Annotated in this window: 54 protein-coding genes and 1 tRNA gene (2 of these 55 running past the window's edge); 34 read left to right on the forward strand and 21 right to left on the reverse strand. The window is 65.8% G+C overall.

The genetic code is table 11. The annotated features are described in order from the left end of the window. Positions 1 to 692: the 3' portion of a GNAT family N-acetyltransferase gene (locus ACGRVM_RS13020; RefSeq protein ID WP_377172312.1), read on the forward strand. It extends 499 nt beyond the left edge of the window; only the last 692 of its 1,191 coding nucleotides appear in the window; its start codon lies off the left edge, out of view; it ends in the stop codon at positions 690 to 692. Further along, positions 689 to 985 carry a 4a-hydroxytetrahydrobiopterin dehydratase gene (locus ACGRVM_RS13025; protein ID WP_377172313.1) on the forward strand — a complete coding sequence of 99 codons (297 nt, stop codon included), beginning with the start codon at positions 689 to 691 and terminating at the stop codon, positions 983 to 985. The genes ACGRVM_RS13020 and ACGRVM_RS13025 overlap by 4 nt, the downstream gene beginning before the upstream one ends. 110 nt (positions 986 to 1,095) lie before the next feature. Here the strand turns inward: ACGRVM_RS13025 and ACGRVM_RS13030 are convergent, their stop codons facing one another. Beyond that, a complete protein-coding gene (locus ACGRVM_RS13030) occupies positions 1,096 to 1,584 on the reverse strand; it encodes a peroxiredoxin (protein WP_377172314.1) in 489 nt (162 codons plus the stop codon). A 104-nt stretch (positions 1,585 to 1,688) separates the two neighbouring features. Here ACGRVM_RS13030 and ACGRVM_RS13035 point away from each other — a divergent pair, with 104 nt between their 5' ends. Both ACGRVM_RS13035 and rsmD read left to right on the forward strand, forming a co-directional pair. Next, positions 1,689 to 2,897 carry an NAD(P)/FAD-dependent oxidoreductase gene (locus ACGRVM_RS13035; RefSeq protein ID WP_377172315.1) on the forward strand — a complete coding sequence of 403 codons (1,209 nt, stop codon included), beginning with the start codon at positions 1,689 to 1,691 and terminating at the stop codon, positions 2,895 to 2,897. Then, on the forward strand, positions 2,894 to 3,448 hold the full coding sequence (rsmD, locus tag ACGRVM_RS13040; RefSeq protein ID WP_377172316.1) for a 16S rRNA (guanine(966)-N(2))-methyltransferase RsmD: 555 nt from the start codon (positions 2,894 to 2,896) through the stop codon (positions 3,446 to 3,448). The genes ACGRVM_RS13035 and rsmD overlap by 4 nt, the downstream gene beginning before the upstream one ends. A gap of 3 nt (positions 3,449 to 3,451) precedes the next feature. Here the strand turns inward: rsmD and ACGRVM_RS13045 are convergent, their stop codons facing one another. After that, positions 3,452 to 3,847 carry a hypothetical protein gene (locus ACGRVM_RS13045; protein ID WP_377172317.1) on the reverse strand — a complete coding sequence of 132 codons (396 nt, stop codon included), beginning with the start codon at positions 3,845 to 3,847 and terminating at the stop codon, positions 3,452 to 3,454. A gap of 166 nt (positions 3,848 to 4,013) precedes the next feature. On the opposite strand from ACGRVM_RS13045, the gene ACGRVM_RS13050 reads away from it, so the two are divergent. The 8 genes from ACGRVM_RS13050 to ACGRVM_RS13085 all read left to right on the forward strand — a co-directional run bounded on the left by ACGRVM_RS13050 (position 4,014) and on the right by ACGRVM_RS13085 (position 11,460). Continuing rightward, positions 4,014 to 4,391, forward strand: coding sequence for a fluoride efflux transporter FluC (locus ACGRVM_RS13050; RefSeq protein ID WP_377172318.1), 378 nt, complete (start codon positions 4,014 to 4,016; stop codon positions 4,389 to 4,391). Continuing rightward, complete coding sequence (locus tag ACGRVM_RS13055; protein ID WP_377172319.1) at positions 4,388 to 5,431, forward strand: RluA family pseudouridine synthase; 1,044 nt, start codon at positions 4,388 to 4,390, stop codon at positions 5,429 to 5,431. Before ACGRVM_RS13050 ends, ACGRVM_RS13055 begins: the two co-directional genes overlap by 4 nt. Next, the gene (locus ACGRVM_RS13060) at positions 5,428 to 6,102 is read left to right on the forward strand and encodes an HAD-IA family hydrolase (protein WP_377172320.1); all 675 of its coding nucleotides are present in this window, start codon (positions 5,428 to 5,430) and stop codon (positions 6,100 to 6,102) included. Before ACGRVM_RS13055 ends, ACGRVM_RS13060 begins: the two co-directional genes overlap by 4 nt. Continuing rightward, entirely contained in the window at positions 6,099 to 6,812 is a 714-nt protein-coding gene (locus ACGRVM_RS13065) for an ATP12 family chaperone protein (RefSeq protein WP_377172321.1), read from the forward strand. Before ACGRVM_RS13060 ends, ACGRVM_RS13065 begins: the two co-directional genes overlap by 4 nt. Positions 6,813 to 7,014: 202 nt before the next feature. Next, positions 7,015 to 8,034, forward strand: coding sequence for an amino acid ABC transporter substrate-binding protein (locus tag ACGRVM_RS13070; RefSeq protein WP_377172322.1), 1,020 nt, complete (start codon positions 7,015 to 7,017; stop codon positions 8,032 to 8,034). 134 nt (positions 8,035 to 8,168) lie between these two features. Beyond that, the gene (locus ACGRVM_RS13075; protein WP_377172323.1) at positions 8,169 to 9,383 is read left to right on the forward strand and encodes an amino acid ABC transporter permease; all 1,215 of its coding nucleotides are present in this window, start codon (positions 8,169 to 8,171) and stop codon (positions 9,381 to 9,383) included. Between the two features lies 1 nt (position 9,384). Continuing rightward, on the forward strand, positions 9,385 to 10,683 hold the full coding sequence (locus ACGRVM_RS13080; RefSeq protein ID WP_377172324.1) for an amino acid ABC transporter permease: 1,299 nt from the start codon (positions 9,385 to 9,387) through the stop codon (positions 10,681 to 10,683). A 12-nt stretch (positions 10,684 to 10,695) separates the two neighbouring features. Then, positions 10,696 to 11,460 carry an amino acid ABC transporter ATP-binding protein gene (locus ACGRVM_RS13085; protein WP_377172325.1) on the forward strand — a complete coding sequence of 255 codons (765 nt, stop codon included), beginning with the start codon at positions 10,696 to 10,698 and terminating at the stop codon, positions 11,458 to 11,460. Positions 11,461 to 11,519: 59 nt separating this feature from the next. On the opposite strand, the gene ACGRVM_RS13090 is transcribed toward ACGRVM_RS13085, so the two are convergent. The 7 genes from ACGRVM_RS13090 to ttcA all read right to left on the reverse strand — a co-directional run bounded on the left by ACGRVM_RS13090 (position 11,520) and on the right by ttcA (position 19,013). Beyond that, positions 11,520 to 12,149 carry a ferredoxin gene (locus ACGRVM_RS13090; protein WP_377172326.1) on the reverse strand — a complete coding sequence of 210 codons (630 nt, stop codon included), beginning with the start codon at positions 12,147 to 12,149 and terminating at the stop codon, positions 11,520 to 11,522. Next, positions 12,146 to 13,006, reverse strand: a complete 861-nt coding sequence (gene argB, locus ACGRVM_RS13095; protein ID WP_377172327.1) for an acetylglutamate kinase — start codon at positions 13,004 to 13,006, stop codon at positions 12,146 to 12,148. The genes ACGRVM_RS13090 and argB overlap by 4 nt, the downstream gene beginning before the upstream one ends. A gap of 63 nt (positions 13,007 to 13,069) precedes the next feature. Further along, positions 13,070 to 13,723, reverse strand: a complete 654-nt coding sequence (gene yihA / locus ACGRVM_RS13100; protein ID WP_377172328.1) for a ribosome biogenesis GTP-binding protein YihA/YsxC — start codon at positions 13,721 to 13,723, stop codon at positions 13,070 to 13,072. Then, positions 13,723 to 14,469, reverse strand: coding sequence for an MOSC domain-containing protein (locus tag ACGRVM_RS13105; RefSeq protein WP_377172329.1), 747 nt, complete (start codon positions 14,467 to 14,469; stop codon positions 13,723 to 13,725). The genes yihA and ACGRVM_RS13105 overlap by 1 nt, the downstream gene beginning before the upstream one ends. Further along, positions 14,466 to 16,289, reverse strand: coding sequence for a membrane protein insertase YidC (gene yidC / locus ACGRVM_RS13110; protein WP_377172330.1), 1,824 nt, complete (start codon positions 16,287 to 16,289; stop codon positions 14,466 to 14,468). The genes ACGRVM_RS13105 and yidC overlap by 4 nt, the downstream gene beginning before the upstream one ends. Before the next feature lie 241 nt (positions 16,290 to 16,530). Continuing rightward, the gene (locus ACGRVM_RS13115) at positions 16,531 to 18,060 is read right to left on the reverse strand and encodes a putative bifunctional diguanylate cyclase/phosphodiesterase (RefSeq protein WP_377172331.1); all 1,530 of its coding nucleotides are present in this window, start codon (positions 18,058 to 18,060) and stop codon (positions 16,531 to 16,533) included. 59 nt (positions 18,061 to 18,119) lie between these two features. Beyond that, complete coding sequence (gene ttcA, locus ACGRVM_RS13120) at positions 18,120 to 19,013, reverse strand: tRNA 2-thiocytidine(32) synthetase TtcA (RefSeq protein WP_377172332.1); 894 nt, start codon at positions 19,011 to 19,013, stop codon at positions 18,120 to 18,122. A gap of 102 nt (positions 19,014 to 19,115) precedes the next feature. Between ttcA and ACGRVM_RS13125 the strand changes: the two genes are divergently transcribed. Beyond that, a complete protein-coding gene (locus tag ACGRVM_RS13125) occupies positions 19,116 to 19,628 on the forward strand; it encodes a superoxide dismutase family protein (RefSeq protein WP_377172333.1) in 513 nt (170 codons plus the stop codon). 15 nt (positions 19,629 to 19,643) lie between these two features. Here ACGRVM_RS13125 and yidD read toward each other — a convergent pair whose 3' ends face one another. The 3 genes from yidD to rpmH are packed head-to-tail and all read right to left on the reverse strand — an operon-like array spanning position 19,644 to position 20,462. Continuing rightward, a complete protein-coding gene (yidD, locus tag ACGRVM_RS13130) occupies positions 19,644 to 19,865 on the reverse strand; it encodes a membrane protein insertion efficiency factor YidD (RefSeq protein ID WP_377172334.1) in 222 nt (73 codons plus the stop codon). Continuing rightward, entirely contained in the window at positions 19,862 to 20,296 is a 435-nt protein-coding gene (rnpA, locus tag ACGRVM_RS13135) for a ribonuclease P protein component (RefSeq protein ID WP_377172335.1), read from the reverse strand. Before rnpA ends, yidD begins: the two co-directional genes overlap by 4 nt. A 31-nt stretch (positions 20,297 to 20,327) precedes the next feature. After that, positions 20,328 to 20,462, reverse strand: coding sequence for a 50S ribosomal protein L34 (gene rpmH, locus ACGRVM_RS13140; RefSeq protein ID WP_012177012.1), 135 nt, complete (start codon positions 20,460 to 20,462; stop codon positions 20,328 to 20,330). Between the two features lie 300 nt (positions 20,463 to 20,762). Between rpmH and ACGRVM_RS13145 the strand changes: the two genes are divergently transcribed. The 6 genes from ACGRVM_RS13145 (at position 20,763) to ACGRVM_RS13170 (ending at position 28,462) form a co-directional block, all read left to right on the forward strand. After that, a complete protein-coding gene (locus tag ACGRVM_RS13145) occupies positions 20,763 to 21,527 on the forward strand; it encodes a TVP38/TMEM64 family protein (RefSeq protein ID WP_377172336.1) in 765 nt (254 codons plus the stop codon). Positions 21,528 to 21,531: 4 nt separating this feature from the next. Further along, positions 21,532 to 22,950, forward strand: coding sequence for a dihydrolipoyl dehydrogenase family protein (locus ACGRVM_RS13150; protein WP_377172337.1), 1,419 nt, complete (start codon positions 21,532 to 21,534; stop codon positions 22,948 to 22,950). Positions 22,951 to 22,975: 25 nt separating this feature from the next. After that, a complete protein-coding gene (locus ACGRVM_RS13155) occupies positions 22,976 to 24,358 on the forward strand; it encodes a sensor histidine kinase (protein WP_377172338.1) in 1,383 nt (460 codons plus the stop codon). A 60-nt stretch (positions 24,359 to 24,418) separates the two neighbouring features. Continuing rightward, a tRNA-Arg gene (locus tag ACGRVM_RS13160) sits at positions 24,419 to 24,495 on the forward strand. Between the two features lie 703 nt (positions 24,496 to 25,198). Further along, entirely contained in the window at positions 25,199 to 27,802 is a 2,604-nt protein-coding gene (locus tag ACGRVM_RS13165; RefSeq protein ID WP_377172339.1) for a calcium-binding protein, read from the forward strand. Between the two features lie 228 nt (positions 27,803 to 28,030). Further along, positions 28,031 to 28,462: a hypothetical protein gene (locus ACGRVM_RS13170; protein WP_377172340.1), complete on the forward strand. Its 432-nt coding sequence runs from the start codon at positions 28,031 to 28,033 to the stop codon at positions 28,460 to 28,462. 91 nt (positions 28,463 to 28,553) lie between these two features. On the opposite strand, the gene ACGRVM_RS13175 is transcribed toward ACGRVM_RS13170, so the two are convergent. Then, positions 28,554 to 29,564: a cytochrome d ubiquinol oxidase subunit II gene (locus tag ACGRVM_RS13175; RefSeq protein WP_377172463.1), complete on the reverse strand. Its 1,011-nt coding sequence runs from the start codon at positions 29,562 to 29,564 to the stop codon at positions 28,554 to 28,556. Positions 29,565 to 29,566: 2 nt separating this feature from the next. Then, positions 29,567 to 30,955 (reverse strand): cytochrome ubiquinol oxidase subunit I, encoded by a 1,389-nt coding sequence (locus tag ACGRVM_RS13180; RefSeq protein ID WP_377172341.1) that lies wholly within the window; start codon positions 30,953 to 30,955, stop codon positions 29,567 to 29,569. 176 nt (positions 30,956 to 31,131) lie between these two features. On the opposite strand from ACGRVM_RS13180, the gene ACGRVM_RS13185 reads away from it, so the two are divergent. Both ACGRVM_RS13185 and ACGRVM_RS13190 read left to right on the forward strand, forming a co-directional pair. Continuing rightward, complete coding sequence (locus tag ACGRVM_RS13185; protein ID WP_377172342.1) at positions 31,132 to 31,542, forward strand: sugar 3,4-ketoisomerase; 411 nt, start codon at positions 31,132 to 31,134, stop codon at positions 31,540 to 31,542. Beyond that, complete coding sequence (locus tag ACGRVM_RS13190) at positions 31,539 to 32,633, forward strand: DegT/DnrJ/EryC1/StrS family aminotransferase (RefSeq protein ID WP_377172343.1); 1,095 nt, start codon at positions 31,539 to 31,541, stop codon at positions 32,631 to 32,633. Before ACGRVM_RS13185 ends, ACGRVM_RS13190 begins: the two co-directional genes overlap by 4 nt. Positions 32,634 to 32,637: 4 nt before the next feature. On the opposite strand, the gene ACGRVM_RS13195 is transcribed toward ACGRVM_RS13190, so the two are convergent. The 3 genes from ACGRVM_RS13195 to ACGRVM_RS13205 are packed head-to-tail and all read right to left on the reverse strand — an operon-like array spanning position 32,638 to position 35,234. Next, complete coding sequence (locus ACGRVM_RS13195; protein WP_377172344.1) at positions 32,638 to 32,754, reverse strand: DUF2474 family protein; 117 nt, start codon at positions 32,752 to 32,754, stop codon at positions 32,638 to 32,640. Then, positions 32,754 to 33,785, reverse strand: a complete 1,032-nt coding sequence (gene cydB / locus ACGRVM_RS13200) for a cytochrome d ubiquinol oxidase subunit II (protein WP_377172345.1) — start codon at positions 33,783 to 33,785, stop codon at positions 32,754 to 32,756. Before cydB ends, ACGRVM_RS13195 begins: the two co-directional genes overlap by 1 nt. 3 nt (positions 33,786 to 33,788) lie before the next feature. Then, the gene (locus ACGRVM_RS13205) at positions 33,789 to 35,234 is read right to left on the reverse strand and encodes a cytochrome ubiquinol oxidase subunit I (protein ID WP_377172346.1); all 1,446 of its coding nucleotides are present in this window, start codon (positions 35,232 to 35,234) and stop codon (positions 33,789 to 33,791) included. Between the two features lie 332 nt (positions 35,235 to 35,566). Here ACGRVM_RS13205 and ACGRVM_RS13210 point away from each other — a divergent pair, with 332 nt between their 5' ends. Both ACGRVM_RS13210 and ACGRVM_RS13215 read left to right on the forward strand, forming a co-directional pair. Further along, positions 35,567 to 37,402 carry an autotransporter assembly complex protein TamA gene (locus tag ACGRVM_RS13210; protein WP_377172347.1) on the forward strand — a complete coding sequence of 612 codons (1,836 nt, stop codon included), beginning with the start codon at positions 35,567 to 35,569 and terminating at the stop codon, positions 37,400 to 37,402. Next, positions 37,399 to 41,616, forward strand: coding sequence for a translocation/assembly module TamB domain-containing protein (locus tag ACGRVM_RS13215; protein WP_377172348.1), 4,218 nt, complete (start codon positions 37,399 to 37,401; stop codon positions 41,614 to 41,616). Before ACGRVM_RS13210 ends, ACGRVM_RS13215 begins: the two co-directional genes overlap by 4 nt. 59 nt (positions 41,617 to 41,675) lie before the next feature. On the opposite strand, the gene ACGRVM_RS13220 is transcribed toward ACGRVM_RS13215, so the two are convergent. Further along, positions 41,676 to 42,440: an FkbM family methyltransferase gene (locus ACGRVM_RS13220; RefSeq protein ID WP_377172349.1), complete on the reverse strand. Its 765-nt coding sequence runs from the start codon at positions 42,438 to 42,440 to the stop codon at positions 41,676 to 41,678. Continuing rightward, positions 42,437 to 43,615, reverse strand: a complete 1,179-nt coding sequence (locus ACGRVM_RS13225; protein ID WP_377172350.1) for a rhamnan synthesis F family protein — start codon at positions 43,613 to 43,615, stop codon at positions 42,437 to 42,439. Before ACGRVM_RS13225 ends, ACGRVM_RS13220 begins: the two co-directional genes overlap by 4 nt. Before the next feature lie 308 nt (positions 43,616 to 43,923). Between ACGRVM_RS13225 and ACGRVM_RS13230 the strand changes: the two genes are divergently transcribed. Continuing rightward, positions 43,924 to 44,427, forward strand: a complete 504-nt coding sequence (locus ACGRVM_RS13230) for a CoxG family protein (protein ID WP_377172351.1) — start codon at positions 43,924 to 43,926, stop codon at positions 44,425 to 44,427. On the opposite strand, the gene ACGRVM_RS13235 is transcribed toward ACGRVM_RS13230, so the two are convergent. Then, entirely contained in the window at positions 44,420 to 45,685 is a 1,266-nt protein-coding gene (locus ACGRVM_RS13235; protein WP_394624059.1) for a flavin monoamine oxidase family protein, read from the reverse strand. The two genes, ACGRVM_RS13230 and ACGRVM_RS13235, sit on opposite strands and share 8 nt — an antisense overlap. Positions 45,686 to 45,805: 120 nt before the next feature. Here ACGRVM_RS13235 and ACGRVM_RS13240 point away from each other — a divergent pair, with 120 nt between their 5' ends. The 9 genes from ACGRVM_RS13240 to ACGRVM_RS13280 all read left to right on the forward strand — a co-directional run bounded on the left by ACGRVM_RS13240 (position 45,806) and on the right by ACGRVM_RS13280 (position 54,127). Next, entirely contained in the window at positions 45,806 to 46,735 is a 930-nt protein-coding gene (locus ACGRVM_RS13240; protein WP_377172353.1) for an ABC transporter ATP-binding protein, read from the forward strand. Beyond that, complete coding sequence (locus tag ACGRVM_RS13245) at positions 46,732 to 47,493, forward strand: ABC transporter permease (protein ID WP_377172354.1); 762 nt, start codon at positions 46,732 to 46,734, stop codon at positions 47,491 to 47,493. Before ACGRVM_RS13240 ends, ACGRVM_RS13245 begins: the two co-directional genes overlap by 4 nt. 108 nt (positions 47,494 to 47,601) lie before the next feature. Beyond that, positions 47,602 to 48,414: a S49 family peptidase gene (locus ACGRVM_RS13250; protein WP_377172355.1), complete on the forward strand. Its 813-nt coding sequence runs from the start codon at positions 47,602 to 47,604 to the stop codon at positions 48,412 to 48,414. A gap of 172 nt (positions 48,415 to 48,586) precedes the next feature. Continuing rightward, positions 48,587 to 49,540, forward strand: coding sequence for a calcium/sodium antiporter (locus tag ACGRVM_RS13255; RefSeq protein WP_377172357.1), 954 nt, complete (start codon positions 48,587 to 48,589; stop codon positions 49,538 to 49,540). A gap of 13 nt (positions 49,541 to 49,553) precedes the next feature. Then, entirely contained in the window at positions 49,554 to 50,333 is a 780-nt protein-coding gene (locus tag ACGRVM_RS13260; RefSeq protein ID WP_377172358.1) for an SDR family oxidoreductase, read from the forward strand. A 312-nt stretch (positions 50,334 to 50,645) separates the two neighbouring features. Further along, positions 50,646 to 52,550 (forward strand): excinuclease ABC subunit UvrC, encoded by a 1,905-nt coding sequence (gene uvrC / locus ACGRVM_RS13265; RefSeq protein WP_377172359.1) that lies wholly within the window; start codon positions 50,646 to 50,648, stop codon positions 52,548 to 52,550. Between the two features lie 217 nt (positions 52,551 to 52,767). Then, positions 52,768 to 53,433: a CDP-diacylglycerol--glycerol-3-phosphate 3-phosphatidyltransferase gene (gene pgsA, locus ACGRVM_RS13270; protein ID WP_377172360.1), complete on the forward strand. Its 666-nt coding sequence runs from the start codon at positions 52,768 to 52,770 to the stop codon at positions 53,431 to 53,433. Further along, positions 53,430 to 53,678: a molybdopterin converting factor subunit 1 gene (moaD, locus tag ACGRVM_RS13275; RefSeq protein WP_377172464.1), complete on the forward strand. Its 249-nt coding sequence runs from the start codon at positions 53,430 to 53,432 to the stop codon at positions 53,676 to 53,678. Before pgsA ends, moaD begins: the two co-directional genes overlap by 4 nt. Continuing rightward, entirely contained in the window at positions 53,675 to 54,127 is a 453-nt protein-coding gene (locus ACGRVM_RS13280) for a molybdenum cofactor biosynthesis protein MoaE (RefSeq protein WP_377172361.1), read from the forward strand. The genes moaD and ACGRVM_RS13280 overlap by 4 nt, the downstream gene beginning before the upstream one ends. Before the next feature lie 3 nt (positions 54,128 to 54,130). Here the strand turns inward: ACGRVM_RS13280 and ACGRVM_RS13285 are convergent, their stop codons facing one another. Beyond that, positions 54,131 to 55,348: a UbiH/UbiF/VisC/COQ6 family ubiquinone biosynthesis hydroxylase gene (locus tag ACGRVM_RS13285; RefSeq protein WP_377172362.1), complete on the reverse strand. Its 1,218-nt coding sequence runs from the start codon at positions 55,346 to 55,348 to the stop codon at positions 54,131 to 54,133. Between the two features lie 93 nt (positions 55,349 to 55,441). Here ACGRVM_RS13285 and ACGRVM_RS13290 point away from each other — a divergent pair, with 93 nt between their 5' ends. After that, positions 55,442 to 55,863: the 5' end (the start) of an amidase gene (locus ACGRVM_RS13290; RefSeq protein WP_377172363.1), read on the forward strand. The gene runs 907 nt beyond the window's last position; the window shows 422 of its 1,329 coding nt (coding positions 1–422); the start codon lies at positions 55,442 to 55,444; the stop codon falls past the right edge of the window.

Here is a 55,863-nt window from a genome sequence, read left to right on the forward strand (position 1 = left end):
AGGCCGGCGCCGAGATGGGCCTGATGCGGCGCACCGGCCAGCAGTTTCACTGGGTCGACGAGGGCTATGGCGATTTCGACGGATTCCTCGCGGCGCTGAGTGCGCGCAAGCGCAAGAACATCCGCAAGGAGCGGCGCACCGCGCAGGGCTTTGGCGGGCGCATCGTGCAGCTGACCGGCGACGACATCCGCGCCGAGCATTGGGACGCCGTCTGGCAGTTCTACCAAGACACCGGCGCGCGCAAATGGGGCACGCCCTATCTCACGCGGCAGTTCTTCGAGATCGCGCATGACACGCTCCGGGACGATATCCTGCTGATCCTCGCGATGGACGGGGACACGCCCGTCGCGGGCGCGGTGAACCTTATCGGCGCGTCGGCGTTATATGGCCGCTACTGGGGATGCACCCGCGATCACCCGTGCCTTCATTTCGAGCTGTGCTACTACCAGGCCATCGATTTCGCGCTCGCCCACGGCCTTGGCCGTGTGGAGGCGGGCGCGCAGGGAGAGCACAAGCTCGCGCGTGGCTATCTGCCGGTGGCGACCCATTCGCTGCACTGGGTGCGCGATCCGGGTTTCGCCGAGGCCGTGGCGCATTATCTGCGCGCCGAGGGCGCGGCGGTCGAGCAGGATATAGAGGTTCTGACGTCCTACGGGCCGTTCAGGAAGACAGCGAAGGAGGATCAGGAATGACCGAGAAACTCAGCGACACCGCCCGCACGACGATGATCGAGCCGCTCTTGAAGGAGGGCTGGAGCATGGTCGAGGGGCGCGACGCCATCACCAAGGAGTTCAAGTTCGCCGATTTTCCCGACGCGCTGGCCTGGATGGTGCGCGCGGGCGTCTGGGCCGAGAAATGGAACCACCACCCCGAATGGAGCAACGTCTACAACACGGTTCAGGTGACGCTCACCACGCATGACGTGGACGGGCTCAGCACGCTCGACGCCAAGCTGGCGCGCAAGATGGACACGCTCGCGCATTGAGCCGGTGGCTTTGAAAGACGAAAGGCGGCCCGATGCACCATCGGGCCGCCTTTTTTCATGCCGGACATCTCGGGTGGGTTTCTCAAGAGAAGGCCCGATGCCCGCGCGGATCACATCGCGCTCAGAAGCCCTTCGCCCGCCGACACATCGCACAGCCCGGGGTTTTCCTCTTCGTTCAGCACGGTGACGGTGCGGTCCTCGACCACCATCGCGAAGCGCTTGGAGCGCGCGATGAGGCCTGCATCCTCATTGGTGAAATCCATGCCGAGCGCCTTGATGAATTTCGACATCGGATCGGCCAGCATCGTGATGCCCGCGGCGCTCGCGCCGGTGACTTCGCCCCAGGCGCCCATGACGAAGGGATCGTTCACCGACACGCAGATGATCTCGTCCACGCCCTTGGCATCGAACTGATCCTTGGTGCGGATGAAGCTGGGCACATGCGCGTTGTGGCACACGCCGGTGAAGGCGCCGGGGACCGCGAAGACGACGATCTTGCGGCCCGCCGCGAGATCGGAAAGCGCGACCGCCTCGGGGCCGTTCTCGCCCATGCGTGTCAGGGTAGCCTGCGGGATCTTGTCGCCGGTGGAAATGCTCATGCTGAGGTCCTTATCTGTGGGTCGGCCGTGTGTTTGCGCCGGGATACGAAACCGATATAGGCTGCGCGCCGGTGAAGCCATGTAAAAAGATCGGAAGAGCGCGCATGTCGAATATCGTCGTGATCGGGGCAGGGCAGGCGGGGGCGTCGCTCGTTGCGCGCCTACGCAAGAACGGCCATGAGGGCCGCATCACCCTCATCGGCGCGGAGCCCTCGCCGCCTTACCAGCGCCCGCCGCTGTCCAAGGCCTATCTCCTGGGCGAGATGGATCTCGAGCGGCTCTACCTGCGCCCCGCGCATTACTACGAGGAGGCCGGGATCGAGCTGCGCCTCGGCGCGCATGTGAGCGGGATCGACCGCGCCGCGCGCGAGGTGCATCTGAATGGCGAGACGCTGGCCTATGACACGCTGGTCCTGACCACGGGATCGTCCCCGCGCCGCCTGCCCGCCGCGATCGGCGGCGATCTCGAGGGCGTGCATGTGGTGCGCGATCTGGCCGATGCCGATGCGATGGGCCCGCGCTTCGGGCCGGGCGCGCGGGTGCTGATCGTGGGCGGCGGATATATCGGGCTCGAGGCGGCGGCGGTGGCGGCCAAGAAGGGGCTGAAGGTGACGCTGGTCGAGATGTCGGAGCGCATCCTGCAACGCGTCGCCGCGCCCGAGACCTCCGATTTCTTCCGCGCGCTTCATGCCGGCCACGGCGTCGATATCCGCGAGGGCGTGGGGCTCGAGACGCTGCTCGGCGACGGCCATGTGACCGGCGCGCGGCTCAGCGACGGCAGCACGCTCGATGTGGATTTCGTGATCGTTGGCGTCGGGATCGCGCCCTGCGCCGCGCTGGCCGAGGCGGCGGGGCTCGAGATCGACAACGGGATCGCCGTGGATGCCGAGGGTCGCACCAGCGATCCCGCGATCTGGGCCGCGGGCGATTGCGCGTCCTTCCCGTGGCGCGGCGGGCGGCTGCGGCTCGAAAGCGTGCCGAACGCGATCGACATGGCCGAATGCGTGGCCGACAACATCATGGGCGCCGGGCGCGCCTATGTCCCGCAGCCGTGGTTCTGGTCGGATCAGTATGACGTGAAATTGCAGATCGCGGGCCTCAACACCGGCTATGACCGCGTGGTGAAGCGGGGCGGCACGGGGCCGAACGCCGCGTCCTTCTGGTATTTCGAGGGCGAAAGGCTTCTGGCCGTGGACGCGATGAACGAGCCGCGCGCCTACATGGTGGGCAAGCGCCTCATCGACGCGGGCCGCTCGCCCGATCCGCACGCGGTGGCGGACCCGGCGACGGATCTGAAAGCGCTTCTGGCGTGAGGATTATCGCGGGCGAGGCGCGGGGCCGCAAGCTGGCCGAGCTCGGCAAGGGCGACGCGGCGGCGCATCTTCGCCCGACCTCCGACCGGGTGCGCGAGAGCCTGTTCAACATGCTGGCGAGCATGAATGCCATCGAAGGTGCCGAGGTGCTCGATCTTTTCGCGGGCACCGGCGCGCTCGGCCTCGAGGCGCTGTCGCGCGGCGCGGCCGCCGCGCGCTTCGTCGAGAACGGCCGCGTGGCGCTGGGCCTTCTGGAGCGCAATATCGACATTACCGGCAGCAGCGACCGTGCGCAGGTTCTACGACAGGACGCGCGCGCCATCGGACGGAATTCCGGCGCGCCTGCAACCCTCGTCTTTCTCGATCCGCCCTATGACAAGAGGCTCGGCGAGGCGGCGCTCGCCGCAGCTCTCGAGGGCGGCTGGATCGCCCCCGGCGCGGTGATCGCTTGGGAGGAAAGCGCGCCCGTCCTGCCACCGCCCGGCCTCGCGCAGCGCGGCAAGCGGCGCTATGGCGACACGCAGATCACGCTTTTCGCCTATGCGGGCTGAGCGTCATTCGCTCAGCGCGCGGCCCTCGGTGATGGTGAAGGGGTAGGTCTTGCCATCGCGGCCCCAGGCATAGCCCTGTTCGGTGCGCATGACGGCATAGGCGGTCCAGCCGATCGCGTCCCAGAAGCTCTCGTAATCGCCCGTGTTCGGATTGATCCGCCACTTGCCCATCAGCGCCTCGCCATTGGCCGGATCGTAGACCGTGACGCCATTCGGCGCGAAATAGGATTTATAAGGCGTGCCGTCCCAGACGCCTTCGGCGGTGTTGCCCGTCAGGAGCGCCTCGAGCTCGGCCGCGCCGAGGCGCGCCTCCTGCGCGCCCGCGGGGGCGGCGGTGATCCCGGCGGCGCCGATGGCGAGGGCCGCGAGGGCGGTGAATGCAAGATTGCGGCGGTACATGGCAGTGTATCCTCGGTGCGAATGATCGTGGCGCATCGGCCACGGGTTTTGAGGCAAAAATAGCACAGCCGGGGCCGGTTTCAACTCCGCATGGCGGGCCGGACCCGGCAGGGCCACCCCGTGCCGTCGCCTTGACAAGAAGGCAGCGGCGCGCGACAGGGTGCGCATGTCCACGGCTTATCTCTCGGTCGCCCTCGGCGGTGCAATCGGCGCCAGCCTGCGCTATGGCGTCGGGTTGTGGGTGCTGCGCATGGGCGCGCCGAATCTTCCCGTCGCGGTGCTGGGCGTCAATGTGATCGGCTCGTTTCTGATGGGCGCTTTCGCCATCTGGTCGCTCGAACGGGGGCATGCGGGGCTCAATCCCTTCGTGATGACCGGCGTTCTCGGCGGCTTCACTACCTTCTCGGCTTTCTCGCTCGACGCCTGGACGTTGATGGAGCGCGGCGAGATCGGGTTGATGGCGGTTTATATCGCCCTGTCGGTGGGGCTCTCGATCGGCGCGCTTGCGCTGGGGATCTGGCTGATGAAAGGAATGCTCGCATGAGCGGCGTCCAGACGATCCATGTGGGCAAGGACGAGGCCGATCAGCGGCTGGACCGCTGGCTCCGGCGCCAGTTCCCGCACCTGCAACAGGGCCGCATCGAGAAGATGTGCCGCAAGGGCGAGCTGCGCGTCGATGGCGCGCGGGTCAAGCCCGCGACCCGTCTCGAGGTGGGGCAGGCCGTGCGCATTCCGCCGTTGCCCGATCCCGCCGAGGCCGAGGCGCGCGCCCGCGCGCATGTAACGGACGCCGACGCCGCCATGATCCGCGCCTGCGTCATCTACCGCGACGATCATGTGATCGCCCTCAACAAGCCGCCGGGACTGCCGGTTCAGGGCGGCTCCAAGACCACGCGCCATGTCGACGGCCTCGCCGAGGCGCTGCGCTTCGGCTACGAGGATAAGCCGCGGCTGGTGCACCGTCTCGACAAGGATACGTCGGGCGTCCTGATCCTCGCGCGGACCCGCGAGGCCGCCAAGGGCCTCACGGCCGCGTTCCGTCATCGCGGTACGCGCAAGCTCTACTGGGCCGCCGTCGCGGGCGTGCCGACGCCCCGCATGGGCACGATCAAGTTCGGCCTCGTCAAGGCGCCGGGCCACGGCGCGAAGGGCGAGGGCGAGAAGATGCATGCCCTGCATCCGCGCGAAGTGGACGGCACTCCGGGCGCCAAGCACGCGACCACCGATTACGCCGTGCTTGAGGCGGCGGGCAGTCGCACCGCCTGGTGCGCGCTTGTGCCGGTGACGGGCCGCACGCATCAGCTTCGCGCGCATATGGCCGAGCTGGGCCATCCCATCGTGGGTGACGGGAAATACGGCGGCTCGGGGCAGGAGAATCTCGGCGACGGCTGGGGCGCGCAGCTGGGCGGGGACATTTCGAAGAAACTGCACCTCCACGCCCGCTCGCTCAAGATCGAGCATCCGGTGACGCGCGCGATGCTGCATCTGACGGCGCCGCTGCCGCCGCATATGCAGCACACATGGGACACGTTCCAATGGTCCGCCGCCGACGTGCCTGCCGATCCGTTCGAGGTGCTGGAATGAGCCTGCGCCTCGTCATCTTCGACGTGGACGGCACGCTGGTGGACAGCCAGGGCGATATCGCCCTCGCGATGCACCATGCCTTCACTGAGCTGGGCGCGCCCGTGCCCGAGACGGCTGCGATCCGCAGCATCATCGGTCTCTCGCTCGACGTGGCGATGGCGCGGCTCGCGCCCGCGCTGACGCCGCGCGATCACGGCGCGCTCGTCGAGGCCTACAAGCGCAGCTACATGAGCCTGCGCGCCGAGGCCGGCGCGGCGCAATCCTCGCCGCTCTTTCCCGGCACGCGCGAGATGCTGACGGCGCTCGGCGCCCGCGACGATCTGCTTCTGGGCGTCGCCACCGGCAAATCGCGGCGCGGTCTCGACAAGCTGATCGAGGGGCACGGGCTCGAGGGCGTCTTCGTGACGCATCAGGTGGCCGACCATCACCCGTCCAAGCCGCATCCCGCGATGGTGCTGGCCGCACTGGCCGAGGCAGGCGTGGGCCCGGCCGATGCCGTGATGATCGGCGACACGAGCTACGACATGGAGATGGCGCGCGCTGCCAAGGTCGCGACCATTGGCGTGCCCTGGGGGTATCATCCGGTGGCCGATCTGAGGGCCGATCACGTGCTGGCCGGATGGGACGATCTGCCCGCGCGCCTCGCCGAGCTATGGGAGGTGCCGGCATGACCGAATGGGCCGCGAAACGCTTCTGGACCGAGGCACGCGTGACCGAGGAGGGGGCGGGCTTCGGCGTCGCGCTCGACGCGCGGAGCGTCAAGACGCCCGCGAAGGCGCCGCTGGTCGTGCCGACCCGCGCGCTGGCCGAGGCCATCGCCGCCGAATGGGAGGCCGTCGAGGCGAAGATCGACCCGCGCGCGATGCCGATGACCCGTTCGGCGAATGCCGCGATCGACAAGGTCGCCCATCAGCGCGCCGAAGTCGCCGACATGATCGCCGCCTACGGCGAGACGGATCTTTTGTGCTATCGCGCGGTGGCGCCGCAGGAGCTGGTGCTGCGCCAGTCCGAGGAATGGGATCCAATGCTGGATTGGGCCGATTCGGCCCTGAATGCCCGGCTGCGCCCAGTCTCGGGCGTCATGCCTGCGGCGCAAGACCGCAGCGCGCTGGAAAACCTGCGCCGCGCCGTCCATGCGCAGGGCATTTTTGAGCTGACGGCCCTGCATGACCTCGTGGCGCTCTCCGGCTCGCTGATCCTCGGGCTCGCCGCGCAGCATGGCGTGCGCAACGTGCATGAATTATGGCAGATTTCGCGCCTCGACGAGGCTTGGCAGGCCGAGCTTTGGGGCGCCGACGACGAGGCGGAGGCGACCGCCGAGATCAAGCGCGCCGCGTTTCTGCACGCACAGGAATTCTATTGTCTTGTGAGTGAAGTCTGACAGGCCCAAACCCTTGCTGACGCAAGGTAACCGTTGATGCCGAAACATCATTTTTCGTCATGCGGCCCTTGACCTTTCGGAATGAATGCCGCCAAACTCCGGTCCACTCGGGGGGAACACCCCCTCGGTATCATGCTTTGGTCCGCCCCGGGCCGAATGAACCATCCAGGCTAAACGGATGGAAAATCAGGAAGAGGTAAACATGAAAAAATCCGTATTCTTTGGCGCGCTCACGGTTGCCGGCCTTACCGCTGGTGCCGCTGCCGCCGCGACGCTTGACGACGTCAAGGCACGCGGCAAGCTGAACTGTGGCGTGACCACCGGCCTGGTCGGCTTTGCCGCGCCCGACGCGAATGGCGAATGGCAGGGCTTCGACGTGGCCGTGTGCCGTGCCGTCGCCGCCGCCGTTCTGAACGACCAGAACGCAGTCGAGTTCGTTCCGACCACCGGCAAGACGCGCTTCACCGCTCTGTCCTCGGGCGAGATCGACATGCTGGCGCGCAACACCACCTGGACCTTCAGCCGCGACGTCGACCTCAAGTTCGAATTCGTCGGCGTCAACTACTATGACGGTCAGGGCTTCATGGTTCCGAAGGCACTGGGCGTGAGCTCGGCCAAGGATCTCGACGGCGCGACGATCTGCGTGCAGACCGGCACCACCACCGAGCTGAACCTTGCCGACTATTTCCGCAAGAATAACATCAGCTACGAGCCGGTCCCGATCGAGACCAATGCCGAAGGCAACCAGCAGTACCTCGCCGGTGCCTGCGACGCCTACACCACCGACATGTCGGGCCTCGCATCGACCCGCGCCACGTTCGAAGCGCCGGGCGATCACGTCCTGCTGCCGGAAATCATCTCGAAAGAGCCGCTGGCACCGCTGGTCCGTCATGGCGACTCCGAGTGGGCCGACGTCGTACGCTGGACCCTGAACGCGCTGATCGCCGCCGAAGAAGCCGGCATCACCAGCGCCAACATCGCCGAGCTGTCGGCTCAGGCCGGTGACGCGCCCGAGGTCAACCGCATCCTCGGCACCGAGGGCAACCTCGGCGAGATGCTGGGCCTCGACAACGAGTTCGCCCGCCGTGCCATCGCGGCCAACGGCAACTACGGCGAGATCTTCGAGAAGAACATCGGCGAAGGCAGCCCGATCGGCCTCGCGCGCGGTCTGAACGCACAGTGGACCGACGGCGGTCTGCTCTACTCGCCGCCCTTCCGCTAAGATCATCCAAGGGGGCGCGGTTTTGTCCGCGCCCCCTAACTCCATTCAAGACCCGCCGCAGATAAAGACCGCGTGATGCGAGGGACGGAGCAACCATCCCCGCCACAACTCACCGGGAAAACCAGGGAAGCCACATGAGCACAGTCACCGACCCAGACCAGGGCGGCTTTCGCGTCTCGCAATTGCTGAGCGACACGCGCTATCGCGCCATCACGTTCCAGGCCATCGCCGCGCTCGCCTTGTTCGCCGTGTTCTTCTATCTCGGCCGCAACCTCTACAACAACCTGAACGCCGCGGGCCTCAACATCTCGTTCGGCTTCCTGGACGAGGCCGCGGGCTATGACGTCGGCCAGGCGCTCATTCCCTACAACAGCCAGTCGTCCAACTGGCAGGCCGCCAAGGTCGGCATTCTCAACACGCTGCTCGTGGCCTTTCTGGGCTGCATCATGGCGACGATCCTCGGGGTCATCGCCGGTGTCCTGCGCCTGAGCAAGAACTGGATCGTCTCGCGTCTCATGGCCGCCTATGTCGAGGCGTTCCGCAACGTGCCGGTCCTGATCTGGATTCTCATCATCTATGCGATCATGACGGTCGCGCTGCCCGCGCCGAGCGCGTTCCGGGGCGACGAGCCCGAAAGCTCGATGCTTTTCGGCCTATTCGCCTTCACCAACCGCGGCATCTACATTCCCGCCCCCATCTGGGGCCCCGGCTCGATGATCGTGGGGATCACCGCGATCGCCTCGATCGTCGGCATGTTCGCCTATCGCGCCTATGCCAAGAAGCTGCTGTTCGACACCGGCAGGCTGCTGCCGCTGGGATGGCCGTCGCTCGCGATCCTGCTTCTGCCCACCATTCTGGTCTTCTTCATCCTCGGACGTCCCATCGGCCTCGACATCCCCGAGCTCAAGGGCTTCAACTTCGGGGGCGGCATCCAGATCGGCGCGCCGCTGATCGCTCTGTGGTTCGCGCTCTCGATCTATACCGGCGCCTTCATCGCCGAGAATGTGCGCGCCGGTATCCAGGCCGTGAGCCACGGCCAGACCGAGGCCGCCGCCGCGCTGGGCCTGCGCCCGCGCCGCATCATGAACCTTGTGGTTCTGCCGCAGGCGCTCCGGGTCATCATCCCGCCGCTCATCTCGCAATACCTGAACCTGACCAAGAACTCGTCGCTGGCCATCGCCGTGGGCTATGCGGACATCACGGCGACGCTGGGCGGGATCACCCTGAACCAGACCGGCCGCGCCATCGAATGCGTGCTCCTGCTCATGCTCTTCTATCTCGCGATCTCGCTGGCGATCTCGGCGGTGATGAACCTCTACAACAAATCGGTCGCGTTGAAGGAGCGGTAATATGTCTGACATGCACGCAGAATCCGTCGCCTTCGTCCGTGACACCGCCATTCCGCCCTCGCCGCCCCCCGCCGCCGAGACCGGCGCGGTCAAGTGGATGCGCGCGAACCTGTTCAGCACCTGGGCGAACGCCCTTCTGACCGTGGCGGCGCTCTATTTCATCTATGTGATCGTCGCGGCGGTATGGCCGTGGCTCACCAACGGCGTCTGGACGACGCCGAGCCTTTCGGCCTGCCGCGAGGTGCTTCAGGGCGAAGTCGGCGCCTGCTTCTCGGTCCTGACCGAACGCTGGAACCAGCTTCTCTTCGGGTTCAAGTATCCGAGCGATCAGTACTGGCGCCCGGGCCTCGCCTTCATCCTGCTCTTCGCCGCGCTCGCGCCCGTGATGTTCTTCAAGCTGCCGCGCAAGCTGCTCATCATCACCGCGCTCTATCCCTTCACGGCCTATTGGCTGATCTGGGGCGGCACGATCCTGACCCCGCTCGTCGCCCTTCTGGGCTTCATCGTCGGCTATTTCGCCTATGCGCGGCTGGTGAAGGGCAACTTCGCCGCCGGCTTCTTCGGCGGCATCGTCGCGGCGGCGCTGGTCTGGTGGATCGGCGGCATGATCGTGAACATCATCGCGCCTTCGGACCCTTTCCTCGAAGTCGTGCCCTCGCGCGACATGGGCGGCTTCATGCTGAACCTGATCCTCGGCGTCACCTGCGTGTCGCTCTCGATCCCGCTCGGCATCGTGCTGGCGCTCGGTCGGCAGTCGAACCTGCCGCTCATCAAGGGCATCTGCGTCGTCTTCATCGAATTCATCCGGGGCGTTCCGCTCATCACGCTGCTTTTCGTCGCCAACGTGGTGCTGGCCTACTTCCTGCCGCCGGGCACGACCTTCGATCTGATCCTGCGCGTCATCATCATGATCACGATGTTCGCCTCGGCCTATATCGCCGAGGTGATCCGGGGCGGCCTCGCCGCGCTGCCGAAAGGCCAGTACGAGGCGGGCGACAGCCTGGGCCTCGACTATCCGCAGGCGATGCGCCTCATCATCCTGCCGCAGGCGCTCAAGATCTCCATCCCGGGGATCGTCAACATCGCGGTGGGCCTCTTCAAGGACACGACGCTCGTGTCGGTCATCTCGATGTTCGATCTCGTGGGCATGATCCGCGGCCCGATCCTCGCCTCGACGGAATGGAACGGCGTTTATTGGGAGCTCTTCAGCTTCGCCGCGCTTCTGTTCTTCATCGTCTGCTACGGTATTTCGCAATACTCGCAATGGTTGGAGCGCCAGCTCCAGACCGGTCATCGTTAAGGGAGATCTCCAATGGCCGAAGCTCAAATGAAGGTCTCGGACGAGGTCGCCATCTCGATCCGCAACATGAACAAGTGGTACGGCAGCTTCCACGTGCTGCGCGACATCGACCTGACGGTGAACCGGGGCGAGCGCATCGTGATCTGCGGGCCGTCCGGGTCGGGTAAATCGACGCTTATCCGTTGCATCAACGCCCTCGAAGAGCATCAGAAGGGCACGATCGAAGTGGACGGCACGGTGCTGTCCAACGACATCAAGAACATCGACAAGATCCGGCGCGAGGTCGGCATGTGCTTTCAGCACTTCAACCTCTTCCCGCATCTGACCATTCTCGAGAACTGCACGCTGGCCCCGATCTGGGTGCGCAAGATTCCCAAGGCCGAGGCCGAGAAGACGGCGATGCATTTCCTCGAGAAGGTGAAGATTCCCGATCAGGCCAACAAGTATCCCGGCCAGCTCTCGGGCGGTCAGCAGCAGCGTGTCGCCATCGCCCGCTCGCTCTGCATGAAGCCGCGCATCATGCTCTTCGACGAGCCGACATCGGCGCTCGACCCCGAGATGATCAAGGAAGTGCTCGACACGATGATCGAGCTGGCCGAAGAAGGCATGACCATGCTCTGCGTCACGCACGAGATGGGTTTTGCCCGGCAGGTGGCGAACCGCGTGATCTTCATGGACCAAGGCCAGATCGTCGAGCAGAATGAGCCGGAGGAGTTCTTCAAGAACCCCAAGTCGGAGCGCACTCAGCTGTTCCTGAGCCAGATCCTCGGCCACTGAGGCCGTCCGCATCCTATGAAAAGAGGGCGGGCCGAAAGGCTCGCCCTTCGTCGTTTCGATCAGCGGTGGAAATGGCCCATGTGATAGGCCGATTGCTCCGCCTCTCGCCCGAAAGCCTGGCTGACCGGGCAGGCGCGCCGGGCCTTGCAGCCTTGGCGCAAACAATCCCCGCCTGCCGGTGTGTCGAGAAATCCGTGGCAGGCCGCCACGTCATAGCCCCGCGCCGCGCTCAGCGCATCCACCGGGCAGGCCGTCATGCAGGGCTGTCCCTCGCAGCTGTCACATGGGCGGATCGAGGGCGGGGGCAGGGCGATTTCGCCCGCAAAGCGCAGCGCGCCGCGATAGGACACCCAAAGGCCTTGCGTGTCATGCACCAGCATACCCGCCGGGCTCTGCCACGCGCGCCCCGACGCCATGGCCCAGCGCAGAAAGGGTTGATAGGGCGGCCCGCCGAAGGGAAAGAGCGCCGCGGCCTTCATGTGCTCCGCCAGCGCGCTGATGACGCGCAGCGACCAGCGATCGACCGGATCAGGCGCGCCATCCTGCCACTCGGGACCGGCCTTGAGCGCGGGCCAGAAATCCCGCGCCGGACCCAGAAGGATCACGGTGCCGCCGTCCTCGTGAAGCGCCCCCATCACGTCGAGATGCGCGGCGCTTGCCGCCCTTGTGATGGCGGCGAGGTCCGTCATGCGCGGATCATCGATCCTGCGCCGTGATCGGTGAAGAGCTCGAGCAGCGGCGCGTTCGGCACGCGGCCATCGAGAATGACCACCGCCCGCACTCCCCCCGCGATCGCATCGAGGGCGGTCTCCGTCTTGGGGATCATCCCGCCCGAGATCGTGCCATCGGCGGTCATCGCGCGCACCTGATCGGCCTTGAGATCGGTGATGACATGGCCCGACGCGTCGCGCACCCCGTCCACATCCGTCAGCAGCAAAAGCCGGTCCGCCTTGAGCGCGGCGGCGATGGCGCCGGCCATCGTGTCGCCGTTGATGTTGTAGGTCTCGCCGCCCCGGCCCGCCCCGAGAGGCGCGATCACCGGGATCGCGTCGTCCTTGAAGAGCGTGTGCAGAATGCCCGGATCGACCTCGCTGGGCGCGCCGACGAGGCCGAGTGCCGGATCGGCCGGATCGCAGATCACGAGGTTGGCGTCCTTGCCCGAGAGGCCGACCGCGCGGCCGCCCTGCGCGTTGATTGCCTGCACGATGCGCTTGTTGACGCGCCCCGAGAGGACCATCTCGACGACTTCCATCGTCGCCTCGTCCGTCACGCGCTTGCCGTTCACGAAATCCGACTTGATCGCGAGCTTGTCCAGCATCTCGTTGATCATCGGCCCGCCGCCATGGACGATCACCGGGTTCACACCGACCTGCCGCATGAGCACCACGTCGCGCGCGAAGGTCTCCATCGCCTCGTCGTCGCCCATCGCGTGCCCGCCGAACTTGATGACGACGATGGCGTCGTCATAGCGTTGCAGGTAGGGCAGCGCCTCGCTGAGCGTGCGGGCGGTCGAAATCCAGTCGCGGTTCATGTCTCGTCGCTTCATCTTTCTGTCCTCGGGCCTTCGACTATCGGGCGGCGCGGCCCGGCTTGCAAGCGGTCAGGGCGCTCAGACAAGGCCCGCGATCGTGGCGCGCAGCGTGGGAATGCCGTCGCCCTTCTCGCTCGAGGTCAGGATGAGCTCGGGAAAGGCGGCGGGGTGGCGCTTTAGCTCGCCCCGCACTTGACTGAGGATCGTCTCGAGCTGGGTGCCGCGCAGCTTGTCGGCCTTGGTCAGCACGACCTGAAAGGTCACCGCCGCGCTGTCCAGAAGGCTCATGATCTCGTGATCCACCGCCTTGATGCCGTGGCGCGTGTCTACCAGCACGAAGGCGCGGCGCAGGTTCGCGCGGCCCGAAAGATAGCGCTTGAGCAGCGCCTGCCATTTCTCGACGACGGCCAGAGGCGCGTTGGCATAGCCATAGCCGGGCAAGTCGACGAGATAATGACTGTCCGCGAGCGTGAAGAAGTTCACTTCCTGCGTGCGGCCCGGCGTGTTCGACGCGCGCGCCAGTGCCTTGCGGCCGGTCAGCGCGTTGATGAGCGTCGACTTGCCGACATTCGAGCGCCCGGCGAAGCAGACCTCGATGCGGTCGGCCTCGGGCAGGCCCGACATGGCGACGACGCCCTTGAGAAACTCGGTCTCGCCGGCGAAGAGGATGCGCGCGCGTTCGGCGGTCTGCGGATCGGGCGCCTCGGCCACGGGAAAGGGGAGCGTCTCCATCAGAAAACCTCCGCCACATCGCCCACGGAGATCTCGCCGCTTTGGGTGACGACGCCGTAGAGGCCGAATTCCTGATGGCCCATCGCCTTGAGCGCCCCGAGCGTATCCGCGTCGCGCTCGCCCGTTTCGGGATTGGCGGTGGTGGCACGGCAGCGGATGATGGCCTCGCGCAGCTCGAATTCGGCGCCCCCGATGCGCAAACGGCGCCCGATCCAGTCCCGCTCGGCCCAGGGCGCGAGCCCTTCGAGGTGGATATTCGCGCGCCAGCGTAGCGGCGAGAGATCCTGCCCGAGCCGCGTGCCCAGATCGGCGCCCGAGGCGAGGTTGATGATGCTGATCGAGGGGAAATCCGAATCCGTCATGCCCTGCGCCTCGGCGCGCAGCACGCGCGCGGATTGCGCGCGGCCTTCGGGCATGAGGGGGCGCACCCAGTCCAGAAAGGCGTCCGCCTGACTGTCGGGATCGAAGGTCAGATCGGGGCGCTGCGGGTGGCGCAGCGTGACGGTGCCCGCCTCCACGTCGCTCACCGCCGAGATCGCCATGAGCTGCGGCGCCTTGGCCCCGCGCGAGAAGTTGTTGCAGGACGTCCAGCCCGTTCCGTCCACTTCGGGCGCGGCGGCGTCATGCGCCACCGCCCAGCGGCGATCCCAGGGCAGCGTCTCGCCTGCGCCGAGGCGCACGCGGTCCAGCGCCTCGAAGCCATGGGCCTTGATCGGGTGGCGCCAGATCGCGGCGACGCGTGTCACGACTTGTCGCCCTTCGCCTTCTTTGCCTCGGGCGCATCGCCCTTGGGCTTGCGCTTGAACCCTTCGCGGATATTGCCGAAGACGTCCGGCTTGTAGCCCTGGCTCAGCATGATGAGATATTGCTGGGCGAAGGTGATCATGTTGTTCGCGATCCAGTAGATCACGAGGCCGCTGGCGAACTGGCCCAGCATGAACATGAAGACCCAGGGCATCCAGGCGAAGATCATCTTCTGCGTCGGATCGGTCGGCGTCGGGTTCAGCTTCTGCTGGAGCCACATCGAGACGCCCAGAAGGATGGGCAGCACCCCGAGCGACAGGATCGCGAGGATCGAGTCGGGATTGGGCGCGGCGAAGGGCAGAAGGCCGAAGAGGTTGAGGATCGACGAGGGATCGGGCGCGCTCAGATCCTCGATCCAGCCGATCCACGGCGCATGCCGCAGCTCGAGCGTGACGAAGATCACCTTGTAGAGCGAGAAGAAGATGGGGATCTGAAGAAGGATCGGCAGACAGCCCGAGGCGGGGTTCACCTTCTCGCGCTTGTAGAGCTCCATGATCGACTTCTGCATCTTCTGCTTGTCGTCGCCGGCCTCTTCCTTGAGCTTCTCCATCTGCGGCCCGAGCTCTTTCATCTTGGCCATCGAGACGTAGGACTTGTAGGCCAGCGGCAGCAGCAGCGCCTTGATGAGCAGCGTGAGCGCGATGATCGCCCAGCCCATGTTGCCGATCAGCAGGTTCAGGTAATGCAGCACCGCGAAGATGGGCTTGGTCAGGAAGAAGAACCAGCCCCAGTCGATCGAATCGAGAAAGCGGTCGACGCCGTCCTCGTTCTGGTAATGGCGGATCGTCTCCCATTCCTTGGCGCCGGCGAAGACCTCGAGCCGGGTCGAGGCGCTGGCGCCGGGCGCGACCTCCTGCGTCGGCATGCGCGCGGTCGTCTGGTAGATATCGCGGCGCGTGTCCTGGAGCGTCGTGACATTGAAGCCGCCGGTGTCGCGCGGAATGAGGGTCGTCATCCAGTACTGATCGGTCAGACCGGTCCAGCCGTCCTGCTCGACTGCGACGGTCCTGACGTTGCTGATCGGGTCGAAATCGTCGTAATCGGTCTCGGTCAGCTCGCCATCCGCCATGCGGATGCCGCCCTCGTGCAGGATGAAGAAATTGCGTAGATCGGCGGGCAGGCCGTGCCGCGCGAGAATGCCGTAGGGCGCGAGCGAGACGGCGGCGTCGCCGGTGTTGCGCACCGATTGCTCGACCCCGAACATGAACTTGTCGTCGACCGTGATGACGCGGGTGAACTCGAGCCCCGAGCCGTTCGTCCAGCTCAGCGTGATCGGGCTCTCGGGTGTGAGCGTGCCGCCCTCGGTCTGCTCCCAGAGCGTGTTGGCGCCGGGCACGTCCTCGGCGGTGAGGCCCGTGCCGGGGGCCCAGCCGAAGAGGGCGTAATAGGGCTGCTCGCTGCCGATGGGCGCGAGCAGATCGACGATGGGCGAATCCTCCTCGATCGTCTCGCGGTAATTCTTGAGCGACAGCTGGTCGATGCGCCCGCCCTGAAGCGAGATGCTGCCCTTGAGGCTCGGCGTGTCGATCTCGATGCGCGGCGCATCGGAGGCTTGCGGAGCCTCGGCGGCAGCGTTTCCGCCATCCGTGCCCTCGATCGCGCCCGGCGTCGCGGCCACGTCGCCACCATCCGAGGACTCGCCGATGATGTCGACCGGCGCGTTCGCCGTCGGCTCGGGCGCCGGGAAGAGTACGAACCAGAGCATGATGACGAGGAAACTCAGCACGGTGGCGAGGATTAGGTTCTTGTTCTGATCGTCCATTCGGGCTGCCACTCATCTGTTAGGGGGCTGCGCACCCGGGGCCGCGACATCGGGCACGGGCGCGCGTCACGCGCAACTCGGCCTGCTCCGGATATCGGGGACCGGCTCTCGCGGCGCGGCGGCGCGCGGTCCCCGTGTCCACCTCGGAAAGGCCCACGCGAGGGTTCAACAGAGTGCGGCCCCAAAGGTCAAGCGGATTCCCCTGGTCCGGCGCGCCGAAAGGCCGGTTTGGCCCATGAATTCATCGGATCTGGCGCCCGATCGCCGGCGGCGCCTCGAGACGCGAGACATGGCGCCGCACCCAGGCCGCCGTCTGGTCGAGCGGGAGGGGCCGCCCGATGCCGTAGCCCTGCACGTGGCCGCAGCCGAGCTGTGCCAGCATCGCGTGCTCGCCCGCGGTCTCGACCCCTTCCGCGAGCGTCGCGAGGCCGAGCTGATCCGCCATCGTCAGGATCGCCGAGACCATGCGCTGCTGCTCTGGGTCGCGGTCCACCTTCATCACGAAAGACCGGTCGATCTTAAGGCGCTGCACGGCGAAGCGCCGGATCGACGAGATCGAGGCATGGCCGGTGCCGAAATCGTCGAGATCGATCGGGCAGCCCAGCCCGGACAGCCCCGCGATATTGCGCACGATCATGTCGTCGGGCGACAGGGCGACGACCGTCTCGAGTATCTCGACATTGAGGCGCTGCGCGGCGAGATCGAAGCGGTCGAGCTCCCATTCGACCTTTTTCACGAGGCGCGGATTGCGCAGCTCCTGCGGTGAGAAATTCACGCCTACCTGCGGGATGTCGAGCCCCGCCGCATCCCATGACTTCAGCGCAGCCAGCGCGTTATAGAGGATCACCTCGCCCAGACGCTCCATCGCGCCGGCCTCGTCGAGAAGGGGCAGGAATTCGGCGGGGGCGATCAGGCCGTGGTCGGGATGCACCCAGCGCGCGAGCGCCTCGAACCCGCTGACGCGGCCCGTATCGGTGCAGATCTGCGGCTGGAACCATGGCTGGATCTGCCCGTTCTCGAGCGCGTCCACCGCCGCCGCGCGCATGCCGGGCGAGGAGGTCAGCGCCGGTCTGCGCAGATCGGCGCTGAAGGCGCGCAGGGAGGAGGGGCCGTGCCGACGCGCCTCGGCGAGGGCGGCACCGGCGCTGGCGACGAGGCCCTCGCCGGTGCGGTCCGCGGCCGTGTCGAGCGCGAGTCCGACCGAGGCGGTGACGTAGATCGCGGCCCCGTCGATCACAACCGGCTCCTCGAGCGCGCCCTGGAGCCGGGCGGCAAGGCGCAGCATCACGCCGAGATCGAGCTGCCGCACGGGGGCGAGGCAGATGCCGAGCGTTTCCGGCTCGATCCGCCGCACCACATCGCGCCCGCGCAGGACCGAGCCCGCACGCGCGAGCATCTGGCCCATGACGGCCTCGCCCGCCTCCGCGCCGAGCCGCTCGCCCAGTTCCGCGAAATCGTCGATCTGCATGAGAAGGCAGCCGGTGCGCCGCGCGCTGCGTCCGGCGCGCTCCAGCGCCGCGTCCACGATCCGCTCGAATGCGGCCTCGTCCTCGTCGTCCTCGTCCCTCGTCCCCTCGACGGGTTTGTGCAGCCCCGCGAAGAGCACGCAGACCGGCAGGCCGAGCGCCATCATGAGCAGCATCTGCTCCCCCCCGATCCAGAAGCCGCAGAGGATGAGCGCGGGCAGCAGCGCCAGCGCCACAGGGCCGGACAGGGCGCTGCGCAGGCGCGCGAGGGCGCGCGGGACTACGGGAGGGATATGAGGCGGCATGCGATGACCCTTGAAAGACCGTGCAGCCGCCAGCTTACGCGCGGTGTCTCAACAGCCGCTTAACGCAGCCGGGGAATCTCGCCCTCGGGGTCTTCGCCCGGCGCCGCGCCGAGGGCAAGAGCCGCGAAATCGAAGAGCTTGGGGTCGAGCAGGTGCGACGGGCGCGCGTTCATCAGCGCGCGGAACATCACCTGCCGGCGGCCCGGGCTGTTCTTCTCCCAGCCGTCGAGGATCTGCTTGACCTGCTGGCGCTGCAATCCGTCCTGACTGCCGCAAAGATCGCAGGGGATGATCGGATAGCCCATCGCGGTGCTGAATCTTTCGCAATCGGCCTCGGCCACATGCGCGAGCGGGCGATAGACGAAGAGATCGCCCTCCTCGTTGACCAGCTTGGGCGGCATCGTGGCGAGGCGTCCGCCGTGAAAGAGGTTCATGAAAAACGTCTCGAGAATGTCGTCGCGGTGATGGCCCAGCACCACCGCCGAGCAGCCTTCCTCGCGCGCGATGCGGTAGAGATTGCCGCGCCGCAGCCGCGAGCAGAGCGCGCACATGGTGCGCCCGGCGGGCACCTTGTCGACGACGATGGAATAGGTGTCCTGATACTCGATCCGGTGGGGCACCTGCATCGACTTCAGAAATTCGGGCAGCACCGTCGCCGGGAAATTCGGCTGCCCCTGATCGAGATTGCAGGCCAGAAGGTCGACCGGCAGCATCCCGCGCCATTGCAGCTCGTGGAGAACGGCCAGAAGCGTGTAGCTGTCCTTGCCGCCCGAGAGGCACACGAGCCATTTCGCGCGCGGTCCTCCCCGATCGAGAGAGGCGCGGTCCACCATGCCGTACTGTTCCACCGCCTCGCGCGTCTGGCGCACGATGCGTTTGCGCAGCTTGCGGAATTCCGTGCTGCGGGGCGCGCCCTGAAAGAGCGGGTGGATATCGTCGGCATCATCCAGCATGCGCCGGCTTTAATTGAGTTGGGGCCACCCGGCAAGGGCCGGAACGGGCGCGCGGCGCCGCGCGTTGACCGGCAATTCACCCCGAACCGAAAGGAGACACTCATGCCCCGTTTCATCACATCGACCGCAACCGCCCTCGCCCTGGGCCTCGCCGCGCCCGCCGCAGCCGACTCGGCCGCCATGGCTTCGCTGAACACCGCCGATGGCCAGCCGGCCGGAACCGTTCAGATCCGCGACGCGAATGGCGGCACGCTCTTTCATGCCGAACTGTCGGGGCTGGCGCCCGGCTGGCACAGCTTTCACGTCCACGAGACGGGATCGTGCGAAGACGGCTTCAAGGCAGCGGGCGGGCATTACGCGCCGGACGGCAATGGTCACGGCCTGATGGCCGAGGACGGCGCCCATGCGGGCGATCTGCCGAACATCTACGTCCACGAGACCGGCGAGGCGAAAGCCGAATTCTACAGCGCGCGTCTCACCGTGATGGAGGGCGACGCGCCGCTCATGGACGAGGAGGGGTCGGCCATCATGATCCATGCCCAGCCGGACACCCATCAATCCGAGGCCGAGGCGGGGGACCGCGTGGCCTGCGGGGTCATCACGCAGTCGAAGTGAGGCGAGCCGTGCGGCCTAATCGGGCACGTTGTCGATGCCCGAGCCGCCCCACGGGTGGCAGCGCGCGATGCGGCGCGCTGTCAGCCACGCGCCCTTGATCCCGCCATGGCGCTCGAGCGCCTCGAGCGCATAGGCGCTGCACGTGGGCTGAAACCGGCAGCCATGTCCAACCCACGGGCTGAAGACGAGGCGATAAGCGCGCACCGGCAGTGAAAAGAGGCGCGCGAGCGGGGTCATGACCGCACCCCGTGCAGCTTGCGCAGGGCATGGGCCAGATCGCCCTTGAGAAGGTGAAAGGGGCGGTCCGCCGTCGCCCCGGCCCGGCCGATCAGCACGTAATCCCATCCCGCGCGCCCGGCTTCGGGCAGGACGGCGCGCGCCGCCTCGCGCAGGCGCCGTTTCGCGCGGTTGCGCGCGACGGCGTTGCCGACCTTCTTGGAACAGGTGAAGCCGACGCGGATGCCGCCCGCCTCTTCATGCGCGCCGCGCTGGCGGGCCTGCACCATCATGGATTGGGTGCCCTGCCGAGCGGCACGTGCGGCCATGAGAAAGCTCTTGCGGGTCTTGAGAACCGTCAGCGGCCGGGCCGCCGTGCCGGCATCCGGACATGACGAAGCCGCCGGGGGCATCGTCCCGGTCTCGCGATCGGGGGCCTCCGGCGGCGTCATGTCGTCATCCGTTCGCGTGGCGCTCAGGCGCTCAGGCGCTCAGCGACTTGCGGCCACGGGCGCGGCGCGCGTTCAGGATCTTGCGGCCGGCCTTGGTGGCCATGCGCGCACGAAAGCCGTGGCGGCGCTTGCGAACGAGGTTCGAGGGTTGAAAGGTGCGTTTCATCGCTCCGTCTCCAAATTTGTGCGGACAAAGGCACGCCCTCTCGGGAATCGCGCAAACATCCGGGCATGTCCGAAGCCCGGTCTATAGTAGGGGCATTTGCCCAAGTCAAACCCCGTCCGGCCGATTGTTGCAACAAATCCGCCGCTGCGCCCGCTTCGATGTTACAGAACCGCGTCCGCACGTGAAACAAGCCTTGCCGCAAGGTCACGCGCGATCAATGCCGCGTGAGGTGGCTATCCCCGGACGGGCGGACCCGTCATCTATGAGCCAAGCGCCGCAACCAATGGAAAGGCCCGCGCCATGCAGAAGATATATGAGGACGGCGCCGACGAGACGGGCGCGACCACATCCGAGCGCAAGCACCCGCTGCTGCGCCACGCGCCCCTCGCGCTCATCCTCGCGGTCGCCGCCATCGGCGCCTTCACCTTGCGCGACTATCTGAGCTTCGACACGCTGCGCGACAACCGCGAGGCGCTGCTGGCCTTTCGCGACGCGCATTTCCTCCTGATGGCGGCGGGCTTCGTCGGCATCTACTTCCTGATCGTCGCCTTCTCGCTGCCGGGCGCCGCGGTGGCCTCGGTCACGGGCGGGTTCCTCTTCGGCCTCGGCCTCGGCACCGTCTTCAATGTCGCGGCGGCCACCTTGGGCGCCATCGCCATCTTCCAGGCGGCGCGCATGGGGCTGGGCAAGACGCTCGCCGCGCGCATGGAGGCGGGCGAGGGCACGCTCAAGCGCATCAAGGAGGGGCTGCGCGAGAACGAGATCAGCGTCCTGTTTCTCTTGCGCCTCGTGCCTGCCGTGCCCTTCTTCGTGGCGAACCTGTTGCCCGCGCTGGTCGGCGTGAAGTTCCGCAACTTCGCGCTGACCACCGCGCTCGGCATCATTCCCGGCGCGCTCGTCTTCACATGGATCGGCGTCGGTCTCGGCGAGGTCTTCGACCGCGGCGAGAGCCCGGATCTGAGCCTTCTGTGGGAGCCGCAGATCATCGGCCCGCTTCTGGGCCTCAGCGCGCTGGCCGCGCTGCCCATTCTCATCAAGGCCGTGCGCGGCAAGAAGGGGATCTGAGACGATGAAGAGCGTGAAGACGGATATCCTCGTGATCGGGGCGGGATCGGGCGGCCTGTCGGTGGCGGCGGGCGCGGTCCAGATGGGCGCGAAGGTCGTGCTGCTCGAAGGGCACAAGATGGGCGGCGACTGCCTCAACTACGGCTGCGTCCCCTCTAAAGCCCTGATCGCGAGCGGCAAGGCGGCCCATGCGCAGGCCCATGCCGCGAAATACGGCGTCGCGAACGTGGCGCCGCAGGTGGATTACGCCGCGGCCAAGGATCACGTCGCCGATGTCATCGCCACCATCGCGCCCGTCGACAGCGTCGAGCGGTTCGAGGGGCTGGGCGTCGAGGTGATCGAGGAGTTCGGCCATTTCATCTCGCCCACCGAGGTGCAGGCGGGCGATACCGTCATCACCGCGCGCCGCATCGTCATCGCCACAGGCTCGAGCCCGCTCGTGCCGCCCATTCCCGGCCTCGAGGATGTCCCTTACCTCACCAACGAAACGCTTTTCGATCTGCGCGAGCAGCCCGAGCATTTGCTGATCGTCGGCGGCGGACCCATCGGGATGGAAATGGCGCAGGCGCATCGCCGCCTCGGCAGCCGCGTGACGGTGATCGAGGGCGCCAAGGCGCTTGCCAAGGACGATCCCGAAACGGCGGCCATCGTGCTCGACACGTTGCGCGGCGAGGGGGTCGAGATCGAGGAGGACGCCAAGGCCGCCGAGATCCGTGGCAAGGCCGGCGCGATCGAGGTCGAGGCCGAGGACGGGCGCGTCTTCAAGGGCACGCATCTTCTGATGGCTGTGGGGCGCAAGTCCAATATCGACCGGCTGAACCTCGATGCTGCGGGGATCGAGACCACGAAATCCGGCATCAAGGTCGACGACAGGCTCAAGACCACCAACGCGCGCGTCTATGCCATCGGCGACGTGGCGGGCGGGCTGCAATTCACCCATGTCGCGGGCTATCACGCGGGCATCGTGATCCGCTCGGCGGTGCTCGGCTTGCCCGCCAAGGCGAAGACGAGCCATATCCCATGGGCCACCTATACCGCGCCCGAACTCGCGCAGGTCGGACTGACGGAAGAGACCGCGCGGCAGAAATACGGCGCCAACCTCGAGGTCGTGCGCCACGAATACAGCCATAACGACCGCGCCATCGCCGAGCGCTCGACGCGCGGCCTCATCAAGGTGATGGTGGTGCGCGGCCGTCCCGTCGGCGCCTCCATCGCCGGTGCACAGGCGGGCGAGCTGATCGGGCTTTGGGCATTGGCGCTGGCAAATGACATGAAGATGAGCCAGATTGCTGCCATGGTAGCCCCGTATCCCACGATCGGCGAAGTCAACAAGCGGGCCGCTGGCGCATATTTCTCGCCTCGCCTTTTCGACAGTCCGATGGTCAAGCGCGCGGTGCGCTTCGTGCAACGCTGGCTGCCGTAGGGACCGTGCGGGGCAGAGGACGCGGATGAATTCACTTTCGGGCAGATTCCTGATCCTGACCGCGATCTTCGTGATGCTGGCCGAAGTTCTGATCTTCGTGCCCTCCATCGCGCGGTTTCGCGAGGATTTCCTCCTCTCCAAGCTCGAGCGCGCGCAGATCGCTTCTCTCGCCCGGCTCGCGGGCGACGAGATCAGCCCCGATCTAGAGGATGAGCTTCTGGCCAATGCGGGCGTCTTCAACGTCGTGCTGCGCCGCAACGACGCGCGCCAGCTCGTGCTCTCCTCGCCCTTGCCCTCGCCCATCGTGGCGACATTCGATCTGCGCGATGCGGGCGCGCTCGAATTGATCCGCGATGCGCTCGCCCGGCTCTGGAACACCGAGGATCAGGTCGTGCGCGTGATGGGCATGCCCGTGCGCAGCGCCGGGATGCTGATCGAGGTCACGATGGAGACGGGCACGCTGCGCATGGCCATGATAGATTACGGCCTGCGCATCCTCGTCCTCTCGGCCGTCATCTCGATCATCACCGCGGTGCTTCTCTTCCTCGCCGTGCGGGTCTTTCTGGTCAAACCCATCAGCCGCGTCGTCGGCTCCATGCGCGCCTTCGCGAACGCGCCCGAGGATGCGCGCGGCGTCATCGCGCCCTCCTCCTCGATCACCGAGCTGCGCGCCGCCGAGGAGACGCTGGCCCTGATGCAGACCCAGCTCACCAGCGCGCTGCGCCAGAAGGAGCGCCTCGCCGGTCTCGGCGGCGCCGTTGCCAAGGTGAGCCACGATCTGCGCAACATCCTCACCTCCGCGCAGCTCTTCACCGACCGGCTCGAGACCTCCGAGGACCCGATGGTCAAACGCATGGCGCCCAAGCTCGTCGGCTCGATCACCCGCGCGGTCAATCTCTGCGAATCGACGCTCGCCTACGGCAAGGCCGAGGAGCCCGCGCCGCGCCTGTCGCGCTTCGCGCTTCTCGACATCGTGACCGATGTTCTGGACAGCGAGCGCCTCTCGGCGGGCGATGCCGACATCAGCTTTTCCGAGGATGTGCGCGCGGGCTTTCAGCTGAGGGCCGATCCGGAGCAGCTCTACCGCGTGATCGCCAATCTCGTGCGCAACGCGCGCCAGGCCATCGTGACGAGCGGCCGGCCCGGGGAGATCAACGTGCAGGCCGACGAGACGGACGACGCCGTGACGATCCGCATCACCGACACCGGCCCGGGCCTGCCGCCCAAGGCCCGCGAGCATCTCTTCACGCCCTTCACGGGCGGTGCGACGAAAGGCGGCTCCGGCCTCGGCCTCACGATTTCCTCCGAACTCGTGCGCGGTCACGGCGGCTCGCTCACGCTTGAGCATACCGGCCCGACCGGCACGTCCTTCGTGATCGTGCTGCCCAAGGGTGACCTCGGATCATGACGATTTTCTGCCATTCGGCGCTTGCAAAGCCCGAACGCAGCCTTTAATGCCTCCCCTCGTGGACCGATAGCTCAGCTGGATAGAGTACTTGACTACGAATCAAGGGGTCGGGGGTTCGAATCCTCCTCGGTCCGCCACAAACTTCCTCTAGTTTCAGTATTTCGCGAGAAGTCGGTTGCTCGATGGCAGATGTGTCGCTGCCGTGCGCGCATCAAAAGCGCACTTCCTGACGCCTATTTGCGCCGAGCGGTCGTCTCCACGGGCATCGCGTTCGACGCGATGATCGACGCGATGGCGAAGCAGGGGAAACATGTCTCCAGCCCGATAGCGCGGTCGAGGATGTCCTTGATCATATCTTGGCAACACGCGATGGCGCGCGCGGCGATCCCGAGCGGATAATCGTGCCCGCCGGAGACTGGATGGCGCTTCGTGGCACCCTTCCAGCGGCGGCCTCTACGATCCTGCGTTTGCGTCTCCTGCGGTCCCGAACCAGAGCCCATCAAACCAGCCCTGCGCGAATCATATGCGATCCGAGTCGAAATCGATTCGGACAAGCTGCCGTTACGGCAATTAGCGGCGTTCGCACCTTACGTCAGCGGCAGCCAAGTGGCCGGGATTACTGCGATTTAGAGTGGAGCGGGCGACACGTTAAGCGCGAGCGGCGGAAAGAAGTCGCGCCGCGCTCTAAAGTATGGCCGTCATGATCTTCAGCTACTCGGAGCGCGCCCTTTGCGCGATCCCCCCTGCCGGGGTTCGGTGAAACATTACCCGTATAGAGGGTGACTTACCGAAGATTTTCGTTCCGCCGCCCTCATCTCTCGTCAGGTTGAGGACCGGCCAATGGAACTTCTGGCACTGCTGCTGCCCGCCCTTCTGGGGGCGTCTATCTTCGCCGGTTCCGGCGGGGAAGAGGATATGCCCGAGGGCGAGACGGACGAGAGCGGCGCCGAGGCGGAAATGCAGACGCCTCCCGCCCCTGCGGACGATCTTCTGACAATGGCCTTCGAGGATGAGATCGTCGTGAGCGACATCGTGCAGGATGAGCCTGCGATCGGCGTGGACCAGATCGTCGTTGAAGACATGGCGGACGACGCGCCCGAAGCGCTCGAGGACGCGCCCGTCGCCGCTGCGCCGGAAGAAATCACGCTGTCCGAGACGCCCGCCGAGGATGAGGAGGCGCCCGCGCTTCAAGCCGTGGTCGAGGATGAGGCCGAGGAAGAAGAGGACTTGGCAGAGGGTCCCGTGGTGCCGGAGCAGGACGGCCTGACACCCGGCGTGAAGATCTCGATGTCGGTCACCGACACGGCGGCCACCGGCGAGATCGTCACGAGCCGCATGTTCGGCGGCAACACGGTCTATGTCGCCAATACCGACAATGGCGCACCGACCGAGGGCTATACCGACGCTGTGGACGAGCTGGGGATCGAGCATTACCGCTTCCCGGCGGGGCAGGGCGATCCCTTCCCGAACATGGTGGACGGCGTCCAGTGGCTCAATGTCATGGAGATGCAGCCCAATGCGGAGGGCGAGATGGACCTGCGCCCCGAGCTGACGGACATGCTCGACTGGGCGCGCGCACAGGGCGGTCAGGTGACGCTCGTGATCCCGACGCGGATCTGGGACGAGGAGGACTACGCCACCTATCTCGACGACGTGATGCCGCCCTTCGTGGAGAAGGTGCTGGGCGAATACGGCGATGTGATCGAGGCCTTCGAGGTCGGCAACGAGTATTGGGCGACGATGGCCGAGGCGGAATACGGCGCCAAGGCGAATATCGCGGTTCTGGCGCTCAAGGACGCGATGGAGGACGCGGGCTGGGACGCGCTCGAGCAGCCCGATATCCTCGTGCAGATGGCGACGCCCACCGGCCAGTCCGATTTCCACGGCGCGCTCGACAGCCGCAGCTACGGCACGCGGATCATCGACGCCAACCAGACCATCATCGACAAGCTCGACCCCGAGGCGCGCGAGGCGATCGACGGCGTGGTCGATCACTACTATTACCGCCAGACCGAGATGGCCTTCACCGACGGCAATCACGAGAAGAACTACATCAACCGCGATTTCGATGTCTGGGCCGACAATTTCGACAAGGATCTCGATCTGCACCTGACCGAATGGGGCGTGCGCGGCTCGAACTACACCGAGAACGGCATGCGCGCGGCCTCGGTCATGCTCGAGCAGTTCGAGAACATGCTCGAGATGGGCGCGGACGGCGCGCATGTCTGGCCGGTCAAGCACAACACCTCGAACGATCTGGCCGGGGCCGCGAACCATCCGCTGATCCAGGACGAGGAAGGCCGCGTTCTCAACAGCGTGCGCGGCGCGATGTTCGACCGGATGAGCGAGAGCCTCGTCGGCACGGAACTGATCGAGACGCATTTCTCCAACGACGATGGCCGCGTCGAGATCAACACCTTCCAGTCGGACGACAAGACCGTGGTCTATGTCTCCTCCCGCACGCTCGACGTGCTCGAGCTCGACCTCGATCTGACGGGCCTCGTGGGCGAGATCGCGGGCGCGACGGGGATGAAGATCTCCGTCGATCAGAGCACGGGCCGCGCCGACGGCACGCATTGGCGCTCGGACACGGGCCGCGCGGACGCCAACTCGATCAAGATCGACGGCGAGGATTACTACTACGACGAGCATGACGTCTACGCGATGTTCACGGACTACACCTTCGACTCCTCCTCGGCGATCGAGATGCGGCTCAAGCCCTTCGAGGTCATGGAGATCGTCTTCGCCAAGGGCGGCACCGTCGCCGGCACCGTGCCGGCGGGCGAAGAAGTAAGCACCATCGACGGCGGCGGCCAGACGGACAGCCTCACCGGCGGCGAAGGGTCCGACTCGATTTCGGGCTACGGCATGGACGATATGCTCGACGGTCTGGCGGGCGACGATGTGCTGAACGGGCATAGCGGCGACGACACGATCATCGGCGGCTCGGGCAACGACGATCTGCGCGGCGGCCCCGGTGACGACGTGCTGCGCGGCTGGGGCGGCGACGACACGCTTGGCGGTCATGACGGCGACGACGATCTGGCCGGCAATCAGGGCGACGACGTGATCGCGGGCCACGAGGGCAATGACGTGATGCGCGGCGGCGCGGACGATGACACCATGTATGGCGGCGAAGGCGACGACACGATCACCGGCGACGAGGGCGCCGATACGCTTTCGGGCGGGCTCGGGGCGGATTGCTTCTGCTTCGACGAGGGCGATCTGACGGTCGGCGACACGATCACCGATTTCTTGCCCGAAGAGGATGTCATCCTTATCGACATGGCCGATGTGACCTCGCTCTCGGATCTGACCGCGCAAGAGGTGCCGGGCGGCGTGCGGCTCAGCTTCGGCGACGAAGGCAGCCTCTTCCTTCAGGGCGCCCTGCGCATCGAGGATGTCATGAACCCCCGCAACTTCCATTTCGGTTCGCTGCGCTGAGAGGCGGCTGCGGACGCGTAGGAACAGGCCTTCCGTGCAGGCCGCTTGCGCCCCTGCCTGCGCCCCGAATGGAACCTATCAGGGGCTGAAAGCGTCTCCTTAGGCAATGGCGCGAAGCTGTGCGCGGGCGAGGCTCCCGCGCCGAGCCGTTCGCGCCGAGGATACGCCCTGCGATCCGGCCGCTCCCCACCGGGACGGCCGCGCGCAGCACCTGAAAGGAGACGGCTGATGACCGACCACGCACCGAACCGCCCGCGACACGCGGCACTTGCGGCTTGCCCCGAAGCGCCGGAGCGCAGCTTCCAGATCGGATTGATCGCTCTGACCTGCGCGCTTGCCCTTCTGCCGGCCTTCGCTTTGGCAGGTGACGATACCTCCAAGGATGCCGAGGCCGCCGAGATCGAGACCGAAGCCGCCGAAGAAGCCGCCGAGGACGAGCGTGAGCCCGCCGAGATTGTCGACGAGTCCTCGCCCGATCTCAAGACGCCCGAGGAGGTCGAGGGCGAGCTTGCCCCCGACGATACGGTCGAGGAAGGTCTCGACGTCGATGACGTGACCGAAGAGGCCGAGGTGCCCGAAGAGGACGCCAACCCGAACCCGGTCGTCCCGCAAGGTGGCGTCATCCCGCCCGCGTCGATCAAGGATGAAGCGGACCAGTAACTCCGCTTGGCGTGACGGGGAAAATCAAAGGCCGGCCACTCGGCGCCATGAGGCGCGATTGGCCGGCCTTTTCGCGCTCAGTCCTCCATCCTCAGTCGTAGCGCAGCTCCGTCGCCTTGCCCCGGAAGATGTAGTAGGACAGAAGCGTGTAGCCTGCGATCGACGGAAGCACGAAAAGCGTTCCGATCAGGATGATGAAGAGGCTCTCGGGCGCGGATGCGGCCTCGTAGATCGTGATGCTTTCGGGCACGACATAGGGATAGAACGAATAGGCCATGCCCCCGAAGGCGAGGATGAACAGCCCCGTCGCGGCGGCGAAGGGTGTCCAGGCCCAGCCGTCGTTGACGCGCGGCAGGCGGCGCAGCTTCCACCACAGGAAGCCGACGAGCGCCGCCGAGAGGATCGGCATAGGCATGAGGTAGAGCATCTGCGGCATGCCGAACCACTTATCGAAAATCCGCTCCGACACGAAGGGCGTCGCAAGCGAGATCGCCCCGATCCCGAGCACCAGACCCCATATGCCGCCCCGCGCCCAGCGGATCGCATGCGCCTGAAGCGCGCCCCCGGTCTTGAGGATCAGCCACGTCGCCCCGATGAAGCTGTAGCCGACCGTCAGGAAGACCGCCGTCAATAGCGCGAAAGCCACGTTGGGCAGCGTCCAGGCGAGGCCCATGATGTACATGCCGAGCATGAAGCCCTGCGCGAGCGACGCCATGAGCGATCCGGCGAAGAAGGCCGCGTTCCACATGCCTTTCTGGCGGGGCGGCGCCTTGGCGCGCAGCTCGAACGAGACGCCCCTCAGGATGAGGCCGATCAGCATGACGAAGACCGGCAGGTAGAGCGCCGTCAGGATCACGCCATGCGCCGGCGGGAAGGCCACCAGCAAAAGGCCGATGGCCAGAACGAGCCACGTCTCGTTCGCGTCCCAGAAAGGCCCGATCGAGGCGACGAGCATGTCCTTCTCGCGCGCGTCGGCCAGCGGCATGAGCAGCCCCACGCCCAGATCGAAGCCGTCGAGCACGACATAGATGAGGATCGACGCGCCCATGAGCGCGGCGAAGGTCCAGGGCAGCCAGACGGCGGGATCGCCGAACATTTCCATCATCATTCTCCCGGCTGCAAGACGGCCGCTTCCGCCTCACCGGCAGCAGGCTGCTCGCGGTTCGGCAGCGGATCGCCCTTCGCGGCTTTGCGCGCGAGGTAGGTGATGGCCGCGATATAGGCGAGGATCAGCGCGGCGTAGATCACGAGATATCCGACCAGCGTGGTCCAGACCATGCCCGAGGGCACGTCGCTCACCGCGTCCTTGGTGCTGAGCACGCCCTGTACCAGCCACGGCTGGCGGCCGATCTCGGTCGTGTACCAGCCGGCAAGCGTTGCGATCCAGCCGCTGAAGCTCATCGCGCAGAAGGCATAGAGCGGCAGGCGCGGCATGTCGGCGGCACCGTACCGGCGCAGCAGGTAGAGACCGCCCCAGGACAGCGCCAACATCGCCATGCCGACACCCACCATGATGCGGAAGCTGTAGAAGACCGGCGCCACGGGCGGGTGCAGAACCTGGCCGTCTTCGGTGACGAAGTCGTTGAGGCCGGGCACCACGCCATCCACCGAATGCTTGAGGATGAGCGATGCGCCGTTCGGCACGCCGATCTCGAAATCGTTGCTGCGCGTCTCCTCGTTGGGCACGCCGAAGAGGACCAGCGGCACGTTCGGCCCAGTTTCCCAGTTGCCCTCCATCGCGGCCACCTTGGCCGGCTGATATTCGAGCGTGTTGAGGCCGTGCATGTCGCCTGCGAGGATCTGGAGCGGGATGAGGCCCGCGGCGAGGAAGATACCGGTGCGCAGCGCCGATTTCACCGCCTCGCCCCGATCGCCCCAGAGCATCCGCAGCGCCGAGATACCGGCGATCAGGAAGGCGACGGTGAGGCCCGAGGCCAGCATCATATGCGTGAACCGGTAGGGCATCGACGGGTTGAAGATGATCTGCATCCAGTCGGTCGCATGCACGACGCCTTCGCGCAGCTCGTAGCCTTGGGGCGTGTGCATCCACGAGTTCAGCACGATGATCCAGAAGGTCGACATCGTGGTGCCGAACGCCACGAGGAAGGTGGCGGTCGTGTGCACCCAGGGCTTCACCCGCGACGCGCCGAAGAGCATGATCCCGAGGAACACGGCCTCGAGGAAGAAGGCCGTCATGATCTCGTAGGCCAGAAGCGGCCCGGCGACGTTGCCCACCGTCTCCATGAAGCCCGGCCAGTTGGTGCCGAACTGGAAGGACATGGTGATGCCCGACACGACGCCCATCGCGAAGCTGAGCGCGAACACCTTGACCCAGAACATGTAGGCGTCCATCCACTTCTTCTCGCCCGTCGCCGAAAAGCGCAGCTTGAAGAACAAGAGCACCCATCCGAGCGCGATCGTGATCGTCGGAAAGAGGATGTGAAACGAGATGTTGGCACCGAACTGGATGCGCGACAAAAGCAGTGTGTCCACCGAAAACTCCGAAAAATGAAGCGAATGGTCAGGGCGTATGACGGATATATAGGCCGCGGGCCCGCTACCGCACCGTCATGCGACAATCCGCGCTTGTGCTTTGAGCCGCACGGCGCATTTGCGGGCGGCGCGGTGATGATGTAGCCAAGACGCGAGGATTTCGCGAAAGACCGACCATGCCCCTTGCCGATTGCCGAGTCATCGACCTGCCCAAGATCACGGATGCGCGCGGCAACCTGACCTTCGTGGAGGGCGGCAATCATATCCCCTTCGACATCCGCCGGGTCTATTACCTCTATGATGTGCCCGGCGGCGCCGACCGGGGCGAGCATGCGCACAAGGCGCTGCACCAGTTCGTCATCTGCATGTCGGGCAGTTTCGATCTGGTTCTCGACGACGGTTTCGCGTCGAAGCGCTTTCACCTCAACCGCTCCTATTTCGGGATCTATGTCTGCCCCATGATGTGGCGCAATCTCGACAATTTCTCGTCCGGATCGGTCTGCATGGTCATGGCGTCGGCCCCCTATGACGAGGGCGATTACATCCGCGACCGGTCCGAATTTCTCGCCGCCGTGGGTGCCGCATGAAGGTTCCTTTTCTCGATCTGGCCGCCGCCGCGGCGCCGATTCAGCCCGAGATCGAAGCGGCGCTTCTGCGCGCCGCGCGTTCGGGCCATTTCATCGGCGGCCCCGAGCTCGAGCACTTCGAGGCGGATTTCGCGGCCTATCTGGGCGCTCCGCACTGCCTCGGCGTGGCGAACGGGCTCGATGCGCTCGCGCTCGGGCTGCGTGCGATGGGCCTCGGGCCGGGCGACGAGGCCATCGTGCCGTCGAACACCTATATTGCGACATGGCTCGCCGTCTCGCAATGCGGCGCGCGTCCTGTGCCGGTCGAGCCGCGCGAGGATACCTACAATCTCGATCCCGCGCGGATCGAGGAGGCGGTGACGCCGCGCACCAGGGCGATCCTGCCGGTCCACCTATACGGTCAGCCCGCCGATATGGACGCGATAAACGAGATCGCAGCGCGGCACGGGCTGCATGTGTTGCAGGACGCGGCGCAGGCGCATGGCGCCGGCTACAAGGGCCGCAAGGTCGGCGCGTCAGGCTCCTGCACCTGGAGTTTCTACCCGTCGAAGAACCTCGGCGCGCTGGGCGATGGCGGCGCGCTGACGACGGACGATGCGGGCATCGCGCATGCGGTCGGCGTTCTGCGCAATTACGGCTCGCAGGTGAAATACGAGAACGAGGTCAAGGGCGTGAACAGCCGACTCGATCCGATTCAGGCCGCGGTCCTCTCGGTCAAGCTGAGATCGCTGGATCGCGCCACCGCCCGCCGCCGCGAGATCGCGGCGCGCTATTCGGCGGCCTTCGCGAAAGCGGGTCTCGATCATCCGCATGTGCCCGATTGGGCCGATCCGGTCTGGCATCTCTACGTCATGCGCCATCCCGAGCGGGACGCCTTTCAGGCGCGTCTGGCGGAGGCGGGTATCGGCACGGTCATTCATTATCCCATCCCGCCGCATCGCCAGAAAGCCTATGCCGATGCGGGCCTCGCCGAGGGCAGCCTTCCCCTGGCCGAGACGCTGGCCCGCGAGGTGGTGAGCCTGCCGATGTGCCCCGCGCAGACCGACGCGCAGACCGATCACGTGATCGACCGGGTGATCGCCCTTTTCTGAACGCTCAGGGGATCAACAGCCTGATCGCGAAGGCCACCGCGCCCAGAACCGCGATAGAGGCCAGCCATATCCCCGCGAACCATGCGAGGCGCCGCCAGAGCGCGCGCGGCGCGCGCGGCATCAGTGATAGCCTTTCTCGGGGTCGATCTTGCCGCGAAAGACCCAGTAGGCATAGGCGGTATAGGCGAGAATGATCGGCAACAGGACGGACGCGCCGACCAGCATGAAGATCTGGCTTCGTGCGGGGGCGGCCGCCTCGTAGATCGTCACCTCGGTCGGCACGATATAGGGGAACATCGACACGCCGAGTCCGATGAAACAGATCGCGAAGAGCAGGAGCGAGAGCACGAACGGGCGGTATTCGTGGTGATGCACCGTCAGCGAGCGGAACATAAGCGCCGCGATCAGCAGCACCGACGCGGCGACGCCCGCCGCCAGCAGGATGTTCCAGCCGCCGAACCAGCGGCTGTAATAGCCCTCCTGAAGAAACGGGGTCCAGAGGCTGACGATGCCGATGAAGACGAGCGTCGCGACGCCGAGCGGCCAGGCGCGCTTGCGCATCCGCTCCTGCAACTCGCCCGAGGTCTTTGCGACGAGCCAGGTCGCGCCCAGAAGCGTGTAGCCCACCATCACGGCGACCCCCACGGTGAGCGAGAAGGGCGTCAGCCAGTCCCACCAGCCACCCGCATAGGCGCGTGCGGCCTCGTCGATATCGATGCCTTGCAGGATCGCCCCGAGCGCCACCCCCTGCGCGAGCGACGCCACCGCCGAGCCGCCGATAAAGGCCGCGTCCCACGCCCAGCGCCCGCGCTCGGTCTTCCAGCGGAATTCGAACGCGACGCCGCGAAAGACGAGCGCGAGCAGCATCGCGATGATCGGCACGTAGAGCGCGGGCAGAATGAGCGCATAAGCGAGCGGAAAGGCCGCGAAAAGCCCGCCCCCGCCCAGAACGAGCCATGTCTCGTTGCCGTCCCAGACGGGCGCCACGGAATTCATGATGACATCGCGGTCTGTCTTGCGCCGCTCGACCGCGAAGAGCATCCCGAGGCCAAGATCGAACCCGTCGAGCACCACATAGACCAGCACCGCGAAGGCGATGAGAAAGGCCCAGGTCGTGGTGAGATCGAGCGAGAAACCTTCTGCGAGGGGCATGGCCTATTCTCCTGCGACGGCGCCGGGACGGCGCGCGGCCTCTTCGGGGGCGGCGGTCAGGCCCGCGGTGCGGGTCGGACCCTGGACATCGTCCTTCATCCGCGTCTCGTCCGATTTGGGCGGGCGCGACATGAGCCGCATGATGTAGAATGTGCCCGCGCCGAAGACGGCGAAATAGATCACGACGAAGGCCACGAGCGAGGCGCCCACCGCTGGCGCATCGAGCGGTGCAGCGCTGTCGGCGGTGCGCAGAAGGCCATAGACGGTATAGGGCTGTCGGCCCACCTCGGTCGTGACCCAGCCCGCCAGCACCGCGACAAGGCCCGATGGACCCATCGCCACCGCCGCGCGGTGCAGCCACGGCGCCTCGTGAAGCCGCCCCCGCCAGCGCGCGACGAGCGACCAGATCCCGATGCCCAGCATCGCGAAGCCGAGCGCGACCATGATCCGGAAGGACCAGAAGACGATGGCGACCGGCGGCTGTTCGTCATCCGGGACCGTGTCGAGCCCGTCGAGCGGCGCGTTCAGATCGTGCTTGAGGATCAGCGACGACAGCTTGGGAATGCCGACCGCGTAATCCAGCGTCTGCGTCTCGTCATTCGGCAGGCCGAACAGGTAGAGCGGCGCGCCGTCCGGGTGGCTTTCGTAATGGCCCTCCATCGCCATGACCTTGGCGGGCTGATGCTCGAGCGTGTTGATGCCGTGCAGATCGCCCAGGAAGATCTGCACCGGCGCCACGATGGCGGCCATCCACATCGCCATCGAGAACATCGTGCGCGTCGCGGGCGAGGCGACCTCGCCCCGGCGCCGATGGCGCAGAAGGTGGTAGGCACCGACGCCGCCCACGATGAAGGCGGTGGTGAGATAGGCCGCCGTGACGGTATGCGCGAGACGGTAGGGAAAGGAGGGATTGAAGATGATCTGCCAGAAATCCTCGGGCATGAACTGGCTGGTGTCGGGGTCGATGCTGAAGCCCGCGGGAGTGTGCATCCAGCTGTTGACGCTGAGAATCCAGAAGGCCGAGAAGAACGTGCCGAAGGCGACAGCCGCGCAGGCCGCCATATGGAGCTTCTCGCCCACCTTGTCGCGCCCGAAGAGCATGATGCCCAGAAATCCGGCCTCGAGGAAAAAGGCCGAGAGCACCTCGTAGGCCATGGGCGCGCCGATAACCGGGCCCGCCTTGTCCGAAAAGACGCTCCAGTTCGTGCCGAACTGATAGGACATGACGATGCCCGACACGACGCCCATCGCGAAGGCGAGGGCGAAGATCTTGACCCAATATCGGAAAAGATCGAGGTATCTGTGCTCGCGCGTGGTCAGCCACAACCCGTTCAAGACGGCGAGATAGCTGGCGAGGCCGATGGTGAAGGCGGGGAAAAGGAAGTGGAACGAGACGGTGAAGGCGAACTGGATGCGCGCCAGAAGAATGGCGTCAAATGATCCAAGCATACCCAGCGTCTCCTGTTGACCCTGAACGGGTAACTGCGCGTCGCGGCATTTGGTTTCACCGGGGCGGCGAGTTGCGTGGCCGCAACCCTGCGATTGCCAGCGCCGCGGCCGATCACGTTCCCGTCAGATCCTCTGCGATGATCCCTGGTTTCGGACAGCAAGCCTCTGACGCGGAACGCGAATGTCAGGATCCCCGAGCTTGAGCCCGGCAGTCTTCTGCCGCAGGGCCCCGCTCCGGCGGGAACCTGCTGGCGGGACGCTTGTTGTTGACCTAGACTCAATAGAAGACCGGCGGGCTCGCGTCGGCGCGTCAGGGATACGAGGATCAGAACGTGGGTTTGAAAAAGGGTGCGCTCCATCTGCCGGCTGTCGCGGCAAGTGCTGTCATGGTCGCCGGAGCGTTCGCAGGGAATAAGGCGGCCGCCCTCGAGAACCTGCGCTTCGAGATCCCGGCCATCGACGGGGATCTGCGCGACGCGCTGGTCGATGCGTCGCTCATCGCCGCCGCCAAGGAAGAAGGCCGCACCGACCCTCAGGACATCATCGCCGCCGCCAATGCCGAATACGGCAATCTCTTGGGCGTGCTCTATAAATTCGGCTATTACAGCGGCGTCATCAACATTTCGATCGACGGGCGCGAGGCCGGGTCGCTCTCGCCTTTCGCGCAGCCCGAGGGCGTGAACAACGTCGTCGTGCAGGTGCTCCCCGATTTCATCTTCGGCTTCTCGAAGGCCGAGGTCACGCCGCTCGCGCCCGGCACCGAATTGCCCGAGGAGTTCGCCGTGGGCGAGCCTGCGCGCGCGCCCCTCGTCGGGGCGGCCGCCGATGCGGGCATCGAGGGCTGGCGCGATCTGGGCTATGCCAAGGCGGACATCGCGGGCGAGGATATCGTCGCCGATCACCGCACCAACAAGCTGTCGGCGCAGGTCACGCTCCGGCCCGGTCCCGTCGTCACCTTCGGCAACCTGGTGCAGACCACCGAAAGCGACGTGCGCCCCGAGCGCATTCAGCAGATCGCGGGCCTGCCCACCGGCGAGCGTTTCTCGCCCGAGGAACTCGACAAATCGGCCAAGCGCCTGCGCCGCACCGGCGCCTTCAAATCCGTCGCCTTCACCGAGAGCGAGACGCTGCGCCAAGGCAACGTGATGGATATCGAGGCGAATGTCGCCGATGAAAAGCCGCGCCGTTTCGGCGCCGGGATCGAGCTGAGCAGCAACGAGGGCGTGACCCTCTCGAGCTTCTGGCTGCACCGCAATTTTCTGGGCGGTGCCGAGCGTCTGCGCTTCGATCTCGAGGTGGGCGGCCTCGGCAGCCAGACGGGCGGCTTCAAGCCCGGCGACGAGGGCATCGACTACGAGGTCGCAACACGTTTCGAGCGGCCCGCGACCTTCGGCGCCGACACCACGCTTTTCGTCATCGGCCGCATCGCGCGCGAGGACGAGCCGAACTATCTGGCCGACACCGCCGAACTGGGCTTCGGCTTCAGCCGCATCGTCAACGACGAATTGACGGTCGAGGCGGGGCTGGGGCTGCGCTATTCGGACGAGACCGATGTGAACGGCAATCAGGAATTCTTCCATCTTCTGGTGCCGGTCAAGGCGACCTACGACACGCGCGACGATCCGCTCGATCCCTCGGGCGGCTTTTATGCGCAGGCCGAAATCATGCCCTTCGTCGCGCTCGACGACAAGGACAGCGGCGGGCGGATCCATCTTGACGGGCGCGCCTATCGGCAACTCGGCGAGGACGGCATCGTGACGCTCGCGACGCGGCTGCAATTCGGCAGCATTCTCGGCGCGAGCCTGAGCGACACTCCGCAGGAATTCCTCTTCTATTCCGGGGGCAGCGATACCGTGCGCGGCCATCCCTACCAGTCGCTCGGCGTGCCGCAGGCCGCGGGCCTGACCGGCGGGCGCAGCTTTGTCGGCGCCTCCGCCGAGGCGCGTTTCGATATCGGCGGCAATTTCGATCCGGTCGCCTTCTTCGACGTGGGTTATATCGGCTCGGAGAGCATCTACGACGACAGCGGGCGCTGGCACAGCGGCGCGGGCATCGGCATCCGCTACGCGACGGGCATCGGCCCGATCCGTTTCGACATCGCAGCGCCCGTTTCGGGCGACACGGGCGACGGCGTTCAAATCTATATCGGTATCGGACAGGCATTTTGAGACAGACGAGCCCCCATTCCCGCGCGCACCGCATTCTCGCCTGCCTGGCTGTGGGCCTTCTGGCCGCGACGCTCCTCATGCCGCGCGGCGCCGTGGCGCAGGACGAGGATCGCGGCCTTCTGCAAGGCTTCATCGAGGACAATCTGTCGGGCGCGGGCCGCGAGGTGCGCATCGAAGGCTTCGAGGGCGCGCTCAGCAGCGAGGCGACCCTCGATCTGCTGACCGTGGCCGACGATCAGGGCATCTGGCTCACGCTGCGCGACGTTCGGCTCAACTGGAGCCGCCTGGCCCTTCTGCGCGGGCGCCTCGAGGTGAGCAATCTCTCCGCCGCCGAAATCATCGTGCCGCGCCTGCCCGAAGCGGAGGAGACCGTGGACGTGCCCGATGCCGAGGCGACGGGCTTCTCGCTTCCCGATCTGCCGGTCTCGGTCAATGTGGATGAGATCGCGGTCGAGCGGCTCGAGCTCGGAGCGCCCCTTCTGGGCGAGGAAGTGGTCCTGTCGCTGCTCGGCTCGGTCGTGCTGGCGGACGGAGAGGGCAGTGCCCAGCTCGAGATCGGGCGTCTTGACCGAGCGAATGACGCGATCACGCTCGCCGCGTCCTACGCCAATGAGACGCGGACCCTCGGCATCGACCTCGACGTGAACGAGGAGGCGGGCGGCATCGCGTCGAAGCTGATGGGCATACCGGGCGCGCCTTCCCTGGCCCTGACGGTTCAGGGCGATGCGCCGCTTTCCGACTTCACCGCGGATATCACGCTCGCCACCGATGGCGAAGAGCGTCTCGGCGGCACCGTGACGGTGCGCGCCCCCGCCCCGGCGGAGGGCGAGACGGACGCGCCGCTGAGCTTCGCCGCCGATATCCGGGGCGATATCGCGCCCGTCTTCGCGCCGGAATACCGCGAGTTCTTCGGCACCGAGATGGCGCTCGTCGTCGACGGCTCGAAACCCGCGAATGGCGGGCTGGGGATCGAGACGCTCTCGCTCACCGCCGCCGCGCTGACGCTCGATGGCAGCTTGCAGATGGGCGCCGATGGCTGGCCCGAGCGCTTCGATCTGACTGGGCGCGTCGCCTCGGGTGACGGCTCTCCGGTGCTTCTGCCCGTCGCGGGCGAGCGCACGGAACTCGGCAGCCTCGATCTGCGCCTGACCTACGATCTGGCGCAGGGCGAGGAGTGGGATCTGTCGCTGACCGCCGAAGGGCTGGAGCGTCCCGATCTCGCGCTGGCGAGCGCCTCGCTCAGCGGCGGCGGCACCATCTCCAAGGGCGAGGGCACGGCACCGGGCCGCGTGGACGGCGCGCTCGACATGGCTGCGACGAGGCTCGATCTCGAGGATCCGAACCTCGCGGCTGCGCTGGGCGATGCGCTGTCGGGCGATATCACCTTCGACTGGACCCAAGGCGCGCCCTTCACCCTCAACGAGCTTTCGGTCGACGGCAGCGATTACAGTGTCACGGGCGAGGCCGCCCTCATCGGACTCGGCGCCGAGGCCGAGCCGCTGCGGGTGACCGCGAATGTCGCTGTAGACGCCGCCGACATCGAGCGTTTCGCCGGCCTCGCAGGGACGGCGCTCGACGGCGCGGTGAACCTGCGCGTCGATGGCGGCTACACCCCCTCGGACGGCACGCTCGAGGCTGAAATTACCGGCACCGCGCAGGATCTGGCCGTGGGGCAGCCGCGCCTCGATCCGCTGCTGCGCGGGCGCACGGAGCTGGACGTGGCCGCCCGCCGCACGGGCGAGGGCACATTCCTCGACACTCTGCGCGTGACTTCCCCGACGACCGATCTGACGGCCTCGGCGGCCTATAAATCCGACGGCAGCACCGCCGAGCTGGCTTTGTCGCTCGACGACGCGTCGCTGGTCGAGCCGGCGCTGCAAGGGCCCGCGCGGCTGACCGCGCGCGCCGATCAGGACGGCAACTCCTGGAAGATCAAGGTCGGAGCCTCTGGCCCCGGCGAGGCGACGGTGACGGCCGATGGCACGATCGAGCTTGTGGACCTCAAGCCCGGCATTTTCGATCTGCGTGCCAGCGCCGTCGCCAGCGACTTCGCGCCCTATTCGGCGCTTGCGGGCCGCGATCTCGCGGGCGCGGCATCGGTGGTGGTCGATGCGCAGGGCAATGCCGGAACGCTGAGCGGTCAGGCGGAACTCTCGATGAACGGGCAGGATCTGTCGGTGGACATCGCCCAGCTCGACCCGATCCTGCGCGGCAGCTCGAGCGCCGAAATCTCGGCGCAGCGCAGCGCGGACGGCGCGCTCACGCTCAGCAAGGCCCTGCTCACGACACCGATGATCGACGCGGACGTGACCGGCTACATGGGCGCCGATGGGGCCGCGCAGGTCATCGCCGATGTGACGGGCAGCGATCTTGTGGTCGGCATCCCGCAGGCCGACCGCATCCTTCGCGGCACGTCGCGCGCGCAGATAGAGGCCTTGCGCAGCGCCGATGGCACCATCACGCTCAAGCGCGGCGATATCGAAACGCCCATGCTCGATGCCGAGGCGACGGGGTTCTACAACGCGGACGGCGCGGCGCAGGCGGTCGTGGACGTCGCGGGCGACAACCTCGCCATCGGCATTCCCCAGGTGGATCAGCTCTTGCGCGGCGCCTCGAGTCTCGAGGCCGAGATCGCGCGCCGGGCCGATGGCACCATCGTCATCGACCGCGCGGATCTCGACACGTCGCAACTCACCGCGAACGCCTCGGGCACGCTCGGCACCGATGGCTCCTCGGCGGCGACGATCGACGCGCGGCTCGCCAATGTCGCGCTCTTCGCGCCGGGCATTCCCGGCCCAGCGACCGTGAGCGGCACGGTGCGCGGCGACGGCGGCGGCTATGTCGTCGATCTGGACGGCACCGGCCCCGCGGGGCTGACGGCGGATGTCTCGGGCCGCATCGCGAGCGGCGGCTCGCTGAACCTGTCCCTGCGCGGCCGGGCGCCGCTGGCGCTCGCCAATTCCTTCATCAGCCCGCGCAGCCTCTCGGGTGTCGCGCAGTTCGATCTCGCGGTGAACGGCCCGCCCGCGCTCTCCTCCGTCACGGGCACGATCACCACCAGCGGCGCGGGCGCCGCGTTGCCGAACGCCAAGCTGGCGCTCGAAGGGATCAACACGAATATCCGCCTCACCGGCAGCGCCGCGCAGATCGACGCGACGGCGGGCCTCAATACCGGCGGGCGGCTCGTCGTCGGTGGCCGCGTCGGCCTTGCCGCGCCCTATCAGGCCGATATCGGGATCGATCTGCAAAATCTCGGCATCACCGATCCCGGGCTCTACACCACCACCGCCAATGGCCGGATCAATTTCAACGGCCCGGCCGCCGGCGGCGCGACGATCAGCGGAATCGTCAACCTCGGTCAGGTCGATGTGCGCATCCCGAGCGGGGCGATCTCCTCGGGCGCGAGCCTGCCGGGCCTCGAGCATGTCAACGAGCCGGCGGCGGTGCGCCGGACCCGCGCCTTCGCCGATCTGCTCGATAACGGAAATGGCGCTGAGGGCTCCGGCGGGGGCGGGCCGGGCTACACGCTCGATCTCAACATCAACGCACCGTCGCAGATCTTCATCCGGGGCCGCGGCCTCGATGCCGAGCTGGGCGGGCGCCTGCGCCTTGGGGGCACCACCAAGAACGTGATCCCCGAGGGCCAGTTCAACCTCGTGCGCGGACGGCTCGATCTTCTGGGCAAGCGGCTCGATCTGACGCAAGGCAATCTGCGCCTGCAAGGTAGCTTCACGCCTTTCCTTCTGCTAGTCGCCCAGACCGAGAGCGGCGACATCCAGATTTCGATCACCATCGAAGGTCCGGCGGACGAGCCGGAAATCACCTTCTCGTCCCAACCCGAATTGCCGCAGGACCAGGTGGTCTCGCAGCTCATCTTCGGGCGCGATCTCAGCCAGATCTCGGCCTTTCAGGCGCTGCAACTCGCCTCGGCGGTGCGCACGCTCGCCGGGCAGGGCGGGGGCGGCGTCGTGGGCAGTCTGCGCGAGGCGACGGGGCTCGACAATCTCGACGTGACCACAGGCGCCGACGACCAGACCGAGGTGCGCGCGGGCAAGTACCTCTCGGAGAACGTCTATTCCGAGGTGGAGGTCGACAGCGAGGGGCAGACCCAGATCAATCTCAACCTGCGCATCAACCGGCGCCTCAAGGCCAAGGGTAGCTTCGGCGCGGACGGCAACAGCGGCCTCGGCATCTTCTTCGAGAAGGATTACTGACACGCGGCATGGACGCAGGCAAACTCACCACGCTGGCGCTTTGAAGCTTCAATTATCGACTATGACGAAGGGCGAGCAGTTTTAAGGTTGTCCGCTAAGAATACTTCGACATTCGCTGTGGAAAGGTCGCGCACATGCTTGAGACCGCATCGCGCAAAATTATCGAAGATCGCGTTAATTTCAGGCTGAGGGGTAACGTTGGGATGCATTTCTATCACTGCTGCCCGAAAGCTCGATAGGTCGGAGTCAACCAGTAACTCGGACTCTCCACCGTCGATATCGCAAATCAAGACCGTTGGTTTGAAAGAAGATATGGTCTCTTCGAAAGGCATTACTGAAACGCTTACTTCCTTTTGCGTGAACTCTGACTTGATTACTGAGCCTTCCGGGAAATACCGGTGCAAGGAAAAGGTTTCAATTTCTAGCGTCGGATTGTGCTTGAGCATCGCATTTATGACCTCAATACAGTCAATTCCGTTCAGAGCATGCAATCTATTGATAGGCTCCATCAACTCCGGATTGGCTTCAAACGACAAGACACCAATGTCACTCGCCATGCGACTGGCAAGTGCGGACACCACGCCAAGGCCGCAACCCAACTCCAAGATGCGATCTCCATTTTGGATGACGCCCTCGATTCCAAGTAGCTCCGGAGCTTCGTAATCGTCACGGACAAGCTGATCAATTACTGAGTCTGGAATGTGTCCGCCAGAGGTAGGAACAAGTATTCCCCTGTAGTGGATGGCTGGTTCCGCCGGCATCGCACGCTTGACGTTGTCGCTCGTACGGCGTCTATCGCGCTTGAAGAGCTTGAGCCAATTCACTGGGAAATCTCCTCAGATTCGGTTCGGGCTTCGTGCTGAATGCTGGAAGCCAATTGTACCGCTTCTTTATGCAGCCAAACTGAGTCGCCTTGATCCAGATTTTCTATTGTGTTGAGGAGGCAGATAGAAGATCGGACATTCCATTGTGCAGGAGATTTTTTTAGGAAAGGGAATCCTCGAGAAGCCAAATCAGCTGCCATCACATAGCTAACACCATAAAATGCCACAAAAGCAAGGACTGCGCTAATTGCCTCTTTTTTCCACGCATAAGAGGGCGAGTAAGACCCAGTAATTCGGTCAATCAAACTATATTCGTGTTCTTCTGATAAAATTAAGGCTTTTAAAATTTCTTTTAGTTCCCTTGGGGTTTTCTTGTGGAGCTCGTGCTGCAAATGAATTTCATTCCACGTTGAGCCGTGTGAATAGCCAGATGTGATCACCCACTTGCTCAATCCCATTTCACCTCGGCGCACGGTTATGCGCTTGTCGTTCGAGAGCCTGAAGGATTTCCAGAATTTTAAAAATTTACGGTCTTTAAGTACGTTAGGGCGAATTGAAAGAGCATAAGAGCAGTAATGAAAGTTCTTTCGAAATGTGTCGAATTCCCATTCCATGTCTTTATAAGATTCAGTTCTTACATGTTTGTAGCCATATGATGTTGCTGCACTTGTGTAATCGAGATCGAGCGATTCAACTGCGTTCAGCCAATCTTCACTTCCCGGGAGCGGAAACCAAGTCGAATCATTTATTAATACAAGCTGCTCAAGATCTGCTAAAATTTTTTCCAAATACAAGACACCGGAACGGTAGGCGCCAAAGTCATAGCCAAAGTTTGGACGTTGGATAACTTTCCAACACCGCGCCTCAACAAGCTGTAGTGAGCTTCTTTCGATTGGTAAATTTGACACTAAGAGCGGAGCAAATCCGCGCTGTGAAAAATATTCCAGAACCTTCAGATGGGAAAGCTGAATACCATTCAAAGGAAATATAACGACAATCACAACTCTTTTTGATGGATCCAGCTGGCCAGACGTTATCACTTCTCTAGCTGACAGGACGTTATCATAATACGGCGTCGACAGCCAGTACCTTGCTGTTGCGCCTGGAATTTTCCAGATTTGACCTGGTATTCGCGCTAATTCTCGCTTTATTTTCCATAACGGAATATTTTTCATTCGATTTCATCCGCTTTTGCAGTCTGGTTTAGGAGATGGGATTGCCATGCCATAAAGGACCTATGGAAATATGAATGGGCAACTGCCAGTTTGGACCTCTTATGTCAAGCGCGTGACCTTTACTCTTAACAAAGTGGGTTTGCCGCCGTCCGTGATGGTTCCACTCAGGTCGCAGGCCCCCAGAGGCTCATACGAGGCTCTAGTTCGTATTGTATGATGACCATTTTGCCTGCACACTAATTCAGCTGAAGGGGGCGAAGAGCGTCTTTTGCTCTCTGCCGAAAGCGTCGATGCACGAGGAGTTGTCCATGCAGATGAGCGACAAGCGGGAAATCGAGGCGGACAAGGCCACTGTCTGGGCGGCCCTGCTCAATCCCGAGGTGCTGAAGGAATGCGTGCCCGGCGCGAGCGAAGTGACGGGCAGCCCCGAGGAGGGTTTCGAGGCGGTCGTCACGCAGAAGGTCGGCCCGGTCAAGGCGACGTTCCGGGGGGCCGTCACCGTCAGCAACATGGTCGCGCTCGAGAGCCTCACGCTCACCGGCGAGGGCAAGGGCGGCGCGGCGGGCTTTGCCAAGGGCAGCGCGGATGTGCGGCTGAGCGAGACGGACGGTGTGACGACACTCAGCTATGATGTCGAGGCGAAGGTGGGCGGCAAGCTCGCGCAGCTCGGCAGCCGCATCGTCGACGGGTTCGCCAAGAAGATGGCCGATCAGTTCTTCGCCCGTCTCGAGGAGGTGATCGAAGGGCCGAAAGAAGAGGACGACGCGCCCGAGGCGGAAAAGAAGGGCTGGCTGAAAAAGCTCATCAGCTGATCTTCTCGGCCATGCGCCCGGCGACGCGGCGGCCGCTGTCGTAGGCGCCATGCGCCGTCGCCTGCCATTGCGGCGAAAACGCCTCTCCCGCGAAGGCGACGCGCCCGGTATCGCGCGCGATCATCTCGCGCCGAAAGCCCGCCGATCCGGGCCGCGCGTGGGAGTAGGAGCCGAGAACGAGCGGATCGTTCGTCCAGTTCGTCGTGGCGGTGCCGGTGATGCGCTTCTCGATCTGCGGCCCGAACGCCTGACGAAGCGCGGCGCGCGCGTAGTCCACCATCGCGCCGGGGCCGTCCATGACGAGGCCGTGCGCCGTCCTGCCCGCCATGTGGCAGAGCATCATGGGCTCAACGCCGTGCATCACCTGGAAGTTCGTCGCCATGTCGGCTCCGGTCTGCACCGTCAGAAACCGCGTCTGCGCCAGCTCGTCCGGGATCCGGTCAAGCGCGAAGGCGACCTTTTCATAGACGCCGCACGGCACCCGGTGCAGCGCCTGCGCCAGATCGGCGGCGGCGCCGCCCTCCATTCGGATGCCGCCCCGCGCCAGCACGTTGGTCGACGCGGTGACGATCACGCCCGCCGCCTCCAGATCGCCCGCGTCGGTGACGACACTGGCGCCGTCGCCGCGTTGGCGCACGGCGTGCACGGGCACCCCGGTCCGGATGTTCAGCCCCTCCGCCATCGCGGTGATGAGCGCGCCGTAGCCCGACAGAACCGGCCAGTTGTGATCCGTGTCGTGATAATCGGCATAGCCCGCGGCCGACACGTCCTCGGCATCGTCTCCGGCCATGAGGGCAAGGATCAGGCGCACCGTGGGCGTCCAGCGGCCCGTGTCCGGCAGCACGTCCGGGATCGCCACGTCGCGTCCCGAGGTCTCGACCGCCTCGAAGGCGCGGTTCAGCGCATCGTCGCACTCCGCAACGGCGCCGGGATCTTGAAAGCGGCCGTCGCTCCAGACGCTGATGGCCTCGTTGAAGGTGCGCTGCCGCACGTAGTCGGCGCCCAGCCTGTCGGCCCAGGCAACGAGCGGGTTCTCATCCGCGCAATGGAGCCAGTGACAGCCGTGATCCCAGGCCTGCGGCAGCCCCGCCGCCGCCGTGTAGGCCCGCCCGCCGACGCGCTCCGCCGCCTCGAGCACCGTGTAGGGGATGCCCCGCGCCGCGCATTCGAGCGCCGCGCCGACGCCCGCCGCGCCTGCGCCCACGATGATGATGCCCTTGCCGTCCATGCCTTTGCCCTCCTGCCTCGGGCGCAGCATACAGCGCGTGCCGACCCCGGCAAGCCTGTGCGCCAGCGCAGACACCGCCCTCGCTCGATGCGCGATTGCCACCGCGCACGAATGCTTTAGGTTCGCACCGGTCAGCAAAAAGGGGGCAGCATGACGGCCATCGTCGACGTGCAGAACATGGGCAAGGTCTATGACGGGGGCTTCACCGCGCTGGGCGGCGTCTCGCTCCGGATCGAGCAGGGCGAGATCATCGCGCTGCTCGGCCCCAACGGCGCGGGCAAGACCACGCTCATCTCGGCGCTGTGCGGCATCGTCACGCCGTCGAGCGGGAGCGCGACCGTGGGCGGGCATGATGTCGTGACGGGCTATCGCAAGGCGCGGGCCATGATCGGCCTCGTTCCGCAGGAGATCGCGCTCGAGCCGTTCGAGAAGGTCATCAACACCGTGCGCTTCTCGCGCGGTCTTTTCGGCAAGCGGCGCGACGACAAGCTGATCGAGAGGATCCTCCGCCAGCTCAGCCTCTGGGACAAGCGGAACGCGCGTATCCGCGAGCTCTCGGGCGGGATGAAACGCCGCGTGCTGATCGCCAAGGCGCTCTGCCACGAGCCGCGCGTCCTCTTTCTGGACGAGCCGACGGCCGGCGTGGATGTGGAGCTGCGCCGCGACATGTGGCAGATCGTCGAGGAGCTCCGCAGATCCGGCGTCACGATCATCCTGACCACGCATTACATCGAAGAGGCCGAAGCGATCGCCGATCGCATCGCGGTCATCAACAAGGGCCAGATCCTGCTCGTCGAGCCGACCGCCGATCTGATGGCGCGCATGGGGCAGAAGACCCTGCGCATCGATCTGATGGAGCGGCTCGAGGGCATTCCCGCCGCGCTGAACGAATACGATCTCGCGCTGGCCGAGGACGGCATGTCGCTCAGCTATACCTACGAAGCCGGGGGCGAGCGCACGGGCATCACGCGGCTCCTTCAGGCCATCGCGAACGAGGGCATGGCGCTGCGCGATATCCAGACCAAGCAGAGCAGCCTCGAGGAAATTTTCGTTGGCCTCATTCAGGAGGAGGACGCATGAACCTGCCGGCCATCTGGGCGATCTACGTCTACGAGATGAAACGCTTCTTCCGCACCCTGATGGAGAGCCTTCTGTCGCCCGTCATCTCGACCTCGCTCTATTTCGTCGTCTTCGGCGCCGCCATCGGCAGCCGCATCGACGAGGTCGAGGGCGTGAGCTACGGCGCCTTCATCGTGCCGGGCCTCATCATGCTGAGCGTCATGACGCAGGCGATCAGCAACGCCTCCTTCGGGATCTATTTCCCGAAATTCATCGGCACCATCTTCGAGCTTCTCTCGGCCCCGGTGAACTTTCTCGAAATCGTGCTGGGCTATGTCGGGGCGGCGGCCACGAAGGCGCTGCTGATCGGGGTGGTAATCCTGCTGACCGCAGGCTTCTTCGTCGAGATCCAGATCCTGCACCCTTGGGCGATGATGAGCTTTCTCGTGCTGACCTGCATCAGCTTCAGCCTCTTCGGTTTCATCATCGGGATATGGGCCAACAACTTCCAGCAGCTCCAGCTCATCCCGCTTCTTGTCATCACGCCGCTCGTCTTTCTGGGGGGCGCGTTCTATTCCATCTCGATGCTGCCGGAAAGCTGGCAGTCGGTCGCGCTCTTCAACCCGGTGGTCTATCTCGTCTCGGGCTTCCGGTGGTCCTTCTTCGGCGTGGCCGATGTGGGCGTGGGCTGGTCGCTTCTGGCCATCGCGGGCTTCACCGGCATCTGCATGGGCGTCGTTTGGTGGATCTTCAAGACGGGCTATCGCATCAAGTCCTGAGCCCGCGCCCGCATCCGCGCCGGCTTTTTCGTGATAACTCTGCCCCGGGGCGCGGCGATCTTGCCGCGCCGCCTTGTCTCGGGCACCCGGCGATTATACATGCCCCGAATGACACGATGGACCGCGCTCAAATCCCGCCTGCCGCTCGGCAAGACCCGCGCCCGCGTGGCCGTGGTCCGTCTCAAGGGCACGATCGGCACGGGCCGCGCCTCGCTGAACGACGAAACGCTGGCCCCGATCCTCGAGAAGGCGTTCAAGCGCGGCAAGCCGAAGGCGGTGGCGCTGCTCATCAACTCGCCCGGCGGCTCGCCGGTGCAATCCTCGCTCATCGCCGCGCGCATCCGGCGCCTTTCGGAGGAGAAGGGCGTGCCCGTCCATGCCTTCGTCGAGGATGTGGCCGCATCGGGCGGCTATTGGCTCGCCGCCGCCGCCGATGACATCTGGGTCGATTTCGGTTCCATCGTCGGCTCCATCGGCGTGATCTCGGCGGGCTTCGGCGCGCCTGTCTTCCTCGCCCGGCAGGGGATCGAGCGGCGGGTGCACACCTCGGGCAAGTCGAAATCGACGCTCGACCCCTTCCTGCCGCAGAAGGACGAGGACGTCGCGCGGCTGAAGGATATTCTCGAGGATCTGCACAGCGGCTTCATCGCCTATGTCAAGGAGCGGCGCGGGGACAAGCTCTCGGACGATCCGGACATCTTCAGCGGCGAGTTCTGGCTGGGCCGCCGCGCGGTCAAGCTGGGGCTGGTCGATGGCGAGGCGCATGCCGTGCCCAAGCTCGAGGCGCTTTACGGCAAGGATCTCAAGTTGATGCGCTACGGCCCGAAAAAGGGCTTCTTCGCGCGGTTCGGCGCCACGATGGCCGAGGACGCGCTCGCCGCGGTCGAGGAGCGCGCGCTTTTCGCGCGGTTCGGGCTTTAGTCCCCGTGATCGTCAAGATCGTCTCTCTCTTCCTCGTCGGCATGGTCGTTCTGGCCATCTTCGGCAAGATGCGCTTTCCGGGCCAGAAGCGCCTCGCGGCGGCCAAATGCAAATCTTGCGGCAGATACAGGATCGGCAAGGGGCCATGCTCCTGCCGGAAAGGGATCGGTAAATGATGGTATGGGCGCTTGCGGGCCTCGGCCTCGTCATCCTGCTTCTGGCGGGCGACGCGCTGGTCAAGGGCGCGGTCAATCTGAGCCTCAGGGTCGGTATTCCCGCGCTGATCGTCAGCCTGACGATCGTCGCCTTCGGCACCTCGGCGCCCGAGCTTCTGATCTCGGTGAACGCGGTACTGATGGACAAGCCGGGGCTGGCGCTCGGCAATGTGATCGGATCGAACACGGCCAATGTGCTGCTGGTTCTGGGCCTTCCCGCCATCATCTCGGTGCTGCACACCAGCGGCTGCGAGACGCGCAAGACCTATGTCTTCATGCTGATCGCCAGCGTTCTCTTCATCGGCCTCGCCTTCCTCGGCACCTTCACCTTCTGGTCCGGTCTCCTCCTGCTTGCGGCCTTGGCCTACATGCTCTTCGACGCCGCCCGTGACGCCAAGCGGCACCGCCGCGCGGTGGCCGCCGCCGGGCCGGTCGAGGAGGAGGTCGAGGGCGCGGACCCCGACATGCCGTGGTGGCGCATCATCGTCTTTCTGGTCCTCGGCCTCGTCGGCCTGCCGCTGGGCGCGGATCTTCTGGTGGACAACGCGTCGATCATCGCGCGGCAATACGGCGTGACCGATGCCGTGATCGGCCTCACGCTGGTCGCGCTGGGCACGTCGCTGCCGGAACTCGCGACGACGGTCATGGCCGCGCTGCGCCGTCAGGCCGATGTGGCGCTGGGCAACGTCATCGGCTCGAACATGTTCAACCTTCTGGCCATCATCGGCATCACCGCCCTTGTCGGACCCATTCCGGTGGACCCCGAATTCCTCACCTTCGATCTTTGGGTGATGCTGGCCGCGTCGCTGATCCTCATCCCCTTCGTCTTTTTCAAGATCGATATCGGCCGGGTCTGGGGCGTGCTCTTGACCGGGGCCTATCTGGCCTATGTCACCTTTGTGCTGAGCTGAGAAGGAGACGGGCATGGGCCGAGCATTGGTGACCGGGGCGGGCAAGCGGCTGGGCCGGGCGATGGCGATCGAGCTGGCGCGGCAGGGCCATGACGTCGCGGTGCATTACCACAGCTCCGCCGAGGAAGCGGACAGAGTGGCCGACGAAATCCGTGCGCTCGGCCGCGACGCGGTCACGCTGAAGGCCGATCTTCTGAACGAGGCCGAGGTGACGCCCCTTGTCGGCCTCGCCGCCGAGGCTCTGGGCGGCCCGCTCACTTTGCTGATCAACTCGGCATCGATCTTCGAGCATGACACCGTCGCCAGCGCCACGCGCACCAGTTGGGACCGCCATTTCGAAAGCAACCTGCGCGCGCCCTTCGTTCTGACGCAGGCCCTCGCCGCGCAGGTGCCGGACCCTGTCATGGACGAGAATGACGAGCCCTTGGCGCAAGGCCTCGTCGTCAACATGATCGACCAGCGCGTGCGCAAGCTGACGCCCGAATTCATGACCTACACCCTGGCCAAGATGGGCCTTTGGGCCTTCACACGGACCGCCGCGCAGGCGCTCGCGCCGCGTGTGCGCGTCAATGGCATCGGGCCGGGCCCCACGTTGCGGGCGGCGCGCCAGAGCGAGGAGCATTTCGCCGCGCAGCGCGCCGCCACCGTGCTCGAGCGCGGCGCGAACACCTCCGACATCACCGGCGCGCTGGCCTATTTCCTCGCGGCGCCCTCGGTCACGGGCCAGCTTCTGTGCATCGACGGGGGGCAGCACCTCTGCTGGCAGACGCCCGATGTGCTGGGCGTCGAATAGGGCCGTTTCGGCACTGTCCGGGGCGTGCGCGGCCAAAGTTTTGCACCGCGTCAACCTGTGTTAAGAAATGGTTACAAAAAGCGTAGCGTTTTCAGTATTTTGCCCAGAGCGCTAAAAAATATAGCGCAAAATCAACACTTTGATTAATTGCCTAAAAAACAGGCAATTCTGGGAAGCCTGTCAGACTCAACGGAAAATTCCGGATGGCCGAAACTTGTCCGCAGAGTTATCCACAGAATTCGTGGACATCAAAAGCCTTGCGCCGGCGCTTCCAAGATTGCAGCCGGGGCCCAGAATCATATCTATAGCCCCATGACCGACACGCCCCCCGAGACCTCCGACAATACGCCGCCCGAGGCGCGGACGGCGCCCGTGCAGACCGGGCGCAAGGTGATCCAGTCCTACTTGCGCACGCTCGACGCGTCGCCCGGCGTCTACCGGATGCTGGATGCGCAGGCGCGCGTTCTCTATGTCGGCAAGGCGCGCAATCTCAAGGCGCGCGTGTCGAGCTATGCGCGCCCCACCGGGCATACGGGCCGCATCATGCGCATGATCGACGCGACCGCCTCGATGATGTTCCTGACGACCGCGACAGAAACCGAGGCGCTTTTGCTCGAGCAGAACCTCATCAAGCAGCTCAAGCCGAAATACAACGTGCTGCTGCGCGACGACAAAAGCTTTCCGAACATCCTCGTGACGAAGGCGCATGACTATCCGATGATCAAGAAGCATCGGGGCGCCAAGCGCGAGAAGGGCGCCTATTACGGCCCCTTCGCCAGTGCAGGGGCGGTCAATCGCACGCTCGCGCAGCTTCAGCGCGTGTTTCAGCTCCGCAACTGCACGGATTCCGTCTTCGAGACGCGCACCCGCCCGTGCCTGCAATATCAGATCAAGCGCTGCACCGCGCCTTGCGTCGGCTACATCTCCAAGGCCGATTACGCGAGCCAGGTCAACGATGCCGAGCGCTATCTGAGCGGCAAGTCCACCGAAATCCAGGAGAAGCTGGCCGCGCAGATGGCCGAGGCGAGCGAGGCGATGGAATTCGAGCGCGCCGCGGCGCTGCGGGACCGCATCAAGGCGATGACGCAGGTGCAGACCGCGCAGGGCATCAATCCGCGCAGCGTCGACGAGGCCGACATCATCGCGCTCCACATGGAAAACGGGCAGGCCTGCGTGCAGGTCTTTTTCATCCGCGCCGGGCAGAATTGGGGCAACCGTGATTTCTATCCGCGCGTCGGGGCCGATGTGGAGGCGCCCGAGGTGCTCGAGGCCTTCATCGGCCAGTTCTACGACACGAAGGAGCCGCCGCGTCAGCTCATCCTCTCGAACGAGATCGAAAGCCCCGATCTCATGGCCGAGGCGCTCAGCGGCAAGCTGGGCCGCAAGGTGACGCTGATGGTTCCCCAGCGCGGCGAAAAGGCCGAGCTGGTGGAAAGCGCGCTGCGCAACGCCCGCGAGAGCCTCGCTCGGAAAATGGCCGAAAGCGCGACACAGGCCAAACTGCTCAGGGGCGTCGCCGAGGCCTTCGGGCTCGAGGCGCCGCCGCAGCGGATCGAGGTCTATGACAACAGCCATATCCAGGGCGCGCATGCCGTGGGCGCGATGATCGTCGCCGGACCCGAAGGGATGATGAAGAACCAGTATCGCAAGTTCAACATCCGCGGCGAGGACCTGACCCCCGGCGACGATTTCGGGATGATGAAAGAGGTGCTGACCCGCCGCTTCAAACGCCTGCTGAAGGAAGATCCCGACCGGGCCAAGGGGACGTGGCCGGGCCTTCTGCTGATCGACGGCGGCGCCGGGCAGGTCAGCGCCGTGCGCGGCATCATGGAGGCGATGGGCGTGGGCGACATTCCGATGGTCGGCGTCGCCAAGGGGATCGACCGCGATCTCGGAAAGGAGGAGTTCCACCGCACCGGCCAGCGGCCCATCGCCCTGCCGCGCAACGATCCCGTGCTCTATTTCATCCAGCGCCTGCGCGACGAGGCGCACCGCTTCGCCATCGGCACGCACCGCGCGAAACGCGCGAAGGCCGTCAGCGCGACGCCGCTCGACGATGTGCCGGGCGTTGGCGCTGCACGCAAGCGCGCCCTTCTGGCGCATTTCGGCAGCGCCAAGGCCGTGAGCCGCGCCAATCTCGCCGATCTCAAGGCCGTGGACGGGGTGAGCGAGGCGCTCGCGCAGAAGGTCTATGATTTTTTCCACGAAAAAGGCTGAGCGCGGCCCGGCGGGCGAGGGCGATGGGGGGCGATGGCGTTTTGCCCGTTGCCGCGACATCCGGATGGTCCGGAGGAGAAAAGCGCCTAAGTCGTGCCATGCCCGCCGGCTCCTCTCAGGCGATCGAATAGGTCAGCGAAATCGCCCGTGAAAGCGAAGGGACGCGGGGCTTTCGGGCGCCCTTTCCGCGCCCGGTAAAACGGAGTAGACAAGCGGCATGACATGGACCGTGCCCAATATTCTCACGCTCTTGCGCCTGCTGGCCGCGCCCGGTGTGGCGGTCATGTTCCTCTATTTCACGCGCCCCTATGCCGATTGGTTCGCGCTCGTGCTCTTCGTCGTCGCGGCCATCACCGACTGGTTCGACGGCTATCTCGCCCGCTCGTGGCGGCAGGAGACCAAGATGGGTGCGATGCTCGATCCCATCGCCGACAAGGCGATGGTGGTGATCGCGCTGATGGTCATCACGGGCTTTTCGGGCATGAACCCGTGGTTCCTGTTGCCCGCGACGGTCATCATGTTCCGCGAGGTTTTCGTGTCGGGCCTGCGCGAGTTTCTGGGCGATACGGCGGGCACGCTCAAGGTGACCAACCTCGCCAAGTGGAAGACGACGCTCCAGATGGTCGCCATAGCCGTGCTCTTCGCCACCGGCGTTTTCGAGCACAACATTCTCGACCGCACGACGGGCATGGACGCTGCCACGGTGGACGCCATCCTGGACGGCACCGTCGAGGATCATGTCGGACTGGTCTGGAACTTCTATGCCTCTATGATCACCTGGTGGAGCGGTGTCGTCCTTTTATGGCTCGCGGCGGCGCTGACGCTGGTGACGGGCGCGGATTACCTGTTCAAGGCGCTGCCGTATCTGAGGGATGATCGCTGATGGATATTCTCTATTTCGCTTGGGTGCGCGAACGCATCGGCCTGCCGCGCGAGACGCTGCGGACGGATGCCGAGACGGTCCAGGACCTGGTGGACGAGCTGCGCGCCCGCGAGGCGCGCTACGACATGGCGTTCAGCGATCTCGCGGCGCTGCGCGTCGCCGTCGATCAGGAACTGGCCGATTGGCAGACGCCCCTCTCCGGCGCGCGCGAGGTGGCGTTCTTTCCGCCGATGACCGGCGGATGAGCGCCGTGGAAATCCACGTTCAGGAGGCGCCCTTCGATCTGGGCGCCGAGGCTTCCGCCTTCGCCGCGCGGCAGACGGGAATGGGCGCCATCGTGACCTTCACCGGCATCGTGCGCGATCTGGGCGGCGCGCTCGAGCTGATGACGATCGAGCATTATCCCGGCATGACCGAGAAGGCGCTGAGCGCGATCGCCGAGGAGGCGCATGCGCGCTGGGATCTGGGCGGCAGCCTCATCATCCACCGGCACGGGCCGCTCGCGCCCGACGAGATGATCATGATGGTCGCCACGGCGTCGAAGCACCGCAAGGACGCGTTCGAGGCGGCGATGTTCCTGATGGATTATCTCAAGTCCCGCGCGCCCTTCTGGAAGAAGGAAGAAACGCGCGAAGGCGCCGAATGGGTCGCCGCCCGCGACGAGGACGAGGACGCGCTGAAAGGCTGGAGCTGAGGATCAGCGCATCAGGTCGGGCAGATCGCCGCTGAGGCCCGCCGCCTCGCGCATCATCGCGCGGCGCAGCGGCGCCGTCGCCTGAATGGCGCCCATCCCGATGCCCCGGAGCTTGCGCAGGAGCGGATTGTCGTTCGAGAAAAGCCGGTTGCTGAAATCCGTGGTCGCCGCCAGTGCGGCGATGTCGAAGCGCCGCCAGCGCTGATACCGCTCGAGCACATCCGGCGCCGAAGCATCCTCGCCGCGCTGTCGCGCCTCGCCCAGCACCTGCGCCAGCGCCGCCACGTCGCGCAGCCCGGCATTGAGGCCCTGTCCCGCGATCGGGTGCATCCCATGCGCCGCATCGCCCACTAGCGCAAGGCGCGGCGCGATGAGGCTGCTGGCGAGGCTCAGGCCCAGCGGATAGGTGTAGCGCCGCCCTTTCAGCGCGATATCGCCGAGGAAATCCCCGAAACGCGGGCGCAGCACGGCGAGGAAATTCTCGTCGCTCATCGCGGCAAAGGCGGCGGCGGTCTCGGCCCGCTCGCTCCACACGATGGACGAGACATCGCCGGGCAGGGGCAGGATCGCGAGCGGTCCGGGCGGCATGAAAAACTGATGCGCGATGCCGTAATGCGGGCGCTCATGCTGGACCGCGCAGACGAGCGCGGTCTGGTCATAGCCCCAGCCGCTCCGCGTGATCCCCGCGCGCTCGGCGGTGCCCGAGGCGCGCCCGTCCGCGCCGACGATCACGCGCGCGCGAAGGGTCTTGCCCGAGGCGAGCGTCAGCGTGGCGCCCGCGCCGTCCACGTCCTGCGCCGTCACGGCGTCGCCGGAAATCTGCGAAATGCGCGGCTCGGCCTCCATCGCATCCAGAAGGGCGGGGCGCAGCACGCGATCCTCGCACATATGGCCCATCGGGCCTTCCTCGAGCTCGGCATGGTCGAAATGGAGCGAGAAGGGCGAGAGCGGCCCCATGCCGGCGCGCCCGTCGCTCACCTTGATTTCGAGCATGGGCTGGGTGCGGTCCTCGATCCCGTCCCAGACGCCGAGCCGCCGCAAGAGCCGGACCGAGGCCATAGCCAGCGCATAGGCGCGCCCGTCGAAATCGCGGTCCGCGCGCTCGGCCGCGGGAAGCGCGTCGATCACGGTCACGTCGAACCCCTGCCGCGCAAGCGCGAGGGCCAGGGTCGGGCCGTTCAGGCCGCCGCCGATGATGGCGATATCGCTGTCGGTCTTCATGCTTTCCTATATGGCCGCGCGGGCGGGATTGTCCATGCGCCAACCCGCCGCTAGGGTCGCGCGGGCAGGAAGATTTTCGCGTGGAGACGGACGATGCGGGACTGGCAGAAGATGAGCGCGGCGGATCTCGGGCGCGGGATCGAAGCGGGCCGGATCGACCCGGTCGAGCTGACCGAAGCCTTTCTGGACGCCATCGCCGCGCATGAGCACGCGCCGCGCATCTACTCCGCCGTCACGGACACCCGCGCCCGCGCCGAGGCGGACGCGGCGCGCACGCGCGCCTGGCAGGGCCAGCGGCGCGGCCCGCTCGACGGGGTGCCGATCAGCTGGAAGGACCTTTTCGACAGCGCCGGCACGCCGACCGAGGCCGGTAGCCGCCTTTTGCAAGGCCGCGTTCCCGAGCATGATGCGGACGTTCTGCGCAACGCCACCGCCGCGGGCCTCGTCTGCCTCGGTAAGACGCATATGAGCGAGCTGGCCTTCTCGGGGCTCGGTCTCAATCCGATGACGGCGAC

This window comes from Roseovarius aquimarinus, assembly GCF_043661195.1.
GTDB lineage: Bacteria > Pseudomonadota > Alphaproteobacteria > Rhodobacterales > Rhodobacteraceae > Roseovarius > Roseovarius aquimarinus.

Coding starts and splice junctions, on each gene's coding strand:
- ACGRVM_RS13025 (WP_377172313.1), top strand. CDS start 689: ATGACCGAGAAACTCAGCGACACCGCCCGCACGACGATGATCGAGCCG.
- ACGRVM_RS13030 (WP_377172314.1), bottom strand. CDS start 1,584: ATGAGCATTTCCACCGGCGACAAGATCCCGCAGGCTACCCTGACACGC.
- ACGRVM_RS13035 (WP_377172315.1), top strand. CDS start 1,689: ATGTCGAATATCGTCGTGATCGGGGCAGGGCAGGCGGGGGCGTCGCTC.
- ACGRVM_RS13045 (WP_377172317.1), bottom strand. CDS start 3,847: ATGTACCGCCGCAATCTTGCATTCACCGCCCTCGCGGCCCTCGCCATC.
- ACGRVM_RS13050 (WP_377172318.1), top strand. CDS start 4,014: ATGTCCACGGCTTATCTCTCGGTCGCCCTCGGCGGTGCAATCGGCGCC.
- ACGRVM_RS13055 (WP_377172319.1), top strand. CDS start 4,388: ATGAGCGGCGTCCAGACGATCCATGTGGGCAAGGACGAGGCCGATCAG.
- ACGRVM_RS13060 (WP_377172320.1), top strand. CDS start 5,428: ATGAGCCTGCGCCTCGTCATCTTCGACGTGGACGGCACGCTGGTGGAC.
- ACGRVM_RS13065 (WP_377172321.1), top strand. CDS start 6,099: ATGACCGAATGGGCCGCGAAACGCTTCTGGACCGAGGCACGCGTGACC.
- ACGRVM_RS13070 (WP_377172322.1), top strand. CDS start 7,015: ATGAAAAAATCCGTATTCTTTGGCGCGCTCACGGTTGCCGGCCTTACC.
- ACGRVM_RS13075 (WP_377172323.1), top strand. CDS start 8,169: ATGAGCACAGTCACCGACCCAGACCAGGGCGGCTTTCGCGTCTCGCAA.
- ACGRVM_RS13080 (WP_377172324.1), top strand. CDS start 9,385: ATGTCTGACATGCACGCAGAATCCGTCGCCTTCGTCCGTGACACCGCC.
- ACGRVM_RS13085 (WP_377172325.1), top strand. CDS start 10,696: ATGGCCGAAGCTCAAATGAAGGTCTCGGACGAGGTCGCCATCTCGATC.
- ACGRVM_RS13090 (WP_377172326.1), bottom strand. CDS start 12,149: ATGACGGACCTCGCCGCCATCACAAGGGCGGCAAGCGCCGCGCATCTC.
- argB (WP_377172327.1), bottom strand. CDS start 13,006: ATGAAGCGACGAGACATGAACCGCGACTGGATTTCGACCGCCCGCACG.
- yihA (WP_377172328.1), bottom strand. CDS start 13,723: ATGGAGACGCTCCCCTTTCCCGTGGCCGAGGCGCCCGATCCGCAGACC.
- yidC (WP_377172330.1), bottom strand. CDS start 16,289: ATGGACGATCAGAACAAGAACCTAATCCTCGCCACCGTGCTGAGTTTC.
- ACGRVM_RS13115 (WP_377172331.1), bottom strand. CDS start 18,060: ATGCCGCCTCATATCCCTCCCGTAGTCCCGCGCGCCCTCGCGCGCCTG.
- ttcA (WP_377172332.1), bottom strand. CDS start 19,013: ATGCTGGATGATGCCGACGATATCCACCCGCTCTTTCAGGGCGCGCCC.
- ACGRVM_RS13125 (WP_377172333.1), top strand. CDS start 19,116: ATGCCCCGTTTCATCACATCGACCGCAACCGCCCTCGCCCTGGGCCTC.
- yidD (WP_377172334.1), bottom strand. CDS start 19,865: ATGACCCCGCTCGCGCGCCTCTTTTCACTGCCGGTGCGCGCTTATCGC.
- rnpA (WP_377172335.1), bottom strand. CDS start 20,296: ATGACGCCGCCGGAGGCCCCCGATCGCGAGACCGGGACGATGCCCCCG.
- rpmH (WP_012177012.1), bottom strand. CDS start 20,462: ATGAAACGCACCTTTCAACCCTCGAACCTCGTTCGCAAGCGCCGCCAC.
- ACGRVM_RS13145 (WP_377172336.1), top strand. CDS start 20,763: ATGCAGAAGATATATGAGGACGGCGCCGACGAGACGGGCGCGACCACA.
- ACGRVM_RS13150 (WP_377172337.1), top strand. CDS start 21,532: ATGAAGAGCGTGAAGACGGATATCCTCGTGATCGGGGCGGGATCGGGC.
- ACGRVM_RS13155 (WP_377172338.1), top strand. CDS start 22,976: ATGAATTCACTTTCGGGCAGATTCCTGATCCTGACCGCGATCTTCGTG.
- ACGRVM_RS13165 (WP_377172339.1), top strand. CDS start 25,199: ATGGAACTTCTGGCACTGCTGCTGCCCGCCCTTCTGGGGGCGTCTATC.
- ACGRVM_RS13170 (WP_377172340.1), top strand. CDS start 28,031: ATGACCGACCACGCACCGAACCGCCCGCGACACGCGGCACTTGCGGCT.
- ACGRVM_RS13175 (WP_377172463.1), bottom strand. CDS start 29,564: ATGGAAATGTTCGGCGATCCCGCCGTCTGGCTGCCCTGGACCTTCGCC.
- ACGRVM_RS13185 (WP_377172342.1), top strand. CDS start 31,132: ATGCCCCTTGCCGATTGCCGAGTCATCGACCTGCCCAAGATCACGGAT.
- ACGRVM_RS13190 (WP_377172343.1), top strand. CDS start 31,539: ATGAAGGTTCCTTTTCTCGATCTGGCCGCCGCCGCGGCGCCGATTCAG.
- ACGRVM_RS13195 (WP_377172344.1), bottom strand. CDS start 32,754: ATGCCGCGCGCGCCGCGCGCGCTCTGGCGGCGCCTCGCATGGTTCGCG.
- cydB (WP_377172345.1), bottom strand. CDS start 33,785: ATGCCCCTCGCAGAAGGTTTCTCGCTCGATCTCACCACGACCTGGGCC.
- ACGRVM_RS13205 (WP_377172346.1), bottom strand. CDS start 35,234: ATGCTTGGATCATTTGACGCCATTCTTCTGGCGCGCATCCAGTTCGCC.
- ACGRVM_RS13225 (WP_377172350.1), bottom strand. CDS start 43,615: ATGAAAAATATTCCGTTATGGAAAATAAAGCGAGAATTAGCGCGAATA.
- ACGRVM_RS13230 (WP_377172351.1), top strand. CDS start 43,924: ATGCAGATGAGCGACAAGCGGGAAATCGAGGCGGACAAGGCCACTGTC.
- ACGRVM_RS13235 (WP_394624059.1), bottom strand. CDS start 45,685: ATGCTGCGCCCGAGGCAGGAGGGCAAAGGCATGGACGGCAAGGGCATC.
- ACGRVM_RS13240 (WP_377172353.1), top strand. CDS start 45,806: ATGACGGCCATCGTCGACGTGCAGAACATGGGCAAGGTCTATGACGGG.
- ACGRVM_RS13245 (WP_377172354.1), top strand. CDS start 46,732: ATGAACCTGCCGGCCATCTGGGCGATCTACGTCTACGAGATGAAACGC.
- ACGRVM_RS13250 (WP_377172355.1), top strand. CDS start 47,602: ATGACACGATGGACCGCGCTCAAATCCCGCCTGCCGCTCGGCAAGACC.
- ACGRVM_RS13255 (WP_377172357.1), top strand. CDS start 48,587: ATGATGGTATGGGCGCTTGCGGGCCTCGGCCTCGTCATCCTGCTTCTG.
- ACGRVM_RS13260 (WP_377172358.1), top strand. CDS start 49,554: ATGGGCCGAGCATTGGTGACCGGGGCGGGCAAGCGGCTGGGCCGGGCG.
- uvrC (WP_377172359.1), top strand. CDS start 50,646: ATGACCGACACGCCCCCCGAGACCTCCGACAATACGCCGCCCGAGGCG.
- pgsA (WP_377172360.1), top strand. CDS start 52,768: ATGACATGGACCGTGCCCAATATTCTCACGCTCTTGCGCCTGCTGGCC.
- ACGRVM_RS13280 (WP_377172361.1), top strand. CDS start 53,675: ATGAGCGCCGTGGAAATCCACGTTCAGGAGGCGCCCTTCGATCTGGGC.
- ACGRVM_RS13285 (WP_377172362.1), bottom strand. CDS start 55,348: ATGAAGACCGACAGCGATATCGCCATCATCGGCGGCGGCCTGAACGGC.